We start from the raw sequence: 54,920 nt of genomic DNA, 5'->3' as shown, positions 1-54,920 counted from the left end.
CGACGCCCGCGCCCTGCTTGCCCCCTTCGATCCGCTGGTGTTCGAGCGCGACCGCACGGAGAACCTGTTCGGCTTCCGCTATCGCATCGAAATCTACACGCCGGCCGAGAAACGGCAGTACGGCTATTATGTCCTGCCCTTCCTGCTGGGCGACAGGATCGTCGCCCGCGTCGACCTCAGGGCAGACCGGCCGGCCAAGGTGCTACGCGTTCATGCCGCCTATGCCGAACCGCACGCCCCGGCCGAAACCGCTGCGGCGCTTTTCGATGAGCTGGAACAGATGCGCGGCTGGCTGGAACTCGACCGCATCGAGGTCACGCCCGCCGGCGATCTCGGCCCGGCGCTGGCAGACATGGCCGCGTCGTAGCCGCGCGTTGACAGCGCGCCCCGCCAAAGCCTAAATCCGCCAAGACGGTCTCCCCTTCCAAAGGAGGGGAGCTAAGAGGGAATGCGGTGCGGGATGTTCATCCCAACGCCGCGGCTGTCCCCGCAACTGTAGGCGGCGAGCCTTGCCGAACACCACTGGGTCGAAAAGCCCGGGAAGGCGGCGAAAAGGCGACAACCCGCGAGCCAGGAGACCTGCCGTCGACGAAACCGAGCCGAAAGCCTGGCGGGTGTCCCGGGCAAGGAGCATATTTTGGACTCAAGCCCAGCCCATCAGGCGACGCCACCCGTCAGCGACCGGGAAACCCGCGCGACGATCATCGTGTGCGTGTCCTGCCGCGACGCCAGCGGCTCGGATGCACATCCGCGCGCCGGCGAAAAGCTGGCGGAGGACACGCGCCGGGCCGCCGCCGGCGCGCCGGTCGAGATACGCACCGTAGAATGCCTCGGCAACTGCAAGCGCCGGCTCAGCGCCTCCATCCTCTCCGACGGCGCCTGGAGCTATGTGTTCGGCGACCTCGCCGAAGATTGCGGCGCCGATCTGGTCGCCGGTGCCCGCCTGCTCTCTGGAGCCGACGACGGCCTGATGCCGTGGCGCGGCCGCCCCGATTCGCTCAAGCGCGGCCTCGTCGCGCGCATTCCTCCTCCTGCCATCCTGAAGGATCGACCATGACCGCAACCCCCGCCCGCGTGCCCTGCACCGTCGTCACCGGCTTCCTCGGCGCCGGCAAGACCACGCTGATCCGCAACCTGCTGGAGAACAGCAAAGGCAAGCGCCTCGCCCTCATCGTCAACGAGTTCGGCGACGTCGGCGTCGACGGCGAGATATTGAAAGGCTGCGGCATCGACGCCTGCCCGGAGGAGAACATCGTCGAGCTCGCCAATGGCTGCATCTGCTGCACCGTGGCCGACGATTTCGTGCCGGCGCTGGACCAGATCCTGTCGCGCACGCCCAGGGTCGATCATATCCTGATCGAGACTTCGGGCCTCGCCCTGCCGAAGCCGCTGGTGCAGGCGTTCCAGTGGCCGACGGTGAAAAGCCGCGTCACCGTCGATGGCGTGGTCGCCGTGGTCGATGGTCCCGCGCTTGCCGAGGGCAAGGTCGCTTCCGACATGGATGCGCTCGCCGCCCAGCGCGCCGAAGACGAGTCGCTCGACCATGACGATCCGATCGAGGAGGTGTTCGAGGATCAGGTGGCCTGCGCCGATCTCATCATCCTTTCTAAGAACGATTTGCTGGACAAGGCCGCTGCCATCCGCGCCCGCAAGATCGTCGATGCCCATATCACGCCGGCCGTGAAGGTGGTCCCGTCCGAGCACGGCAAGGTCGATCCGTCGATCCTGCTCGGCCTCGGCCTCGCCGTCGAGGACGACATCGAAAACCGCAAGTCGCATCACGACGGCGCCGGCGACCATGAACACGACGACTTCGACACCTTCGTCATCGACGTCCCGTCCGTCACCGACCCCGAGGAACTGGCGCGCCGCATCGCCGCCGCCGCCGAGCAGGAGGACGTGCTGCGGGTGAAGGGGTTCGTGGAGGTTTCCGGCAAGCCGATGCGCCTGCTGGTTCAGGCTGTCGGTCCGCGCGTCAATCATTATTATGATCGCGCATGGACGGCCAATGACGACCGCCGCTCGCGGCTGGTGGTGATCGGCCTCAAGGGTCTCGACCGCCCGGCCATCGAGAAGATTCTGGCGGGCTGAACTAGGCAAGCGCGCCGCTCATCAGGATTGAACGATGCATATCCTGACCACCACCTCCGCCTCGCTCGATGATGTCATCGAGCCGGTCGACCTGCGCCAGACGCCGGGCGAGGTGGTGGCGCTGTCCTTCACGGACAGCGATCTCGCGGCGCTGGCCTCGGCATGGAAGGCCGAAGCCGACCGCCTGCCCTCCATGCGGCTGGCGGCGCTGCGCGACCTGCGTCACCCCATGTCGGTCGACCTGTGGGTGGACAGCGTCGCACAGCATGCAAAGGTCATTCTGGTACGTCTTCTGGGCGGCTACGACTGGTGGCGCTACGGCTGCGACCAGCTTGCCGCCACGGCGCGCGCAAAAGGCATCAGGCTGGCGCTGCTGCCCGGCGAATGCCGCGACGAGGACGAGCGGCTGGCGCAGGCTTCCACCCTGCCCCGCGAGGAACTTTCCCTGCTGCTGGGCTATTTCCGCGAGGGCGGCCCGGCCAACATGCAGGCGCTGGTGCGCCGTCTGGCAAGGCTGGCCGGCCATGAGGCCGATGCTGCGGCTCCCACGCCGGTGCCGCGGGCCGGCTATTACGAACCCGGAACAGGCGTTGTCGAAACACCGCTGCTGGCGGACGACAAATCTGCTTCCGTCGTGCCGATTCTCTTCTACCGTTCCATGCTGCTGGCGGACGACATCGCCCCCATCGATGCGCTGACGGCGGAACTGCGCCGCACCGGCATCGCGGCGGTGCCGGTCTTCGTCTCCAGCCTGAAAGACGTCGCCTCGCTCGGCTTCGTCGAAAAGGCGATTGCAGTTCTGCAACCGGCGGCCATCGTCACCGCCACGGCCTTCGCTTCGGGCGCGGAGCCGGGCGCGGAAACGCTGTTCGACCGCACCGGCATTCCGGTGTTTCAGGTGGTGGTCGCCACGACGAAACGCGAGGCATGGGCAAGCGGCCAGCGCGGCCTTGCGCCCGCCGACCTCGCCATGCACGCCGTGCTGCCCGAACTCGACGGGCGCATCATGGCCGGCGCCATCTCCTTCAAGGCCGAGGCGGAGGCCGATCCGGCCCTTGGCCTGCGCGCCAACATAAACCAGCCGGTACCCGACCGTATCGCGCAGGTGGCGAGGCGGCTTTCCGCCTTCCTGCGCCTGCGCGCCACGCCGCCGGCCGAACGGCGCGTGGTCGTCATGATCCCCGACTATCCGAGCGCGCCCGGCCGCACCGGCTATGCCGTGGGGCTCGACGTGCCGAACAGCGTGCTCGCCATGCTGCATGACCTGAAAGATGCCGGCTATGTGGTTGACCGGATTCCGCAATCGCCGCGCGCCCTGCTCGACATGCTGGATCATGGTGGCGAGGATTTCAGCGTCGATGACTACAAGACCTACTTCGCGGAATTGCCGGTTGAGGCGCGCGAGGCCGTGGCGCAGGCTTGGGGGCCTTGCGGGATACCCCTCTCTGGCCTGCCGGCCATCTCCCCCACAAGGGGGGAGAAAAGCAGCTTGGATGCCGGCTCCCCATTTGCGGCGTCGAAGATTGGCGAAAGCGTTTCTCCAAATCCGGCCTCCCACCTTGTGGGGGAGATGGCCGGCAGGCCAGAGAGGGGTGAACCCGCCACGACGCGCTTCACCTTCCGCGCCGCCACCTTCGGCAACGTCACGGTCGCGCTCACGCCCGATCGCGGTCGCTCCGAGGACCGCCGCGCCGACTACCACGATCCCACCCTGCCCCCGCGCCATGAACTGGTCGCCTTCGGCCTGTGGCTGCGCAAGGCGCTCGATGCCCACGCCATCGTCCATGTCGGCGCGCACGGCACGCTGGAATGGCTGCCGGGCAAGACGGTGGCGCTGAGCGAAACCTGCTTCCCCGAGATCGTCGCCGGCCCGCTGCCGATCGTCTATCCGTTCATCGTCTCCAATCCCGGCGAGGCGGCGCAGGCCAAGCGGCGCATTTCAGCCGTCACGCTCGGCCATCTGCCGCCGCCGCTGATCGGCGCCGAACTGGACGAGCACCAGCAAAAGCTGGAACGGCTGGTGGATGAATATGCGCAGGCAGACGGGCTCGACCGCCGCCGCCGCGACCGGCTGGCGAAGCTGATCGTGGAGACGGCCGCCGAGACCGGCCTCGCAGTCGAGGCCGGCGTGACAACCACCGACGCGCCCGACGAGGCGCTGCGCCGCATCGACGCCTGGCTGTGCGACCTCAAGGATTTCGCCGTCAAGGATGGGCTGCACATCTATGGCCGCGCGCAACCGGACGAGAGCGATCCGCTGCGCGTGCAAAGCGCGAAAGCGGAAAAATCCGGCCTTCTCGCCGCACTCGATGGCCGCCACGTCGCCGCCGGCCCGTCCGGCGCACCGGCGCGCGGCCGCACCGATGTGCTGCCCACCGGCCGCAACCTGTTCACCGCCGATCCGCGCACCATGCCGACGCCGACCGCCTTCGACCTCGGCAAGGCGGCGGCCAGCGAGGTGGTAACTGCCTATATGCAAACCCATGGCGACTGGCCGCGCGCGCTGGTCATCGACCTGTGGGGCTCGGCCTCGCTGCGCACCGGCGGCGAGGAAATCGCGCAGGGGCTGGCGCTGATGGGCTGCCGCCCGCAATGGGATGCCGCCACCGGCCGCGTCACCGGCATCGAGGTGCTGCCGCCGGCCGTGCTCGGCCGCCCGCGCGTCGATGTCACCTGGCGCATCTCCGGCCTATTCCGCGACATGTTCCCGACCCAGATCGCGCTGATCGATGCCGCCGCGCGCGCGGTCGCGGCACGCGACGAGGCCGACGACGAAAACCCGCTGGCCGCCCTCGCCCGCTCCGAAGGCCGCATCGGCCCGCGCATCTTCGGCTCCTCGCCCGGCACCTATGGCGCCGGCATCGAAAGCCTGCTTGCCAGCGGCGACTGGGAAAGCCGCGAGGAGATCGGCCGCGCCTATCTGGACAGCGCCTCCCATGCCTATGGCGGCGCGGAGGGCGAAGGCGTCGCCGCGCCCGGCGCTTTCGCGGACCGGCTGTCGGAGGCCGATCTGCTCGTCCATACCGGCGACGATCCCGGCCGCGACATTCTCGAAGGCTCCGCCGATGTCGCCTTCATCGGCGGGTTTTCGGCCGCTCTCGCAACGCTCGGCCGCAACGCCGACGTCATCGTGCTCGACACCACCGACCCGGCAAGGCCGAAACCGCGCTCGGTATCCGAAGCCGTTTCCCGCGTGGTGCGCGCCCGCGCCGTCAACCCCCGCTTCATCGCCGGCCAGATGCGCCACGGCCCGCGCGGCGCTTCCGAATTCGCCGAAACCGTGGACCGGCTGGTCGGCTTCGCCGAAACCACGCACGCCATTCCGGGCGCGCTGATCGAGGCCGTTCATGACGCCTATCTCGGCGATGAGAAAGTGCGCGCCTTCCTGCTGCGCGAGAACCGCGAGGCGGCGGCGCTCATCGCCGAGCGCTTCCTGTCTGCCCGCCGGCGCGGCCTGTGGCACCCGCTGCGCAACTCCGTGGACGACGACCTCGCAGCGCTGATCGCCGAGGCAAGGCAGGTGGCGGCATGAACGCCTTCGCCAGACGCGGCGCCTGCCCCGCCCTTTCCACACCGATGCAGACCGGTGACGGCCTGCTCGCCCGCCTCCACACCGTTGCTGGAGGTTTACCGCCCAAGGCGTTGATCGGACTCTGCGAATCGGCCCTCCGTCACGGCAACGGCATCATCGACGTGACGGCGCGCGGCTCGATCCAGATTCGCGGCCTCACGCCGTCGTCTGCGCGTGAACTGGCCCGCGAGGTCGCTGTGCTGGAGATCGACGTGCGCACCGGCGTGCCGGTCGAGACCGGCCCGCTGGCCGGCATCGACGCCCAGGAGATCGCCGACCCGCGCCCGCTGGCAAATGAAATCCGGGCCGCCATCGAAAAGGCCGGCCTTGGCGCGCGGCTCGGCCCAAAAGTTTCCGTGGTGGTGGATGGCGGCGGTCGCCTGCCCATGGACGCCGTGCTGGCCGATGTGCGGCTTGCCGCCTGCGGCAACCCGGCAACATGGCATCTCGCCATCGGCGGAACTGCGGCGAGCGCCCGGCCACTTGGCTTCGTCGAAGAGGCACAAGCCTGCGCCGCAACCATCGCCATCCTCGAAGCCATTGCCGCCCTGGGCCGCGAGGCAAGGGCGCGCGATCTGGATGCGCAGCGTATCGTTGCGGAAATACCCCTCTCTGGCCTGCCGGCCATCTCCCCCACAAGAGGGGAGAATGGATTGGGAGAAACGCTTTCGCCAATCTCCGTCGTGGCAGATGCGGAACTGACGCCAAAACTGCTGCTCTTCCCCCTTGTGGGGGAGATGGCCGGCAGGCCAGAGAGGGGTAATCTTCAAGCCGGGCCAACAAGCACTCCCGTCTCCATGTTCCCGCTGGCAGATGGCACGCTCGCCCTCGGCCTCGCGCTGCCCTTCGGCTCGATGCCGGCCGAAAGCATCATCGCGCTGGCGCAAGGCGCGATTGCCCTCGGTGCGGCCGAAATCCGCCCCGCGCTGGCGCGATCCCTGCTGTTTCCCGGCATGAGCGCCGACGCCTGCGGGACACTCCGGCAAGCCGCAGCCTCCCTCGGCTTCGTCACCGATGCTGCCGACCCACGCCTTTCGATCGTCGCCTGTCCCGGCGCCCCGGCCTGCGCCTCGGGCAAGATCGCCACGCGGAGCCTGGCCGAGCGCATGGCCGCCCACCATGCAGATTTGCTCGACGGTTCCTTCACGCTCCACGTTTCGGGCTGTGCAAAGGGCTGCGCGCATCCGGCTCCAACCACCCTCACCCTCGTCGGCCATGACCTTGATGACCATGACGGCGGCGCGGGAATCGCGCTGGACGCAACCGCCCGGGCCCCAGCCGCCGAAGCGCATGTTGTCGCTGACGCGCAAGCCGGCATCGCCCACATCGCTTCGCTGGTGCAGGACATGCGCCATGCTGACGAAACCGTTGCCGCCTGCCTCGCCCGGCTGGGTGCTACAACCGTGACAACCGCCTTCATGCAGGAATGAGAATGACCGCCTACGATTACATACGCGACGGCAACGCCATCTATGAGCGCTCCTTCGCCATCATTCGCGCCGAGGCGGACCTGTCGCGCTTCTCACCAAAGGAAGCCGAGATCGCCATCCGCATGATCCATGCCTGCGGCGATGTCGAAGCGGCAAGGCATTTCGCCTTCGGTCCCGGCTTCGTGGAGGCGGCGCGCGCGGCACTTCAGGCCGGAGCGCCCATCTTCTGCGATGCCGAAATGGTGGCGCGCGGCGTCACCCGCACCCGCCTGCTCGCCGACAACGAGGTGGTCTGCACGCTGCGCGATCCACGCACGGCCGAAATGGCCCAAGCCATCGGCAACACCCGCTCCGCCGCTGCGCTCGACCTGTGGGGCGAGCGTATGGCGGGCGCGGTCGTGGCCATCGGCAATGCGCCCACCGCCCTCTTCTACCTGCTGGAAAAACTGCGCGACGGCGCGCCGAAACCGGCCGCCGTCATCGGCATGCCGGTCGGCTTCGTCGGCGCGGCCGAATCCAAGGAGGCGCTGGCGGAAAATTCCTGGGGCGTGCCTTATGCAATCGTGCGCGGCAGGCTGGGCGGCAGCGCCATGACCGCCGCCGCTCTCAACGCACTGGCGAGGCCCGGCCTGTGAGCGCGCAAGCAACCACCGGCCGGCTGATCGGCGTCGGCACAGGCCCCGGCGACCCCGAACTGCTGACGCTGAAGGCCGTGCGCGCGCTGGGTGAAGCCGATGTCGTGGCGCATTTCGCCAAGCGCAATTCCAACGGCAACGCGCGCGCCATCGTGCAGGGCCATATCAGGCCGGGCGCCGTGGAACTGCCCCTGCACTATCCGGTCACCACCGAGATCGACAAGGATCATGCCGACTACAAGGCGCAGATCCTCGCCTTCTACGAGGAGTCGGCGGCAAAAGTGGCCGAGCACCTTGCAGCCGGCCGCACCGTCGCCGTGCTGTCGGAGGGCGATCCGCTGTTCTACGGCTCCTACATGCACCTGCATGTGCGCCTCGCCCATCGCTTCCCCACCGAGGTCATCCCCGGCGTCACCGCCATGTCGGGCTGCTGGTCGGCCACCGGCCAGCCCATCGTGCAGGGCGACGACGTGCTGACCGTCCTGCCCGGCACCATGGGCGAGGCCGAGCTTGTGCGCCGCCTTGCCGACACCGACGCCGCCGTCATTATGAAGGTGGGCCGCAACCTGCCCAAGATCAGGCGCGCGCTGACCGCCTCGAACCGGCTGGAAAAGGCCGTCTATGTCGAGCGCGGCACCATGGCCAATGGCGCGTCGATGCGCCTTGCCGAAAAGCCCGACGACAGTGCCCCCTATTTCAGCATCATCCTCGTCGCCGGCTGGGAAAGCCGGCCCGGCGAGCGCGCTTCGGGAGTGGTGGTATGAGCGGCCGCCTCGCTATCATCGGGCTCGGCCCCGGCAATGAAGCGCAGGTGACGCCGGAAGCCAGCCGCGCCGTCGAGCAAGCCGCCTTCTTCTACGGCTACAAGCCCTATGTCGACCGGCTCGACCTGCGGCCCGACCAGACCCGCATCGCCTCCGACAATCGCGAGGAGCTGGCGCGGGCGAAGGAAGCGCTGGAAAAGGCCGTCGAGGGGCACAGCGTCGCCGTCGTGTCCGGCGGCGACCCGGGTGTCTTCGCCATGGCGGCGGCCGTGTGCGAAGCGATCGAATCCGGTCCGGAAGAATGGAAGGCGCTCGACATCGAGATCGTGCCGGGCATCACCGCCATGCTGGCGGTGGCGGCGCGCATCGGCGCGCCGCTCGGTCACGATTTCTGCGCCATCTCGTTGTCGGACAACCTGAAGCCTTGGGACCTGATCGAGCTGCGCCTGCTGGCGGCAGCCGGCGCGGGCTTCGTCGTCGCGCTCTACAACCCGATCAGCAAGTCGCGCCCCTGGCAACTCGGCCGCGCTTTCGAGACACTGTCTGCCATCCTGCCCGGCACGGTGCCGGTAGTGTTCGGTCGCGCCGCCGGCCGTCCGGACGAGCGCATGCAGGTCTGTCTGCTGGCCGATGCGAAGCCGGAAATGGCCGACATGGCCACCTGCATCATCGTCGGCTCGACCGAGACGCGCATCATAAAACGTGGTGAAAAGCCCGCTCTGGTCTACACGCCGCGCGCCGCGACGAGGCCGAAATGAGCCACCGCCATCTCGACCAGTTCGGCAACGGTGGAAGCGGAAGGCACCTGCGGCAGCACCGGCCGGCGGATCATGATCACCTCGATACCGAGCGCCCGCGCCGCCGCGATCTTGCCATAGCTGGCCGCCCCGCCGCTGTCCTTCGAGACGACGGCATCGATGCGGTTTTCCCCCAGCAATGCGAGCTCGGCCTCCTCCGCGAACGGCCCGCGCGCCAGAATGTAGCGCACATCGGGAGCCGCCAGCGGCGGTTCGACCGGATCGACGCTGCGGACGAGATAGAAATGCTGCGGGGCAGCCGCGAAGGCGCCTGCCTCCTGCCGGCCGATGCTCAGGAACACGCGGCGCGGCGCGTGTCCGAGCGCTCCCACCGCATCCGTCACATCTTCCGCAAACGTCCAGCGATCACCTTCCCGCCGCTCCCAGCCCGGACGACGCAGCGCCAGTATCGCGACACCCGCCTGTTGCGCGGCCTTGGCCGCATTGGCGGAAATGCGCGCGGCATAAGGGTGCGTGGCGTCGATCAGCAGATCGACCCGCTGTTCCGCCAGATGTCGCGCCAGCCCCTCCGCGCCGCCGAAGCCGCCGACGCGCACTGGCACCGGCTGGCGAACCGGGTTTTCGGTGCGACCGGCCAGCGAAAGCGCCACATCGAGTTCGGGCAGGGCCGCGAGCTTTTCCGCTGCCTGCCGCGCTTCCGTCGTTCCGCCCAGAATGAGGATGCGCATGTCGGCTGAGGCTCCTTCCCGCCCGTGGCTCACCATCGTCGGCATTGGTGAGGACGGCATATCCGGTCTCGGCGAAGAGGCCAAGCAGGCGATCAAAGCCGCCGAATTCGTGTTCGGCGGCGCCCGGCATCTGGAACTCGCCGCTCCTCTCATCAAGGGCGAAGCGCGCCAATGGCCAAAACCGTTCGATACGGCCATGACCGAGGTGGCTGCGCTTGCCGGCCGCAAGGTCTGCGTGCTGGCTTCAGGCGACCCGTTCTTCCACGGCGTCGGCGTCACGTTGGCGCGGAAAATACCGGCGGAAGAGATGCGCGCCATCCCCGCGCCTTCCGCCACCTCGCTCGCCGCCGCCCGCATGGGCTGGGCCTTGCAGGAAGTGGAAACCGTCTCGCTGCACGGCCGCCCCATCAACCTGATCCGCCCGCTGCTGCATCCGCGCGCGCGCCTCCTCGCGCTGACCTCGGACGGCGAAGCCCCGGCGGCAATCGCAGCGCTGCTTGCCGAACTCGGCTTCGGCCCCTCGCGCATCACCGTGCTGGAGGCGCTGGGTGGCCCGAACGAACGCATCCGCAGCGCCCGCGCCGACGCCTTCAAACTCGAAAAAATCAACCCGCTCAATGTGCTGGCGCTGGAAATTGAATCGGAATCCCAAGCGCGCATCCTGCCGCTGACGCCCGGCATCGCCGACGATCTGTTCGAGCATGACGGCCAGATCACCAAGCGCGAGGTGCGGGCACTGACGCTCTCGGCGCTCGCCCCGAGGCGCGGCGAATTGTTGTGGGACATCGGCGCGGGCTCCGGCTCCGTCGCTATAGAATGGATGCTGGCGCACCCCTCGTTGCGCGCCATCGCCATCGAGGCCGAGCCGGCCCGCGCCGCACGCATCGGCCGCAACGCCGCCGCCTGCGGCGTGCCAGACCTGACCGTCATCCACGGCGCTGCCCCCGAGGCATTGGCCGGTTTCCACACGCCGGATGCCATCTTCATCGGCGGCGGGGGCAGCGATCCCGGCGTTCTCGACGCGGCTATTCAGGCGCTGCGACCCGGCGGGCGCCTCGTCGCCAATGCCGTCACGCTCGAACTGGAAGCGCTGCTGATCGCCCGCCATGCCGGCTTGGGCGGCACGCTCACCCGCATTTCCGTCGCGCGCGCGGCCCCGGTCGGCACCATGGCCGGATGGAAGCCGGCCATGCCGATCACGCAGTGGAGCTGGGAAAAGTCATGATCGTCGCCGGCATAGGATGCCGCAAGGGCGTCTCGCTTCAGGAGGTTCTGGCGGCGGTGGAATCCGCACTCGAGCCCTACGACCTGTCGCCCGATTCGCTGTCGGGCCTCGCCACGGCCAAGCTTAAAGCCGGTGAACAGGCGATCATCGAAGCCGGAAACAAGCTGCGCCTTCCCGTCTTCCTTGTCGACGGGCCCGCCCTGCAACTGGTTTCGCTGCGCGGCCTGACCCGCTCGGCCGCATCGCTGTCCGCGGCCGGCACGCCGTCCGTCTCTGAAACGGCGGCCCTTGCGGCCGCAGGCCAGAAATCGCGGCTGCTCGGCCCCCGCTCCGTGCATGGATCGGTGACCTGCGCCATCGCCGTCAACGGAGAAGAGCCGTGACCGTCCATTTCATCGGCGCCGGGCCCGGTGCGGCCGACCTCATCACCCTGCGCGGCGCGAACCTGCTCGCCTCCTGCCCGGTGTGCCTTTATGCCGGTTCCATCGTTTCGCCCGAACTGCTTCGGCATTGCGGACCGGGAACGAAGCTGATCGACACCGCTCCGATGTCGCTCGACGAGATCGAGGCCGAGTATCGCGCCGCCCACGCGGCCGGGCAGGACGTGGCGCGGCTGCATTCGGGCGACCTTTCGGTGTGGAGCGCGGTGGCAGAGCAGATTCGCCGGCTGGAACGCGCCGGCATTCCTTACACACTCACTCCCGGCGTGCCTTCCTTCGCGGCCGCCGCCGCCGCGCTCGGGCGTGAACTCACCATTCCGGAAGTCGCGCAGAGCCTCGTGCTGACCCGCATTTCCGGCCGCGCCTCGAAGATGCCGCCCAGCGAAACGCTCGCCGCCTTCGGCCGCACGGGGTCCACCCTCGCCATCCACCTCGCCATCCACGCCATCGAACAGGTGGTCGCGGAACTGACCCCGCTTTATGGCACGGATTGCCCGGTGGCCGTCGTGTTCCGCGCCTCCTGGCCGGAACAGCGCGTGGTCAGGGCCACGCTGGCGACCATCGAGCAGGAACTTGGCAAGGATCCCATCGAGCGTTCGGCCATCATCTTCGTCGGCCGCTCGCTGGCCGCCGAGGATTTCTCCGAAAGCGCGCTCTACGATGCCACTTATCAGCGCCGCTTCCGCGGCCGGGAGGGCGCATGAGCGTCGACACGCCAAAGGCGGCGCTTGCCGAAGCGCTTGCCCGTCTCGATTTCGAGCCGCGCGTACTGGAACCCGGCCATGTCTGGCTGGCGGGAGCCGGCCCCGGAGACCCGCGCCTGCTGACCCTCGACGTGCTGGGCGCGCTGGCGCAGGCCGACGCCCTCGTCCATGACGCGCTGGTGTCGCCCGAGATCGTCGCCGTCGCCGCGCAGGCGGAGAAATTCTATGTCGGCAAGCGCGGCGGCCGGCTCTCCATCCCGCAGGAGGAGATCAATGCGCTGCTGGTGAAGCTCGGCCGGGAAGGCCGCAAGGTGGTACGGCTGAAGGGCGGCCACCCCTATGTGTTCGGGCGCGGCGGCGAGGAAGCCCGCGCGCTGTCCGAAGCCGGCATTCCCTATCGGGTGCTGCCGGGCGTCACCTCCGCTTTCGGCGGTCTCACTTCGGCCGGCATTCCCGCCACCATGCGCGGCGTCAACGGCGCCGTGATCCTTGCCACCGGTTTCGCAGCCGTTTCGGATGACCGGCCGGACTGGGCGGCCCTTGCCCGCACCGGCCAGCCCATCGTCATCTATATGGGCCTTACCCACATGGTGGCGACCGTGGCCGACCTGCTGTCCGGCGGGCTTTCGCCCGACACGCCGGCCGCGCTCATCGAAAACGCCACTCTGGCGCAAGAGCGCACAGTGGTGGCCACCCTCGGCACGCTGGTTGAAGCAGCGGAACGCGCGCAGATCGTCTCGCCGGCTCTCATCGTGGTCGGCGGCATCGTGGCGCTGCGCGACAAACTGGCGGGCAAGCCATGACAGCGCGTGCGATCATCATCGGCGCGCCGCGCTCGGGCGCGGGCAAGACCAGCGTCACCATCGGCCTGCTGCGGGCGCTGGCCCGGCGCGGCCTGCGCGTACGTGGCGCAAAATCCGGCCCCGATTATATCGATCCCGGCTTCCATGAGGCCGCCACTGGCCTTGCCGGCGTCAATCTCGACAGTTGGGCCATGGCCCCCTCGCTGCTCAATGGGCTGGCACGGCGCGCCGCTGAAGATGCCGACATCGTCGTTCTGGAAAGCGCCATGGGCCTGTTCGACGGCATTCCGGGCACGCCCGGCCGTTCCGGCGCTGCTTCCGATCTCGCCGCGCTATACGGCATCCCCACGCTGCTGGTGCTCGACGTGTCCGGCCAGTCCACCACGGTCGCGGCGGTTGCCAAGGGGTTCGCCACCTACCGGCCGGAGGTGCGCATTGCCGGCGTGGTGCTGAACCGGCTGGGCAGCGAACGGCATCGCCGCCTGTGCGCCGAGGCGGTGGAAGCGCTCGGCCTGCCGGTGGTCGGCGCCATCGAGCGCGACCCGACGCTTACCATGCCGGAACGCCATCTGGGGCTGGTGCAGGCGGGCGAGCATGACGACCTGATGGCCTTCATCGACCGCATGGCCGACATGGCCGAACGCTCCATCGACCTTGACGCGGTTATCGAACTGGCCGCCCCGCTAAGCCCGCAAGATGGAGATTTCGCCTGCGCCCTGCCCCCGCCGGGACAGCGCATCGCGCTGGCGCAGGACCGCGCCTTCACCTTCCTCTACCCGCACGTCGCCCGCCATTGGCGCGATGAAGGCGCCGAGATCGTGCCCTTCTCGCCGCTGGCCGACGAGTCGCCAGGACCCGATTGCGACGTGTGCTGGCTGCCCGGCGGCTATCCCGAACTGCACGCCGGAACGCTGGCCTCGGCCGAAAATTTCCGCGCCGGAATGGCAGTGTTCGCGGCGGAAAAACCCGTGCATGGCGAGTGCGGCGGCTACATGGTGCTGGGCGAGGCTCTGGAAGATGCGGATGGCGTCACCCACAGGATGCTCGGCCTGCTCGGCCACACCACCAGCTTCGCCAAACGCAAGATGAACCTCGGCTACCGGCAGGCGCACCTTCTGGCCGACTGTCCGCTGGGCCGCGCCGACGACCCCATCCGGGGCCACGAATTCCACTATGCGCGGGTCACCGACCCCGGCAACGACAGCCCCATTGCCGACCTTGCCGATGGCCAGGGCAACCCGCTTGGCCCGTCCGGCGGTCGGCGCGGCCATGTCAGCGGCACCTTCTTCCATGCCATAGCGCGGGCGGGCGCATGAGGGACCGGCTCAACCCGCTCGATATCGCGCTTTGCCTCGCCTTCTTCACGCGGCTGCCGCTGCCGCACCTCGATTTCCGCGACCGCACGCTGGCGGATGCGATCTGGGCCGCCCCCATTGCCGGACTGGCAGTCGCTATCTTTGCTTCCGCCGCCTATGCGCTTGGCGGGTGGCTCGGCCTGCCCTCGGGCCCGGCCGCCGCCCTCGCGCTGGCCGTCGCCATGCTGATGACCGGATGCCTGCATGAGGACGGTCTGTCCGACGTGGCGGATGGTTTCGGCGGCGGCTCGACGCGCGAGCGCAAGCTGGAGATCATGCGCGATAGCCGCATCGGCTCCTACGGCACGGCCGCGCTGGTCGTCTCCCTGCTGCTGCGCTGGAGCGCACTGGCTGCTCTCGCCGGCCCAGCGCAGGTGTTCGCCGCCCTCATCGCCGCCCATTGCGCCTCGCGCGCCCTGCCCGCCGCGCTGATGCATGTCCTGCCGCCGGCCCGCGCGGATGGGCTTTCGGCCAGCGCCGGCACGGTTTCGCAGGAGAGTGCCTTGCTCGGCGCTGGTATCGGAGCCGTGTCGCTTCTGGTCCTCGGGCTCGGCGCCGCGCTCGCTGCGCTTATCCTGCTTGTCCTGCTGATTGTCGGCTTCGCCGCACTGTGCCGCCGCCAGATCGGCGGCCAGACCGGCGACACCGCCGGCGCCCTCCAGCAACTGGGCGAGATCGCCATCCTGCTGGCCGCTTCAACCGCCTTCATCTGACTCATTTCCGGAGCTTCCCTTTCCATGCCCTTCAAATCGCTTGAAGAACTGCGCAGCGCTTGCCTCGATCTGCCGGCCGGAAACGAGGCGGCGCAGGCGGCCGTCGCGCGCCGTCAGGACACACTGACCAAGCCGCAGGGCAGCCTCGGCCGGCTGGAGGAGATTGCCGGCTGGCTGGCGCGCTGGCAGGGCCAAGACATGCCGAAGCTGGAGCGGGTGAAGGTGATCGTCTTCGCTGGCAATCATGGCGTCACCGCACAAGGCGTTTCCGCCTTCCCGGCGGAAGTCACCGTGCAGATGGTGGCGAATTTCGCCCATGGCGGCGCGGCCATCAACCAGCTCGCCCGCGCGGCCGGCGCGGAGCTTGACGTCATCCCGCTCGACCTCGACCGGCCGACCGGCGACTTCACGCAGGAGCCGGCCATGGATGAGACCGATTTCCTTGCCGCCGTCTCGGTCGGCTATGATACGGTCGAGGAAAATCTCGATCTCGTCTGCTTCGGCGAGATGGGCATAGGCAACACCACGCCGGCCGCTGCCATCGCCGCCGCCCTGTTCGGGGGCGAGGTGCAGGGCTGGACCGGGCGCGGTACCGGCGTCGACGATGCCGGGCTGAAGCGCAAGGTCGCGGCCATCGAGGCCGGGCTGAAACGCCATTCGGCCGCGCTCGCCGACCCGCTGCAAGTGGCGGCCAGCCTCGGCGGACGCGAACTCGCCGCCATCTTCGGCGCCACGCTGGCCGCGCGTCATCGCGGCGTGCCGGTGCTGCTCGATGGTTTCGTATGCACCGCCGCTGTCGCGCCGCTGGCCAGGCTCCATCCGCAGGGCCTCGCGCATGCGCTTTCCGCCCATGTCTCGGCCGAGGCCGGCCATCGCTGCCTGCTCGAGGCACTGGAGCTGAAGCCCTTGCTCGACCTCGGCATGCGGCTCGGGGAAGGCTCGGGCGCCTGCCTTGCCGTGAACATCGTGCGCTCGGCGCTGGAGTGCCATGCCCGCATGGCAAGCTTTGCCGAAGCCGGTGTCTCGGGAGGCTGAGCGGCAGAAGCGAATGTGAAAGGGGCGATCTGCCTTACCGCCCGTTGGAGGCGGCACCGCGCAAGGCCACGGCGGCCGCGCTGCTCGCTTGCCACCAATTGTCGATCTCGCCCTGCTGCGGCTTGATGATCGAGGCTTCCGGGGCGAAACGCTGCCAGGCATAGTGATGCTTGGGCGCGACCGAGGTGATCACCGGCTTGCCGAGCGCACCCGCCGCCTCGAAGGCGCAGAACAGGCCGCCGCCCACCGCTTCCACCTTGCCGAACTTGCTCAGCACCACGACATCGCTGCCGGCGATCTGGTCGAGGGCGCTCTCGCCGGCATTGGTCACGCCCATCTCGTCGAGGTGGCAGGATGTGTGGGCCGGCGGCTCGTCGAGATACATGGGGAAACGGTCGCCGGTGACGAGGTTGCGCAGCGTGCCGGCGCTGCAACGGCTTTCGGCGGGACCGTCCGCCTCTTCGATGAGACCGCAAACCTTGAGGCCTGCGGCACGCCAACCCGCCACCGCGTTCAACAGAAGGGCCTGGATCGCCGCGGTTTCGGCACCGACGATTGCTGCGATTGCGTTCTGGGCCATGTTCACCTGCCTGCGAATACCGGTCATCATGGGACCCATGGGGGCCACGATCAAGCCTTTCCATAAGACAGGCTGTCGCAGGGGCCGCACAACCATGGCGGGGGTTGAAACTGTTTTAAGCCCTGCGCCAAAAGCCGCCGTGCCCCACGCCCGGCCGGCAGATGCAGCCGAGCGTCGCCACCGGCTGGTTCAGGGCCGTCTCGCCGCCACAATTCGACTTCAGGCTGTTTGCACGCGGGCTGCCCGACAGGCCGCAAGAGGGAACCTTCGCGCCTTTGTGGGCTTTCATGAGTGTTGAGAGGCCAGATACATGAAATCGCCCTGCCCGATCCTGCCTGCCTTGCTGCTTGCCATTGCCCTTGTCAGCGGGTGTGCGCGAGGTTCCGTGGACCCGGCACAATACCAGGCTGCGTCCTGCCCCGAACTGGACGACGCCATCGGCGCCAATTCCAAGGACATAACCGCAACGGCTGTCCGGCGCGGAAAGGTGGCCAACTGGAAGCCGCCATTCTGGGTGCCGGGCGTGGAAAGAGGCGTGGACGCGATCAAGGGCAGGCAGACGACAAAGATCGAGCGCCTGCAAGGGCAAGGAAACACGCTGATCGCGGAAAGAGCGCGCCGGTGCTGACGAGCGCGACGTGACGGCCGTGGCCAACCGCAGCAGGAACTTCTGGCTCTAAGTGATTGAAATGGTGGGTGATGTAGGGATCGAACCTACGACCCGCTGATTAAGAGTCAGCTGCTCTACCGACTGAGCTAATCACCCACGGGCGTTGGTAAAACCAACGTTGGCGCGCATATAACCGTCGCCATGGAGCCTGTCTACCCCTGTCCTGATATTTCGCTGAGAAAACATTCAAGGAAGATGGGGACGGACAGGCCGCCAGCCTACTTCCATGGCCGGTTCAAATCGGATTTGGCCTATGGAAATGTGCAAAAACAATAGGCTACAAGGGATTTTACTTCCTCGCACCGGCGCAGGGACCCGTCAGACGAAAATATGTCCTTCCGCAACCTTCACCGCATGGCCGCCGATGCGGGCGGCCGCGAGACTGCCGTTTTCGACATCGAGTTCGAGACGGATTCGCGACGGGCGCGCCATCTCCAGCCCCTGCTCGATCCACAGCCGCGACATGCCCTCGCCCGGCTTGTCGAAATGCATGATCGCCCCGGCGAAGGCGGCCGCGGCCGAACCGGTGGCGGGGTCCTCCCAGCAGGGCGTGCCGGGCACGAACATGCGCGCGTGGAAAGCGCTGTCCCTGTATTTCGTCTCGCGCGAATAGGCATAGAGGCTGGCGGGCTGGCCGCTTTCGTCGGTCGGCGCGATATCCAGCCAGGCGGCGTTGTCGAACTCGATCTTCGCCGCCGCCTGCAGGTCCGCCAGCGGCACCAGCACATAGCCGACGCCGGCCGACCAGAACGAAACACGATGATTTTCGAAACCCACCTCATGCGGCCCGAGCCCGAGGGCGGCGCCCACGGCCTCCGATTCGAGCGAGAATTGCAGCCGTTCCGGCAGCTTCGCCAGATCGAACTCGGCAAAGCCGCCGCCTGACGGCACCGCGCAGCGCACCGGCCCGATATTCTCCTCCAGCATCAGGATGCTGGCGCCGTTGCCTGCCTGCTCGGCCAGCGCCACCGCCGCCCCCACCGTCGGGTGGCCGGCGAACGGCATTTCGTAGTCTGGCGTGAATATCCGCAGCCGCGCCCGGTGCTGCGGCTGCTCTGCCGGCAGCACGAACACCGTTTCGGAAAGGTTGAATTCGCGCGCGATCCGTTGCATCGCCTGCGCTTCCAGCCCCTCGCCATCGAGCACGATGGCCAGCGGGTTGCCGCTCAGCGCCGTATCGGCAAACACATCGTAGATGAGGTATTTTCGACCCTGCATTGTCAGTTTCCACCCGCCGCACCGACGGAACATGAGCGAAAATTAATTTGAATTTCAGTCCCCAACACCTGATGTGTGTTTTTGTAAGGGACGTCACGGCTAATATAGGGGTCCGGCGTGGACCAGTTTGTCAATCCGCCGAAAGCGGAATCGGAGACCGCCATCGAGGCCAGCCTCGGGCTCGACGGCAAGGGCGTGACGAAACGCAACCGGCGGCCGCTTGTCTATGCGGTGCTGGCGCTGGCGGCCGCCGCGGCGGCTTTTGCCGGCTACTCTTATTTTTCCGCGGGCACGGCCCGCATCGAATATGTCACGCAACCCGCCACCCGGTCCGACCTCGTCATCGAAGTCTCGGCCACCGGCACCTTGCAGCCGCTGACCCAGGTGGACATTTCCAGCGAGCTTTCCGGCATCGTGCGCTCGGTTTCCGCGGTCGAGAACCAGGAAGTGAAGCAGGGCGACGTGCTGGCGACCCTCGACACCTCGAAGCTTGAGGTGCAGATCGAGCGGGCCAAGGCTTCCGCCAAGGCCGCCGAGGCCAAGGTGGACGACGCGGCGGTGACGCTCAAGGAAAACGAGCAGGCGCTGGTGCGCACCGACGCGCTGACCAAGCGCGGCATGGCGACCGCGCAGGCGCTGGAAGCCGCCACCGCCACGCGCGACCGCGCCCGCAGCGCGCTCGACAGCGCCGAGGCCAATCTGGCGATTGCCGAGGCCGACCTGAAGGCCCAGCAGACAGACCTTGCCAAGAGCACCATCTACGCACCCATCGACGGCGTCGTGCTCACCCGTTCGGTGGACCCCGGCCAGACCGTCGCCTCCTCGCTCCAGGCCCCGGTCCTGTTCGTGCTTGCCGCCGACCTGAAGAAGATGGAGCTGAAGGCGGCCATCGACGAGGCAGACATCGGCACCGTCAAGGACGGCCAGCAGGCGCGCTTCACCGTGGATGCCTTCCCCGACCGCCGCTTCGACGCGACCATCCGCGACATCTCCTATGCCTCGGTCACCACCGACGGCGTCGTGACCTACGACGCGCGGCTGGAGGTCGAGAACGACGAACTCCTGCTGCGCCCCGGCATGACCGCAACGGTGACCGTCGTCACCAAGCACGCGACGGATGCGCTCACCGTGCCCACCGCCGCCTTCCGCTACCGGCCCATGGCAGAGCAGCGTGAAAGAGGCTGGAGCGTGCTTTCCATGTTCACCGGCCGCATGGGGCCGCGCGAACGCCGCAGCCAGCAGAGCCGTCAGGGCGAGGCCGACGGCACCCGCATGCTCTATGTGCTGAAGGGCGGCGAGCCGCAGCCGGTTCGGGTGCGCATGGGCTCCACCAATGGCGAACTGACCGAAATCCTGTCAGGACTGTCGGAAGGCGATCTGGTCATCACCGCCCAGCAGCAGCGGGGATAGGCCATGTCCTCCTCACCGCTCATCCGCTTCGACAAGGTCTGGAAGACCTATGGCGAAGGCGAGGCGCGCGTCCATGCCCTGGCCGGCGTGGACCTCGCCATCGACCGGGGCGAATTCGTCTCGATAATGGGGCCTTCGGGGTCGGGCAAGTCCACCTCGATGAACATCATCGGCTGCCTCGACACGCCCACTGCCGGAACCTATTCCTTCATGGGCGTCGATGCCGGCCGGCTGGACCGCAACCGGCGCGCCCTTTTGCGCAACCTCTATATCGGCTTCGTCTTCCAGGGCTACAATCTGCTGGCGCGCACCACGGCGGCCGAGAATGTCGAGCTGCCGCTGATCTATCGCGGCGTTGCAGCCGGCGAGCGGCGCGCGCTCGCCATGCAGGCGCTGGCCGAAGTCGGCTTGCAGGGCCGCGAACATCACACGCCGGCCGAACTGTCCGGCGGGCAGCAGCAGCGCGTCGCCATCGCCCGCGCCATCGTCACCCGCCCCACCCTGCTGGTGGCCGACGAGCCGACAGGTAACCTGGATACCGCGCGCAGCCATGAGATCATGGAACTGGTGACGCGCCTCAACGAGGAGCACGGGCTGACCATCGTCATGGTCACGCATGAGGCCGACATCGCCGCCTATGCCCAGCGCACCATTCACTTCCTTGACGGCAAGGTGGAATCCGACTTGCGCAACGCGGCGCGGAGGATGGCGTCATGATCTGGGAGACCGTCCGCCTCGCCCTGCGTTCGGTGCGCCGCAACGCGCTGCGCTCCTTCCTCACCCTGCTCGGCATCGTCATCGGCGTGGCGGCGGTCATCGCCATGCTCACCATCGGCTCCGGCACCACCGAGAAGGTCAAGTCGGACATTGCCCAGCTCGGCTCGAACCTGCTGGTCGTTCATCCCGGCCGCCCCGCCGGCCCGGGCGGGCCCGGCGGCGCGGACTGGAGCCAGCGCCGCAGGCTCGGCGACAAGGAGTTCCAGGCGCTGTCCACGCGGCTCACCGGCGCGCGCGCCATCTCGGCCGCCTCGCAGAAGCAGGTGCGCGTCATCTACGGCACCGAAAGCCTGACCGCCTCGGTGACCGGGACCGACAGTGCCTTCCTCGAGGCGCGCAACTGGACGCTGGCCTCGGGCCGCCCCTTCACCGAGCAGGAAACGCGCGGCGGCGCCGGCGTGTGCCTGATCGGCGAGACGGTGCGCCAGCAGTTCTTCGGCGCCGGCGACCCGGACGGGGAGCTGATCCGCGTCAACCGCAGCACCTGCAAGGTGATCGGCCTTCTGGAACCCAAGGGCTACACCGGCTTCGGGCAGGATCAGGACAATGTGGTGCTGATGCCGCTCCTGACCTACCAGCGCCGCATCGCCGGCAACCGCAACGTCGACAACATCTATGTGTCGGCCGATGAAGCGGTGCCCACTACCGAACTGCAAGCGCGCATGGAGAACATCCTGCGCGACGTGCGCCGCATCCCGCCCGACGGCGAGGACGATTTCGGCATCCGCGACATGACCCAGATCGCCGACACCATGGCCAGCGCCACGGCCACCATGACCGGCATGCTGGGCGCCGTCGCCGGCGTCAGCTTGCTGGTCGGCGGCATCGGCATCATGAACATCATGCTGGTGTCGGTCACCGAGCGCACGCGCGAGATCGGCATAAGGCTCGCCATCGGCGCGCAGGAAAAGCACATCCTGATCCAGTTCCTCGTCGAGGCGACGGTGCTGTCGCTGCTCGGCGGCATCATTGGCATCCTGCTCGGCCTGTCGCTGGCGGGAGCGGCGGCATTCGCCCTTGTCATCCCCTTTGCACCGAGCCCAGCCGTGATCCTGCTCGCCGTCGGCTTCTCGGCGCTGATCGGCATGGTGTTCGGCTTTTTCCCCGCGCTTCGCGGCGCGCGGCTCGATCCGATCGACGCGCTCCGGCACGAATGAGGCGGAATCCGCCCGCTCCTACATGTTCGAAAAATGCCAGTCGATCAGGGCCGGCATATAGGGCATCAGCCCGGCAGGCCGCGCCGCCGCATCGGCAATGACGATCGGCTCGCTGATCTCGGGATCGGGATCGGCCGCGATGTGCCCCCGGATATGAGCGGCGAGCGCCTGCGCCGTTTGTGCGAACCGGTAGCGGCGAAAGATCACCACCCCGCCCGGGGTCGAGATCAGATGGTGGCGGCGCTCGGCTTGCGCCGCATCAAGGTCAAGGCCGGTTTCCTCCGCCACCTCGCGCGCCATGTTGCGGTGCATGTCGACCTGGCCGCCGACAAAATCCTCCGGCTCGAACGATCCGGCCGCGAAGTAGACCCTATGGGCGTTGAGCGTATGCGGCGCCATGCGGATCGCCACCAGCACCCCGTCGCCCGACACCGGCATGGCATGGGCGAAAGCATGGTGGGCGCCATGCGTATCGCTATGGCGCCGCCAGTGCAGGAAAGTGGAGTAGCGCACCGCATGGCAGATGCCGGAAAGCCGCCCCTTGTCGTAGGTCAGCGTCGAAAGCAGCACCATCGTGCCGTCGAAAAGGGCCGGATTGCCAGCGCTCTGCTCCGCCCAGCCGGCGGCGATGGCCTCGGCATTGTCGCGCTGGAAAGGATGCGGAGCCGGATCGAGCCGCACGTCGATCTCGTCGACCGGCAGGATCACGTTCGGCGGCAGGTTGAAGCTCACGGCCAAAGCCTCACACGATGTCCAGCGTCACCGCGACCGGGCAATGGTCGGAGGCCTTGGGCCGGTCCCAGCCGGCGCGCGGAAAGCGGTCGACCTCCTGCCCGGGTGGAAAGGGCGTGCGCCATGGCTGGCCGTTGCGGATGATGTCGGGTATCGCGCCGGCATTGTCCTCGGCCAAGGACCGCGACACCAGAATGTAGTCGAGCTGGCACAGGTGCCGCTCCAGCGGGCCGCGGGTGTGGTAGAGCGTCCAGCGGTCCATCTCCGGCCGCCGCTCGACGACATTCTCGCAGAACCCGTCCTGCAGCAGAACGTCGAGGCAGGACACGGGCTCGTCGCGCACTTCGAAGCGGTAGTCGGACGGCCCCTCGCCGTCGATCACGATCCTTTGGCGGTAGTCGTTCATGTCGCCGCAGATCGCCCAGCGCCTGTTCGGCGCGTGCTCCCGGCCGAAGCGCTGCTCGATGATGTGGCGCACCGCGCGGGCCTCGGCAAAGCGGATCGGCATGGTGGCCTGTCGGCCGTCGAGCCCGTTGCGCGGGCTGCCCATCGATTTGAAATGAACGAGATAGAGTGTGAACGGCTTGCCGCCGATCTTGAGGTCGATCTCCAGGCAATCGCGCCGGAAGATGCGCTCATGGGGCTCCTGACCAAGGGCCGCCAGTTCGGGCGTGTGGAGGCCGAGTTCGCCGAAGGTCAGATGCGCGTGGCTGGTCATGCGCACGAACTCGATCGGCTGGCCGTGCGCGGTCTCGTCACGCATCATCAGCGCCACATCGATGCCGCGCGAATCGTTGCCCGCCGTGGTGTATTTCTGCCGGTAGCCCTGCCCCACCATCTTGAACAGATAGCCGTATTCGAACGCCTTCAGCGCCTCGACATTGTCGACTTCCTGCATGCATATGATGTCGGCCCGCGCGGCCGCGATCGCCAGGGCCGTAAGCTGGCGCGTATCGTCGGAATGGGCGATGGCGCGGGCCTGCTCCAGCGCGCGATATTCCGCCTCGCTCCTGATGTCGAACAAGGCCAGCGTCCGATCCTGATTGAGCTGATTGCGGAAACCGGAGAAATCGAACCTGTTCATCAGGTTCTCGACATTGAAGGTGGCAAGGCGCAGCGACATGGCAGCGACAATTGCCCGCAAGCGGCGGGGAACACAAGGGCTGAAATAGGCCCGGTGCGGAACCGTCGCCGTTCATCCTGCGTTCATTGACCAAACGTCATCCTGCGGCCCATCACCCGATCGATCCGGCGCGGGGGCTGCTCGATCATTTGGAGTGGCACATGAAAACGCTTCTTTCCTCTCCTCTGAAGGCCGGCCTTGCCGCCCTGTGCCTGGCCGGCATGCTGTCGGTTCCGGCCGTTGCCGGCCCGGCGCCTGTCAACGCGCCTGCCGTGCCTGCCGCCAGCGTGGCCAACGACCTGATCCAGGTGCGGGACCACCGCTGGCGCAGAGCACCACCGCGTCACTGGAGCCGTCATCATTATCGTGAAAACCGACGCTGGCGCCGGCATCACTACCGACCCTACTATCACCGGCCTCATTATCGTGGCTCGGGCTTCTACCTGGGCCTCGGCCTTGGCGTACCGGCTTACCGTTACGTCGAGCCGCGCCGCTACTATCGCCCGGCCGGCAATGCCCATGTGCGCTGGTGCTACAACCGCTACCGCTCCTACCGGGCCTGGGACAACACCTTCCAGCCCTATTACGGGCCGCGCCGCCAGTGCAGGTCGCCCTACGGCTGAGCCTTCCCTGTCCGCCCATGAAAAAGGCCGGCGATGGTTATCGCCGGCCTTCGCTTTTTATGGAGCAGAACGACTTAGTTCTTGGCCTTGTCGACCAGCTTGTTCTTGGAGATCCACGGCATCATGCCGCGCAGCTTGGCGCCGACCTCCTCGATCTGGTGGGCGTCGTTCATGCGACGGATGCCCTTGAAGCGCGCAGCGCCCGAACGGTACTCCTGCATCCACTCCGAGGTGAAGCGGCCGGTCTGGATGTCGTTGAGGATGCGCTTCATCTCAGCCTTGGTCTCGGCGGTGATGACGCGCGGGCCCGACACATACTCGCCCCACTCCGCGGTGTTGGAGATCGAGTAGTTCATGTTGGCGATGCCGCCCTCGTAGATCAGGTCGACGATCAGCTTCACTTCGTGCAGGCACTCGAAATAGGCCATCTCGGGGGCGTAGCCGCCTTCCACCAGCGTCTCGAAACCGGCGCGGATCAGTTCGACCAGACCGCCGCACAGAACCGCCTGCTCGCCGAACAGGTCGGTTTCGCACTCTTCCTTGAACGTGGTCTCGATGATGCCCGAACGGCCGCCGCCGACGCCGCAGGCGTAGGACAGGCCAAGGTCGAGCGCGTTGCCGGAGGCATCCTGATGCACCGCGACCAGGCACGGCACGCCGCCGCCCTTCTGGTATTCACCGCGCACGGTGTGGCCGGGGCCCTTCGGGGCGACCATCAGCACGTCGACCGTCGACTTCGGCTCGATGAGGCCGAAATGCACGTTGAGGCCGTGGGCGAAGGCGATCGCAGCGCCATCGCGGATGTTGGCGGCGATCTCGCCGTTGTAGATGTCGGCCTGCAACTCGTCCGGCGCGGCCATCATGATCAGGTCTGCCCACTTGGCCACATCGGCAACCGTCATCACCTTGAGCCCGTCGGCCTCGACCTTCTTGGCGGTCGCCGAGCCGGCCTTCAGGCCGATGGCGATTTCCTTGACGCCGGAATCCTTGAGGTTGAGCGCATGGGCGCGGCCCTGCGAGCCGTAGCCGACGATGGCAACCTTCTTGCCCTTGATGAGGTTCAGATCGGCGTCGCGATCGTAATAGACACGCATTGTAGAAATCCTTCCCGTTTATGGATTCGCCTGTTGATGGGTTGCTTGGCCTATTGACCCTTCCCGGCCCCGTGCAGGGCAAGAAACTGTTTGGTGGCGCGCGCCGCGTCTTCCCCGATCGCGGCTTCCGTCATGCCCGGCCAGTCGCCGAGCAGGAGCCGGATCTGCACATCGCGCGCGACCAGCCCGAAAAACGTCCTGAACGCCGTCTCGGCATCCTCGAACACAAGAAGGCCGGCCCGCTTGCCGGCATCGAGAATTGGCTTCAGCCGCGCCGCCAGCGCGAAGCGGCCGTTCTGCAACACGATCTCGCCCAGGCTGTCGCGCCCCGATCCGGCATGGCTGATCGCCACCCGGTTGAGCGCGATGGAGGTGTCGCTGGAGATCACCTTGAGCCAGTCGCGGGCATAGCCCTCCAGGCTTTCCGTGAGCGAGATGAGATCCAGGCGGCCCTGGTCCACCGGCACCACCCGCACCTTCGAAGCCTGCCAGCGCACCGTGGCCGTCAGCAGCCCGTCGCGGTCGCCGAACCATTTGTAGAGGCTTTCCTTGGAGCATCTCGCCCGGCGCGCCACGGCGGCCATGGTGAGATTGTCGCCGTCCTCGACCAGCAGGCGCAGAGCCGTGTCCAGAACGTCCTTCTGGCGCTCCGTCAGCTTCTGCCCTTCTTCCTGCCCGTCGACTTGCTTCACGCCTCTTTCCACATTCGGTGCCGGTGCCCAGGGGATCCCGCCGATGCCCTTCTCCCGACCCGCACAGCCAGCATGCAGACCAGTACCGTACGTTACGGTTCCTGCTATGCCCCATCGCCGGCGGGAAGGCAAGAGGGTGATGGCGTGCGGATCGATCTTTCCGGGCTTGAAACGCCACAGCCGCTCATAAGCCTGCAACCGGTTCAGTCCGCCACGGCGGTCACAGGTCCGGCCGGTGCCTCCGCAACCCGGTTCCAGTCCGCTTCGGCAAGCCCGATCCCGCGCAACGGATCGACAATCGTGCCGGCCACCAGCGCGGCGAGGATGCGCGGCGCCGGCGGTATCCTCGCAGCCGTCGCCACCACGCTGTCGCGCATGAACGGCAGCAGCCGCGAATCCGACTGGTAGAACGGTGTGAACAGCCGCGACAGCATCTGGAAGCTGCGTATGTGCCAGCGCCGCGCCCGCGCATAGGTGGCCAGCGCATCCTCGATGGAGGCTTTCTCCCTTAGGGCATGGGCAAGTGCCGCCGCATCGAGCAGCGCCATGTTGGCCCCCTGCCCCAGTTGCGGGCTGGTCGAATGGGCGGCGTCGCCGATCACGGCCAGCCGCCGCCCCGCCGGAATGGGCAGGGTGTGGTGGCCGTAGCGCGCCAGCGAAAGCTGGTCGAAACTGGCGATCTGGTTGACATAGGCCGTGCATTCCGGCCAATGGTCGATCACCCGCGCCTTCCACGCCTCGAGGCCGGCAGCGCGCACACGCTCGGCATCGTCCGGCTTGAGGCTCCAGAAAAAGGCGGCCATCCTGTCACCGCCCGGCTCAGCCCGACCGATCGGCAGCACGCCGATCATCACCCGCGCCCTGTCGTAGCGTTGCAGCAGGGCACGCGCGTCGAAGCCCTCGTCACACCAGTCCAGCGACGCCCAGAAGGCGCCATAGGCCAGCGGCTTCGGCTCGACCGGCACATCCGCATGACGCCGCAATTTAGAGCGCGTGCCGCTGGCATCCACAACCAGGTCGAACGACCCGATCCGGCGCCCGCCGTCGTCCTCCAGCGCCGCAACCTCGCCGACATCGAGCGTTTCGATCTCGATGCCCGTCTCGATCGGGATGCCTTCGCGCAGCACGGCGCGATAAAGCACGCCGAAAAGCGCGGCGCGGTGCACCGCCACCCCGAAGCGACCGCCGGGCAAGGCCCGGTAGCGCACGTCGAGCACGGTGCGGCCCGAGCGCGCGTCCGTGCCATGCAGTCGGTCGATCCGGCTGCCCAGCGCGGCGATTTCTCCGAACAATCCGAGGTCGTGCAGGATCGTGAGCCCGGTCGGCTGCAGGATCAGCCCGGAACCGACCGGGACCGGCTTCTCGAACCGCTCGAACAGGGTGACCTTGTGTCCGGCCCGGTGCAGGTAGAGCGCGGCCGCAAGGCCCGCCGGCCCCGCCCCCGCAATGGCGATAGACAATCCTGCCCGCACGTTAAACCTGCCCTGCCCGGCGATGCCACTTCCGCACCGCCGGTTGCCGGATCATGTCCTTCGGATGCGTGTTGCAAGCGGGATACAACGAAGCCCTGCGTCGCCACAACCGCACCGGAAACGAAACCGGGCGGCGCATTGCCGCGCCGCCCGGTCGTCCCCCGCACTTCCCCCTTTTCACCTTCGCCGCGCGCCTAAGCCTATTTCACGACGATCGCGACGGTCCCGGACTGATAGCGATGGCCTTCGGACCCGGGCGCGATGGCGGTGCCGTTCACCGCCCGCGTCGGCACGCGCTTGCCGCAATCCCGGCTGACGCGGCTCGAAAGCCCCCCATCGGAATATCTGACGATCGAGGACTTCGGCAGGCGGCCCACGATTTCCGCATAGCTGGGCGCTCCGGCGCCGCAGGAATTGCCGCGATAGGCGGTCAGGTGCCTGGTTTCCCCCACCCGCATCTCGACGGTCTTGTCGGCATTGGTCGGCGTCACGCACCCCGACAGGATCAGCATGGCTCCAACAACAATCGCGTTTCGCATCTCGGTAAGCCCCTCTTTTACGCCTGGAAGTTGGTCCACCGGAGCCAGGCAAACATCGGCGGTGGCCCTTCAGGCGTGCCAAATCAATCTGCGCGAGCAAAACGAAAAGTCCGCCAATCGCCGGAAAATACGGAAAAACGAGAGCAATCTCGGTTGCTATCTCCATGAATCGCTTCTTAAATCGCCTTATGGGCAGCGCGGGGTGCACAAGGCATGCAGCGCCAGGAATGGAGCACTTACAACCAGTGGCATATGTTGCTCGACGAGTTGTGCAACAGCCGTGGTTATGTCGACAACGCCAGGCTGGCGAGCCAGCTTTGCCGCCGCGCCGGCAAGGCCGCGCAGGAGGATTTCAACGCGGCGGAGAAGAACCTGCGCAACTGGCGGCTCGGACGGCATCTGCCGCTGCGCCGCAATTTCATGATCCTTGCCGAACTGCTGCGGGTGGCTGACGATCCCGGGCTCCTGCGGCAATGGAACCTTCTCTATGCCGCCGCCCGTGGCCGCACCCTGCCGGACCAGCAGGAGAACGCGGCCGACGCAAAACCGGACAGGGCACCCGCGACCCGCCGCCGGCTGCTGTGGACCGGGGCGGTGGTAGCCACGGCCGTGGTGGCCGTCACCGGCTTCCGCTGGCTGTCGGTCGATCCCTACCGGGACTTGCCGGTCATCGGCTACGACGCGCGGGTCCGGATGCTGGTCGGCGAAAGCCGCCTCATCCATGGCGACCGTGGCGATTGCGACGGCGGCAATGTTCCGGACTGGACCTACACCATGCCGCGCGTGCCGGTCAGCAGCCTCGGCGCTTTTTCAGACGGCGGCCTTGCCCGCAAGATGAGCAATTTCTGCAATGGCGTGGTGCCGGTGCGGGCCGTTCGTTTCACTGCCAAGACGGCCGGCGTCGAGGAGGTTCGCCTGCTCGACGATTTCGTCAAGATCTTCGTCACCGATCCGGCCAGCCTGAGCAGATGAGGAGCGAGGGGAAGAATGGGGGAACTCGACGGCACCGCATTTCCGTATTGGCACCTGCTGTTCGACGAGTTGTGCAACCGCGCCGGCTATTATGACGATGCCACGCTTGCCAGCGCCTATTGCGCGCTGACCGCCAGCAAGGGGCAGCGCCAGTTCGAAACGGCGATGCGCAACCTCAACAACTGGCGTTCCGGCCGCCATCTGCCACGCCCCGGCAATCTGCGAGTGCTGGCGAAGCTGCTCAACGTGGCCGACGATCCCGCAACCCAGGACCTCTGGAACAGGCTCTACAGGGAAGCCGGCGACATCGACCACAAGGTCCGGTCAGGCCTGCCGGCGCCGGTCGCGCCTTACCCTGCCCCGCGTGGCGTATTGCTGCCGGCCATCGTTCATCCCATGCCGGCCCCGTTCCGTCAGCCTGCGCTTCTCGGCTCCGAACGGTTCGGCCGCAAGCGCTTCTCGGCGCTGCAGGCCGCATTGGGTGGCATTGTCCTCCTGGCAATCGGCGCCACGGCCGGTTCGCTCGTCACCGCGTCCGGCTGGCGGCCATGGGCCGGTCCGGCCGACGATGCGCCGATCATCCCGTTCAGGCCGGTGGTGGCGATGAAGCTCGGCGAATCGCGGCCGATCTATGCCGAGCGCAGCGATTGCGGAAAACTGCCCCGCGACTGGGAGCTGGTGGAATCGGACCTGCCCGTTCTGCGTACAGGCACCTTCTCCGATGGCGGGCTGGCCCGCCGCTTCAGCAAGTTCTGCCAGGGTCTCACCCCGGCCCGCGCCATCGTCTTCACGGCGACGGCCACCGGTGTCGAGGAATTCGAGATCCAGGGCGATTTCTTCAAGATGACGGTAACCGACTGACGGCCGCTACCCGGGCCTAGATCGCCACCTGCGTGCCGATTTCCACCACGCGGCCGGTGGGAATCTGGAAATATTCCGTCGCGTCCGCCGCCGAGCGCGCCAGCCCGATGAACAGCCTGTCCTGCCACATCGGCATGCCGGAACCGGCAGCGGCCTTGAGCGAACGCCGCGACAGGAAGAACGACGTGGTCATAATGTCGAACTTCCAGCCCTGCTTGCGGCAGGAAGCCAGCGCGCGCGGAATGTTCGGCTGCTCCATGTAGCCGAAGGTCAGTGTGATGCGCATGAACAGGTCGTTGATCGCTTCCAGCTTCACCCGTTCGCTGTCGGGCACCTTCGGCTGCGGCGCGGTCACCACCGACAGGATGATGTTCTGCTCGTGCAGCACCTTGTAGTGCTTGAGGCTGTGCATGAGGGCGGTGGGCGCGCTGAGCGGATCGCTGGTCAGGAAGATGGCGGTGCCGGGCACCAGTTGCGGCTGCTTCTTGGCCAGATTGCCGGCCAGGAATTCCAGCGGCACCTCGTTCTTGCGTGTCTTCTCGAACAAAAGGCGCGATCCCCGCACCCATGTCACCATGACGACGACGACCATGAACGCCACCACCAGCGAAGCCCAGCCGCCGTCCCTCACCTTCATAGCATTGGTGACGAGGAACCCGAATTCGATCAGGCCGAACAGCGCCGTCAGGCTGAGCGAGGCCCAAAGCGGCCATTTCCAGATGCGGATCATGACGATGGAGAACAGCGTGGTGGTGACCAGCATGACGCCGGTGACCGCGATGCCGTAGGCGGACGCAAGGCCTTCCGATTCACGGAAGCCCAGAACCAGAAGAAGAACCACGACGGCCATCAGGAAATTCACCCGCGGCATGTAGATCTGGCCCGACTGGCGCTCCGAGGTGTGGCGGATTTCCATGCGCGGCAGCATGTTGAGCTGCACCGCCTGGCGCGTCAGCGAGAATGCGCCGGTAATGACGGCCTGGCTGGCGATGACGGTCGCCGCCGTCGCCAAGGCCACCATCACGTAAAGCAGCCATCCGTCGTTCATCTGGAAGAATGGGTGGCCGACATGGCCTTCATGGGCCAGCACGAAAGCTCCCTGCCCCAGATAGTTCAGCAGCAGGCAAGGGAACACCACCCAGAACCAGGCAAGCACGATCGGCTTGCGGCCGAAATGGCCAAGGTCCGCATAGACCGACTCCGCGCCGGTGACGGCCAGGAACACGCCGCCGATGATCGCCAGCGACACCACCGGCTCATGGCCGAGGAAGCGCAGCATGTAGAGCGGATTGATCGCGAGCAGGATCTCGGGATCATGGATGATGTGGCGAAGCCCGGCAAAACCGATGGCGAGGAACCAGATCAGCGTGATCGGTCCGAAGATGATGGCCACGCCGCCGCTGCCGAAGCGCTGCACCGAAAACAGGATCAACAGGATGACGACGGTGAGCGGCACGATATAGGGACCGAAACCATCGCCGATGATGGTGAGCCCCTCCGTCGCCGAAAGCACGGAGATGGCGGGCGTGATGACCGCGTCGCCATAGAACAGCGCGGAACCCACCATGCCGATGCCGAGGATGACCGCGGGGCGCGTCGGGAAGGCGGAGCGGCCCAGCGCCATCAGCGACAGCGTGCCGCCCTCGCCCTTGTTGTCGGCGCGCAGCACGAACATCATGTACTTCACCGCCACGACGATGGTGAGCACCCAGATGATAAGCGAAAGCACGCCGAGGATGTCGTTGCGCGATGCGGTTTCCGCGGCCGAAGCCGCGCCCAGCGCCACACGGAAAGCATAGATCGGACTGGTGCCGATATCGCCATAGACCACGCCCAGCGCGGCGAGCATCATGTAGGGCGTGCTGTGGGGCTTGTGTTCGGGGTGACCGGCCTGGATGGCGGACTCGACCTCGCTACCGCTATCGGCAACGGCCATGGAAAGAACTCCGTTAAGCGCGCGGTGCTCTACTCTTGCCGCGGCGCAATATCAAGTGCTTCTCTCCCCTTTGCACCGCGACTGCACGCGGCGCGTCACGGCCAGCCGCAGGCTTTCAGGAAGCGTTTGACCGTTGTTGCCATGCCGAATTCCAGCGCATCGGCCGTCAATCCGTGACCGATGGAAACCTCCGCCAGCCGCGGAATCCGCTGCACCAGCGCCGGCAGATTGGCCACCACCAGGTCGTGGCCGGCATTCACCTCCAGCCCCAGTTCCAGCGCCGCATCCGCTGCCTGACCAAGCTTTTCCAGTTCGCGTGCCATGCGTTCGGGATGGGCGTAGCAACTCGCATAAGGGCCCGTGTAGAACTCGACCCTGTCGGCGCCGGTATCGCGCGCGGCCGACAGGCCTTCCGTTTCTGGATTCGAAAACAGGGATACCCTTGCTCCCCCTTGCTTCAATCGTTTCACGATCGGAATGAGGAACGCGGACTGCTCTATGAAGTTCCACCCATGGTCGGAGGTAGCCTGTGCCGGATCGTCGGGCACCAAGGTCACCTGCTCGGGCTGGCTCTTCTCGACAAGCTGCAGGAAATCTTCGGTCGGATAGCCCTCGATGTTGAACTCGGCCTGCGGAAATTCGTCATCGATCAGCGCGCGCAGCTCCGGCAGGTCGGAATTGCGGGTATGCCGCTGGTCGGGGCGCGGATGCACGGTCAGCCCGTGCGCGCCGGCCGCCAGCGCGAGGCGGCCCAACCCGGTCACGCTCGGCCAGGGCAGGTCGCGACGGTTGCGCAGCATGGCCACGGCATTGAGATTGACCGACAGCTTGACCGGCATTTCCTCACCTCCCGATGCGTTTGGGATGGCATCTATAGCCGCTTTGTCGGGAACAGACAGGAGATTTGTGTGTTCCAGTCTGGAAATGGATTTTCCGGAAGGAGCGCACATGAATTTCCTCGAAGAAGTCCCGGCCATCCGCCGCCTCGAGACGAACAGGGACGACCTGTTCGCCGTCGACATCGTGGGCGAGGTCACCCCGGCCGACGCCGAGAACCTCTATGGCCTGCTCGAGGCCGCCTATGCGCTGCATCCGCATATCGACGTGCTGGTCCGGCTGACCGACTTCGAGGGCGCCCAATGGGCGGAAATTTCACCCCAGACATTCGAACAGGGTCGGGAAACGGCGCTGCGGCATGTGAAACGCTGCGCCAGCGTCGGTGGGCCGGACTGGACCGGTCTGCTGGGTTCGGAATTGCCCGAGGGCGCGGAGATAAGGCACTTTCCTGCCGGCGAGGAAGCGGAGGCCTGGCATTGGCTCGGCGCGCAACCGCGCGACACCGCCTGAAACCACTCACCTGACGATGGTCAGCCTTTCGGCAGCGCGCGTGATGGCCGTATAGAGCCAGCGCTCGCGCGTATCCTTGAAGGCCCAGCTTTCGTCGAACAGCACCACATCGTTCCACTGCGAGCCCTGCGCCTTGTGGACGGTGAGCGCATAGCCATAGTCGAAATCGTCGAAACGCCGCTTCTGCTGCCACGGAATCTCGGCTTCCGTATCCTCGAAAGCCGCCTTGAGCAGCTTGATCTTGGCCACGCCGCGATCCGGGTCGTCTTCCTCGGGCGAGACGAGCAAATTGATGCCCGGCTTCACCGTCTCGCGCGAGGCGGTCATCACCTTCCACAAGGAACCGTTGAGCAGGCCCTTGGCCGGGTCGTTGCGCAGGCACACCAGCTTGTCGCCGGCCTGCGGATAGTCCGCTGTGAAGCCCTTCAGCTCGCGCAGCCGGCGGTTGTAGCGGCGGCGCGTACGGTTGGTGCCGACCAGCACCTGATCGGCGTCGAGAACCAGATCCTGCGTCACCTCCTCCTTGCCGATCACCCGCGCGGTGCCATAGTCGCCGCGCACCAGATCCCGCCCCTCGCGCACATCGAGCGCCATGCGGATGATGGGATTGTCGCGCGCCTGCCGGTGGATTTCGGTGAGCAGGAAATCCGGCTCCTGCTCGGTGAAGAACCCGCCACCGGAAATGGGCGGCAACTGGCCCGGATCGCCGAGCACAAGGATCGGCGTGCCGAAGCTCATCAGGTCGCGGCCGAGTTGCTCATCCACCATCGAGCATTCATCGATCACCACAAGCGCCGCCCTGGCGATGGGGCTCTGGCGATTGAGCGAGAAGGTCGGAGACATGGAGGTCTTGCCGGTCGTCTCGTCCTCGACCGCCTCCTCGCCGCGCGGACGGTAGATCAGCGAATGGATGGTGCGGGCGTTGGTCGCGCCCTTGGAGCGCAGCACCTGCGCGGCCTTGCCGGTGAAGGCGGCGAACTGAACCTGCCCGTCGACATGCTCGGCGAAATAGCGCGCCAGCGTCGTCTTGCCGGTGCCGGCATAGCCGAACAGGCGAAACAGTTGCGGCCGGCCGGCCTTCAGCCACTTGGCGACGGCCTGAAGGGCCTCGTCCTGCTGCGGTGAGAATTGCATGAGACGGTCAGACCCGATTCGGCCCTGCCGGGCAAGCTCGATACGCCTGAACTGTCCCTGCCCCTACCGCACCATCGGCCACAGCGTGGCGGCGAGCAGCACACCCATGGCGATGTTGAACCACTTCAGCCGCACAGGATCGGACAGGAAACCGCGCAGCGCCATGCCGAATCCGGCCCAGCTCGAAACGCAGGGGAGATTGATGACGCCGAATACCGCCGCGATCAGGACGACCGACAGGAACGGGTTCGCCGGGCTCGAAAACACCGCCATGGCGGTGACGGCCATCACCCACGCCTTGGGATTGACCCACTGGAAGGCGGCAGCTTGCAGGAATGTCATCGGCTGCGCGGTGCCGTCTCCTCCGCTCTCGACCGAGCGCGACATGGCGATCTTCCATGCCAGGTAAAGCAAGTAGGCGCCGCCGACGATCTTGAGCACCGTGTGCAGGACCGGAAACGTTGTCAGCACCGCTCCCAGTCCAAAACCGACGGCCAGCAGCAGCACGACGAAGCCGATGCCGATGCCCAGCATATGCGGGATGCTGCGCACGAAGCCGAAGTTCACGCCGGACGACAACAGCATGAAATTGTTCGGGCCGGGCGTGATCGAGGTCACGAAGGCGTAGGCTACCAGGGCAAGAAGGACGTCCGAGGTCATGGGCGGCTCATTACGTCAGTTATACTGACCCATATCAGAAAAAGCGGCTGGAGATGCGCTCCAGCCACAGGCCGGCGTTTGGGCCAGTTCGAACGTTTCCCGCCGGCGCACATCGGCCGGGCCGAACACCGCGTCCACGTGAAGTATGCCTCACGCCGGCGGCGACGGGACTACATTCCCTGCTGGCCGCGATTCATGGCCGCCACGCCGGTGCGGCAGATCTCGACCAGCCCAAGCGGGCGCATGATGGCGATGAACTGGTCGATCTTCGTGCTCTTGCCGGTGATCTGGAAGATGAAGTGCTCGGTATTGGCATCGACCACATGGGCGCGGAAGGCATCGGCCAGACGCAGCGCCTCCACCCGGTCGGTGCCCGTGCCGGCCACCTTGATCAGCGCCAGTTCCCGCTCCAGCGGCCGCTCCTGCCCCAGCTCCAGTGCGCGCACGGTCAGGTCCACCACCCGGTGCACCGGCACGATGCGCTCAAGCTGGTGCTTGATCTGCTGGAGCACATGCGGCGTGCCGCGCGTCACGATGGTGATGCGCGACAGGTGCGTTTCGTGCTCCGTCTCCGAGACGGTCAGGCTCTCGATATTGTAGCCGCGCCCGGAAAACAGGCCGATCACCCGCGCCAGCACGCCCGGCTCGTTCGCCACCAGCACCGAAAGCGTGTGCGTTTCCGGCTTCTCCGTCTCCCTGGCGATGAAATAGGCGGAGCCGGTGGGCTGAAGCTGTGCGTTCATGGTTGAATCCCGATCTTCAAAATCTGCAACAATTCACTGTTTTCGCGCAGTTTTCACCCACGCGCCCGCCTTTACACCAGTTCCCTGCCCTTGGCGTCGATGGCGTTGGCGACGGCCTCGTCCGTGGCCTCGTCGGGGAGCAGCATCTCGTTATGCGCCTTGCCGGAGGGGATCATCGGGAAGCAATTGGCGAGCGTTGCGACACGACAATCGAAGATCACCGGCTTGTTCACCGAGATCATCTCGCGGATCGCGTCGTCAAGCTCGTCCGGCTTGTCGCAGCGTATGCCATGGGCGCCATAGGCCTCGGCCAGCTTGACGAAGTCCGGCATCGCCTCGGTGTAGGAGTGCGACAACCGGTTGCCGTGCAGAAGCTGCTGCCACTGGCGCACCATGCCCATGTACTGGTTGTTCAGGATGAAGATCTTGATCGGCGCTTCATACTGTACCGCGCACGACATCTCCTGAATGCACATCTGGATCGAGGCGTCGCCGGCAATGTCGATGACCAGCGCGTCACGATGCGCGATCTGCACGCCGAGCGCGGCCGGCAGGCCGTAGCCCATGGTGCCGAGGCCGCCGCTCGTCATCCAGTGGTTGGGCTTGTCGAAGTGGAAATGCTGCGCCGCCCACATCTGGTGCTGGCCGACCTCGGTGGTGATGTAGGTGTCACGATCTTTGGTCAGCTCGTAGAGCCGCGAGATCGCATATTGCGGCATGATGACGTCAGCGTTGGGCTTGTAGGCCAGGGAGTCGCGCGCGCGCCATTTGGCGATCTGCTCCCACCACGGATGCAGCGCCTTCTTGTCGGTCTTCCCGGTCGCCCTCCACAGGCGCACCATGTCCTCCAGCACCGTGGCGACGTCGCCGAGAATGCCGATGTCGACATGCACGTTCTTGTTGATCGAGGACGGATCGACGTCGATGTGTATTCTCTTGGAGTTGGGCGAGAAGGCATCGAGCCGCCCGGTGATGCGGTCGTCGAAGCGCGCGCCGATGCACACCATGACGTCGCAATCGTGCATGGCCATATTGGCTTCGTAGGTGCCGTGCATGCCCAGCATGCCGAGCCAGTTCTTGCCGGAAGCCGGATAGCAGCCCAGCCCCATCAGCGTCGAGGTGATCGGGAATCCGGTGAGGTCGACCAGTTCGCGCAGCAGATGGCTGGCTTCCGGCCCGGAATTCACCACCCCGCCGCCGGTGTAGAGGATCGGCTTCCTGGCCTTGGCCATCAGCTCGACGGCCGCCTTGATCTGGTTGAGATCGCCCTGCAGCCGCGGCGTGTAGCTGGTGCGCGGCGCCGTCTGCGGGGAAACATAGGTTCCCCTGGCGAACTGGACGTCCTTCGGGATGTCGACGACGACCGGACCCGGCCGGCCGGTGGTGGCGACATGGAAGGCTTCATGGATGATGGCGGCCAGCTCGTTGACGTCCTTCACCAGCCAGTTGTGCTTGGTGCAGGGCCGGGTGATGCCGACGGTATCGCACTCCTGGAAGGCGTCGGAGCCGATCAGGCTGGTCGGCACCTGCCCGGTGATGCAGACGAGCGGGATGGAATCCATCAGCGCGTCCTGCAACGGCGTCACCGCATTGGTGGCGCCGGGGCCGGAGGTGACCAGCATGACACCGGCCTTGCCGGTGGAGCGGGCATAGCCTTCGGCGGCATGTCCTGCACCCTGCTCGTGGCGCACCAGAATGTGCTCGATGTCGTCCTGCTGGAAAAGCTCGTCATAGATCGGAAGCACCGCGCCGCCCGGATAGCCGAAGATGTGCTCGACGCCGTTGTCCTTCAGCGCCTGCACCACCATCTCGGCGCCGGTCATTTCGCGCCGCTCGTTCTGTCCGTTGGTCATCGATCTGGTCCCGTCCTGTTTCTGCTTCCGCAGGGGCAATCTGCCGTCGTTTAGTGCCATTTCGGATAATAAAAAAGGCCCCCGAGGGAGCCTGTGTGTAGCGCATGGGAGGATTTCGCCCGGTGGTTACACCACCTTGCCCACGCGCCGTCCTACTACGAGAATGAGTGCCTTTTCCATGGGGCGCGACAATAGAAGCGATTTTCGCGCCGTGTCAACGCCCAATCGCGACGGAAAATACCTTTGCGGCAAAGTGGATTGTTAAGACTGCCGCAACCATGCCCCCTCACCCCCCTTTAACCGGAGCCTGCTATGACAAGCCAGGCAGGGCACGGGGGTCTCTAGCATGTTTGTCGAGCGCGGAAATCCGCCCGGAGAAACCACGTCGCAGGAACGACGCGACACACAGCAGGCCGGGCATCGCATTTTGGGGCATGTGGTCCGGTGCGATGGATCGCGCGCCGTGCTCAGCGCTTTTGCCGCCGACGACGAGGCAGGCGATGCGGCGGAGCGCTGGACCGTGGGGCGGATGATCTCCATCAATCTCGGCTCGACCCGCACGGTCGGGCTGGTCTACGGCGTCGGCAAGCCCGATCACGCGTGGCGGCCGGGCGAACTCAACCCGATCGAGGTGGAGGTGGAACTGGTCGGCGAGGTGCAGGACAGCGCCGCGCCGGGCGGCAAGCCGGTGTTCGACCGCGGCATTACCCGCTATCCCCATGTCGGCGCCCACGCCCATCGCATCCGCGCGCGCGACCTGGAGGCCGTCTACGATCTCGCCGGACGGCGCGGCATCACCATCGGCCATCTGTCGCAGGACGAGCAGATTGCCGCCAACATCGCCATCGAGGACACGCTGTCGCGGCACTTCGCGGTTGTCGGCACCACCGGCGTCGGCAAGTCCACGGCCGTGTCGCTGCTGATGCGCAAGGCCATCGCCGCCTGTCCCGACCTGCGCATCCTGATCCTCGACCCGCACAACGAGTTCGCCGCCTCCCTGCCTCAGCACGCCGTGCGCATCGACAGTTCGACGCTCGACCTGCCGTTCTGGATGTTCCGGCTGGAGGAATTCGCCGAGGTCCTGTTCCGCGGCCGTGAAACCATTCCCGAGGAAATCGACCTGCTGCGCGACCTCATCCCGCTCGCCAAGCAGATGTACCGCAGCGGCAGCGCCGGCAGCTATACGCGGCGCGGCGCCGACACGCTGACCGCCGACACGCCTGTGCCCTACCGCATCGCGGACCTGCTCAAGCAGATCGACGAGCGCATCGGCCTGCTGGACGGCAAGGCCGAGCGCCCCGTGCTGAGGTCGCTGAGGGTGCGCATCGAGCAGGCGGCGGCCGATCCGCGCTATCGCTTCATGTTCAACTCACACCTCATCGAGGACACGATCCACCAGACTATCGGCAACATCTTCCGCGTGCCGCATGACGGGCGCCCGGTCACCTGTTTCGAGATGGCCGGCCTGCCCTCGGAGGTCGTCAATGCCGTGTGCTCGGTGCTGGCCCGTCTCGCCTTCGACCTCGCATTGTGGAGCGAGGGGCGGCTGAAGCTCCTGGTCATGTGCGAGGAAGCGCATCGCTACATGCCTGCGGATTCGCGGCTCGGCTTTGCCCCGACGCGCGAGGCGCTGGCCCGCATCGCCAAGGAAGGCCGCAAATATGGCTGCTTCCTCGGCATCGTCACCCAGCGCCCCGGCGAACTCGACCCCACGATCCTGTCGCAGTGCTCGACGGTCTTCGCCATGCGGCTTGCCAACGAGCAGGACAAGGCGATCATCCGCTCCGCCATTTCCGACTCGTCGGCTTCCACCCTGTCCTTCCTCTCGTCCATGGGCCAGCGCGAGGCCATCGCCTTCGGCGAAGGCGTAGCCACCACCATGCGGCTGAAGTTCGAGAAGCTGGACAAAAGCCTGCTGCCCGGCCAGAACAAGGGCAACAATCCGACCGCCGACGCTTCCGGCCGCGAGGTCGACCTGGCGGCCATCGTCAACCGGCTGCGCAACGGCTCCGCCCAGCAAACGCTCTCACCCGAAACCTCGCTGGTGTTCGCCGATCCGGCCGATGCGGCCAGCCAGCCGGGCGATCCCGACTATCGCAGGCCGTCCTCATTGTTGCGCCGCCCCGTCACGGAAGAGGCGGAGCAGCGCTACGGCCTGAAGCCGACCACCTTCGGCATGCGGCCGCATAACGGCTGAGAGACCGGCTGATATCTTACAGCCTTATGCTTCCGTCATCCCCGAAGCCGGAGCAAGGCGACGGCTGTCCGGGATCCATTCCGTGATGTTTCAAAGTTCCGGCATGGATCCCGGGTCTCGCTCCGCTCGGCCGGGATGACGCGTCGGGAAAGCAAAGGGTCCCTCACCACCCTGCCCCCAAGTCTACGCGCAGACCCGGTTGCGGCCCTGTCGCTTGGCTTCGTAGAGTTGCCGGTCGGCCCGGCGATAGAGCTCTTCCGCCGTTTCCTTGCCGTCCCATATGGCCAGCCCGACGCTGGTCGTCACCTTGAGCCTGCCACGGGCGATCGGTATCGACAGGGCGGCAATGGCCTCACGAATGCGTTCGGCGAGCTTCTCCAGCCCTTCGAGGTTCATGTTCGGCGCGACGATGGCGAATTCCTCGCCTCCGAGGCGGGCCACCACATCGTGATAACGGGTCAGGTCCAGAAGGCACCGGCCGACCGACCGCAGCACGTCGTCCCCGACATCGTGGCCGTGATTGTCGTTCACCTGCTTGAAGTGGTCGAGATCGAGGATCATCAGGCCCACCGGCTTGTCGATCCGCCGGAACTCCAGAATGTATTCCCGCAGCGCGTCGTCGAAATAGCGGCGGTTCTGCGTGCCGGTCAGCCCGTCCGTCAGCGCCGCCACCTCCAGCGTCTCGGAGCGGGCACTGAGCGAGGCCGTCATCTGGCGCAGCTTGTTTTCCTCCCGCACCTGCCGGCGGATCAGCGGATAGATGAAGAACATGCCGAAAAACAGCGCCGTGGTCAGAAGCACGCTGGTGAAGAAAAGCAAATCCTTCAGATAGGATACCTTGGCGACACGCTCGGGGCGCGTCACCTCCATGATGTTCTCCATGACGCCATGGGCGAACAGCATCAGCATACCGGCGCCGAAGATCACCGTTATGAAGACGAAGAATGCCGATTCCGCCTTGTGGAAGCGCATCATTGCCCGCTTGAAACATGCCCACCTGCTTGTCTCATGGTCCCGCTTAATAAAAAGCTGATTTCGGCAACCAGAACGCGAATATCGGCGGATTTTCATCCAAACAATTGCATACCGATGATTATGAAATTGCCGGGCCGGCTGCATCTCCGAGCCCGCCATATCCAGGCCCGACCCGCTTCCATTCCGGCCCGAGCTGGTTGCGGAACCATGTCGACTGACGCTTGGCATATTGGCGGGTGGCGGTCTTGGCCCGCTCGATCGCTTCCGCAAAGGACATCTCGCCAGCCAGCGCGGTCTGCAATTCCCGCACGCCGATCGCCTTCATCGCAGGCAAGGCCGGATCGAGATCCAGCCGGGCAAGCTCACGCACCTCGTCCAAGGCGCCACGTTCCAGCATGGCATCGAAACGCAGGCCGATGCGCGCGCCAAGCTCGTCCCGGTCCGGTTCGATCACCAGGCATTGCGCGCTCGCCCGTTCTACCAGCGGTTGTCCTCGCTGGCCCTGCCAATCGAGGATCGAGCGGCCGGAAGCGTCCCAAACCTCCAGCGCGCGCACGATGCGCTGGCCATCGGCCGGCTTCAGCCGCGCGGCCGCCGCCGCATCCTGCTGCGCCAGCCTTCGATGCAGGGCTTCGGCGCCCTCCTCCAGCAAGGCGCTGCGCCAGCGGTCGCGGATATGTGCCGGAATGTCCGGCATTTCGGACATGCCTTCGGTCAGCGCCCGGAAATAGAGGCCGGTGCCGCCCACGAAGATCGGCCGCAGCCCTCCAGGCATGCCCTCATCCACCAGCCGCGTGACATCGCGCAGCCAGGCCCCGGTCGAATAGGCGACCGAAGGCGGCACATGGCCATAGAGATGATGCGGCGCCCGGCGCAAATCGTCAGCCTCCGGCCGCGCCGTCAGCACATCGAGCACGCCATAGACCTGTATGGAATCGGTGTTGACGATGGCACCGCCCAACCTTTCGGCCAGTTCGAGGGCGAGCTTCGACTTGCCGCTGGCAGTCGGCCCGGCTATCAGGATCGCGTCCCTGACGCGCCCTTCCTTTCCTCCTTCACCGGAAGCCCCGATGCCGCTCATCGCCACGCTCATTTCCAATCCAGCCAGCCGCTCCTTGTCGGCAGACCTAGCGCATAAGGCGTCGAAGGCCGTCGGCGCAAGTGCCGTGGACTGGCTGGCCGAGGAGGTGGCGTGCGACATCGCGCTTTCCGGTGCGCTGGAGCCGCAGGCCGCGACCGCCCTGCTGCGCGAAACCATCGGCGGCGCACCGGTGGACATTGCCGTGCAGGAAGCCGGCCACCGGCGCAAGAAAATCCTGATCGCCGACATGGATTCCACCATGATCGACCAGGAATGCATCGACGAACTGGCCGACGAGGTCGGCTTGAAGGAGCATGTCGCCGAAATCACCGCGCGCTCCATGAACGGCGAGATCGCCTTCGAACCGGCCCTGCGCGAGCGCGTGGCGTTGCTGCGCGATCTCGATATCGGCGTCGTGGACCGGATCGTCGAAAACCGCCTCACCCTTGCCTCCGGCGGCCCCGCCCTGGTCGCCACCATGCGCGCCAAAGGCGCCTGGACGGCGCTGGTATCGGGCGGTTTCGACGTGTTCACCTCGCGTATCGCCACCATGCTTGGCTTCGACGAAAACCGCGCCAACCGCCTCATCGAGCACGACGGGCGCCTGACCGGCGAGGTGGCCGAGCCGATCCTCGGCCGCGCCGCCAAGGCCGAGGCGCTGCATGACATTTCCGCCCGCCTGAAGCTGACGCCCGCCGATGCCATCGCCGTCGGCGACGGCGCCAATGACCTCGACATGATCCGCCTTTCCGGCACCGGAGTCGCCCTGCACGCCAAGCCTTCGGTCGCGGCCGAGGCGAGGGTTCGCATCGACCACGGCGACCTTACCGCCCTGCTCTATCTGCAAGGCTACCGGCAGGAGGAGTTCAGCCTGTGACGCCGCTCCGCACCGAACGCCTTATCCTGCGCAACTGGGAGGAGCGCGACCGCGACCTGTTCCACCGCATCAACTGCGACGAACAGGTGATGGAGTTTTTTCCGTTTCGGCGCGACCGGGCGGCTGCCGACGCCAAGATGGATGAGTTTCGGGAGACGATCGCCCGGCAAGGCTTCGGCTGGACGGCAGCGGAAATCGCCGCGACCGGCGAATGCATCGGTTTCGTCGGCCTGAGCCGCACCGAGGACACCCCCTTCATGCCCGAAGGCACCGTCGAGATCGGCTGGCGCCTCGCGCCCGAGTTCTGGGGCAAGGGCTATGTCTCGGAAGCCGCACGGGCCTGGCTCGACTACGGCTTCGAGATGCTTGGGCTCGACGAAATCGTGTCCTTCGCGGTGACCGCCAACCGGCGCTCGACGGCGGTCATGGAGCGCATCGGCATGGTCGCCGATCCGGCTCGCGACTTCGACCACCCCGGCGTTCCGGACAGCCACCCCCACCTGAAGCGCCACAGCTTCTACCGGCTCACGCGCGAAGAGTGGGCGAAGAAAAAGGCGGCCTCCTGACCGCCTTTTTCATTTCTCAATCCATGCGGATCGTCACGAAGCGCAGTTCGCCGCTCTTGGAAGCCAGCATCAGCAGCGCATTCTTGCGGCCCTGTTCCTTCAGCGCCGCGATGCGGTCCATCACGTCCTTGGGGCTCGACACCGATTCCTGCGCGATCTCGGTGATGACTTCGCCCGCCTGAACACCCCGCTCGGCCGCCGCCGAATCCGGCTCGACCTCGGTGACGACCACGCCGTTGACGCCGGCGGCGACGCCGAACTTCTCACGGGTGGCGTCGTTGAGTTCGCCGATGGTCATGCCGAGCACGGAGGCGGTCACCACCTCCTCGCCCTGCTCGGCGCTTTCGTCATCCTGGCCCTCGGCCATCTGCTCGCCATCCTCGAGACGGCCGAGCGTGACCTTGACGGTCATCTCCTTGCCCTTGCGCACCACGACCACGTCCACTGCCTTGCCGACCGGGCTTTCGGCGACGATGCGCGGCAGGTCCCGCATCTCGTCGATCTCCTTGCCGTCGAACTTGGTGACGACGTCTCCCGCCTGGATCGAGCCGTTATCCACCGGCCCGCCCTTGATGATGCCGGCGATGAGCGCGCCCTTGGCGTCCTTCATGCCGAGGCTTTCGGCAATGTCCTCGGTCACCGGCTGGATGCGCACGCCGAGCCAGCCGCGCCGCGTCTCGCCGAACTCGCGCAACTGGTCGACGACCCCTTTCGCCAGTTGCGTGGGGATGGAGAAGCCGATGCCGATCGAACCGCCGGTCGGCGAGATGATGGCCGTGTTGATGCCGATGACCTCGCCATGCATGTTGAACAGCGGGCCGCCCGAATTGCCGCGGTTGATGGCGGCGTCCGTCTGGATGAAGTCGTCATAGGGGCCGGCATTGATGTCGCGGTTGCGGGCCGAGATGATGCCGACCGTGACCGTGCCGCCGAGCCCGAACGGATTGCCGATGGCCATCACCCAGTCGCCGATACGCATCTTGTCGGAATCGCCGAACTTCACCTCGGTCAGCTTGTGGCCGGCCGGATCGACCTTCAGGATCGCGATATCGGTCTTGGTGTCGGTGCCGACCAGTTCGGCCTTCAGCGTCAGCCCGTCGGAGAAATTGACCTCGATGTCATCGGCATCGGCGATGACGTGGTTGTTGGTGACGACAAAACCTTCCTTGGCATCGATGACGAAGCCGGAGCCCAGCGACTGCACCTTCTGCGAACCGCCACCGCGCTGCCCGCCGCGATCCTTGAAGAACTCGTCGAAGAAGTCCTGGAAGGGCGAGCCTTCGGGAAGCTGCGGCATCGGCACCGCGCCGGGGCCTTCGGTGCCCTTCACCGTCTGCGAGGTGGAAATGTTGACGACCGCGCCGAGCAGCCCTTCGGCAAGGTCCGCCACCGAGGCAGGGCCTGCCTCCGGGCCGACGGGAGCCGGATTGCCCGGAGCCGGAGTAACGGGGGCCGGAGTAACGGGGGCCGGAGTAACGGGGGCCGGGGTACCGGGGGCCGGAGTGGCGGGAGCCGGCAGGCTCTGCGTCATCGCCGGCGATAGGGTGCCCGTTGCGGCCACGGCCAGCGCGCTGGCCGCTAACAAGGTGGTCCGCGTTGCGCGCAGGAGAAACTGGGGTGTCATGGAACGGGCTCCGGGCATCTCGAAGTTGCGTGTGTCATGATGGCATGAAATACGGCACGTTTGCGACGCAAAGTGCCATCGTCAGGTAAATCCTGCGTAATGGAAAGGGGCGGAACGATACCGCTCCGCCCCTCTCGAATTCAGCCGCGCACCAGCCATACGATGCCGACGCCGAAGGCTATGGCCAGCAGGCCCGCCATGCGCAGGGCACCCTCTGGCATGGATTGAACCTCCACCGCCAACCGCCGTGCCAGCCGGGGAAAGCCCCCATAGACCAGGCCCTCGATGACGAGGACCAGGCCCAGGGCCGCCAGGAAATCCTGCACGGATTACTGGCCGTTGGCGGCCGGCGCAGGCGCCTGAGCAGACGGAGCGGCCACAGCCGCGTCGCCCCGCGCCGGATCGCGGAAGAAGCGGAAGAACTCCGATTCCGGCGAAAGGACCATTGTGGTGCCATCGCCGTTGAGGGCGATCCCATAGGCGCTCATCGACCGGTAGAAGTCGAAGAACTGGGGATCACGCAGGTAGGCGTTGGCGTAAATGGCGCTTCGTTCGGCATCGCCCTCACCGCGCAGGATCTCGGATTCCCTCTGCGCCTCGGCGACGATTTCCACCACCTCACGATCGGCACGGGCGCGAATGCGCTGGGCCGCCTCGTTACCGCGGGCCCTCAGCCTTTCGGCTTCGGCCAGGCGTTCGGCCTTCATGCGCTCAAAGGTCTGCTGCGACACTTCCTGCGTCAGATCGGTACGGCGGATGCGCACGTCCACGATTTCCAGACCCAGCGACGTCGCATCGGGACGAAGCTGGTCGCGCACCTCGCGCATCATGTCGGCACGCTCTTCCGAAAGCGCCGCCTCGAAGCCGCGCAGACCGTAGACACGACGCAGTGCCGCATCGAGACGGGTCCGAAGCCGCTGCTCGGCCAGTTCGATGCTGCCCGAAACCGCCGAACGGAAGACGCGCGGGTCCGAAATGCGGTAGGCGATGAAGGCATCGACCTCATAGAACTTGCCGCCCGAAACCTGCACGCGGATGTTGTCGAGGTCGAAACGCAGCACGCGGTTCTCGATCATCTGCACATTGTCGGCGGAGAAGAAGGAAAACGGCATCTTGAAGTAGATGCCCGGTTCGCTCTTGACCTCGACGATCTCGCCGAAGCGCAGCACGATCGCCTGCTGGCGCGCGTTGACCACGAAGATCGACGAGTAGATCAGGAACAGGATGACGATGCCGGCAACGGCAATGGCTGGAAGACGGTTCGCCATTATTGCGTTCCTCCGGTCGTCGTGGTCGCCCCGGTCGCTGGCGACCTTTTTTGCAATTCAGGCAGCGGCAGATACGGCACGACGCCCGGGCCGCCGCCCTGCTCCACGACCACCTTGTTGGAATCCTTCAGGACCTTCTCCATGGTCTCGAGATAGAGACGCTTGCGCGTCACGTCCGGCGCCTTGGCGTATTCCTCGTGGACCGATATGAAGCGCTGCGCCTCACCCTGCGCCTCCTGCACGACGCGGTTCTTGTAGGCGGCAGCTTCTTCGCGAAGCTGTGCGGCCTGACCGCGGGCCTGGCCGAGCTTCTGGTTCGAATACTGGTTGGCCTGCTCGACGAACCTGTCCTCGTCCTGCTCGGCGCGCTGCACCTCGTCGAACGCGTCGGCCACTTCGCGCGGCGGCGCGGCATCCTCGATTGAGATGGCATTGACGTTGAGGCCGGCATCATAGCCGTCGAGCGTGGTTTGCAGGATCTGTCGCACGGATTCGGCGATGCCCTGACGGTCGTCGCGGAAGATATCCTGCGCCGGACGGCGGCCGACGGCCTCGCGCATGGCGCTTTCGGCAACCTGGGTCAGCATGCCGTCGGGATCGGAGACTGCGAACAGATAGGCGCGCGGATCGGAAACCTGATAGGCGACGGAGAACTGAACGTTGACGATGTTCTGGTCGCCCGAGAGCATCAGGCCGGACGTGTCGTTGGCGCGTGCCGAGCCGCCGATGTTGACGAGCTGTTCGGAAATCTTCGCGGTCTCGACCGTTTCGATCGGCCACCAGTGGAAGTGCAGGCCAGGCTCGGAGAGTTCCTCCTTGGGCTTGCCGAAGCGCAGTTCGACGGCCACTTCATCCGGCTGCACGGTGTAGACGGCCTTGAACACCCACATGCCCAGCAAAAGCAGCGCAAAGACCGCGAACATGGCGCGGTTGCCGCCGTTTCCGCCCGGCAGGGCGCGGCGCAGCTTGTCCTGCCCCAGCCGGATGATATCCTCCAGATCGGGTGGCGTGCCTTGCGGGCCGCTCGGCCCTCTCGGTCCCTGGCCCCACGGGCCGCCGCCGTTGCCTCCGCCGCCACCCCACGGGCCGCCGCCACTCTTGTCGTTCCAGGGCATAAATGTCCTTTCGTCCGCAGTCCCTCACACGCCATCCATGGCGCACAAGCCTTGACCTTCTATAGGGAGGCCAAAGCCGGCTTTCAACGCGTAGAACGCCTAAAAAGCCCTTTGCCCCTGCGGCATTACGCAACTTTATGTCATCGGGCGAAGTTGCGCCTCTCAACCCCGCCTTTCATAAACGACATAACGGGTGGCGTGGCTGTCCTTTTCGCCGGCAGGCACCTCCTGCTGCAATACCGGCTGCCATAGTTCGGGGTCGATGGCGGGGAAGCGGGCATCGCCGTCCACCTCGCCCAGCACATGGGTAATGTGCAGCCGGTCGGCCAGCGGCAGGGCCTGTGCATAGATATCCGCGCCGCCGATGATGCAGGCTTCCCCGTCCTGCCCAACATGGCGCTCGGCGACGTGGATCGCCTCATCGAGAGAATGCGCGATTTCGGCGCCCTCGACCCTGTAGCCGGTGTCCCGCGTCACGATGATGTTGAGCCGGCCCGGAAGCAGCCGGCCGATGCTTTCATAGGTCTTGCGCCCCATGATCACCGGCTTGCCCATGGTATCCGCCTTGAAGCGCTTCAGGTCGGTCGAAAGCCGCCACGGCAGGCCGCCATCGCGCCCGATGACGCCGTTCTCGGCGATCGCCACATAGATCGCAGTTTTCATGCCTTTTCCTTACTCCGCCTCGCCGCCGGCCGGAGCGAGGATCAATATGTCGATGTCGCGCTCGGGATAGAAATTCTTCGCCCGCATCTCGAAAGTGGTCGGGCCGGTCTTCTTCACGCCCGTGCCGCAGAAGGAAACCAGCGCCGCCGCATCGCCCTTGTCGATGGTCAGCCTGAAATCGCCGATGGTGCCCAGCGCCCAGTTCGAGCCGGTGGTCAGGACATAGGACATGCGGTACTCGGAGAGGGCCGGAACGCCGTTGGCGTTTCGGCTCGCCGCCTTGCGCACTGCATTTTCAAAGGCAGGATCCATGCAATAGCGGTGCTTGTAGTCCTGATAATCGCCCTGGAACTTGCCGTCATAGAAGAAGCCGATGCCCGCCGTCGCACCGACGCTCGGCACATAGCTGTGCGAGACGCGCACATCCTTGCCGGCGGCAAACGTCGCTTTCCACCAATAGGTCGAGCGCAGGCTCCACAACGGCGTGCGCTCGGTCTTCCAGCCGGACCCGTCGTCATATTCGTTGAGCATGAGGATGCCGCGCTCCTGCCAGTCCCGCGCCACATCGTCGGGCAGCCCGGCCAGTTTCGCATAGGCATCCTCGGCATAGGGATTGAGCGGAATGCCTGCGGCCTGCAGTTCGCCGGTGACGTCGAGCCCCACGGCAAACGCCTTCTGCTCCAGTTGGGGCGTGATCTCGGTGCCGTCGCTGGTCACACGGAAGTCGAGGAAATTGTCGGAGGCATTGTCCGGCACGGCCACCATCATGTCCGGCCCGCCGGAGATATCCGGCATCGGGAAAGCGACGATGGTGGAAATATCCTCGTCCGAGCGGTTGGCGAACACATAGTCGACCCGCACCTGCTTCCGCGAAATGAACAGGTCCTCGCTCTTCATCTCGATCAGGTCGCTGCGCGACAGGATGAGCCCGCCGGTGCCCAGTTCGGCCATGGAATCGTTGGCGAAAGCCGGCAGGGCAGCCAGCATCGCAAGCGAAGACAGGCACAGGCGCAGCATGGGTGATTCCCTCCTCGTCGGGCGACGACGCGACACTAGAGCAATTCCAGCAAAAGTGCGAAGCGGTTTTGCGTCCGGAATTGCGTCAAAACAAAAGGTTAGAGCGTTTTCGCGATTCAGGGAAAAGCGGAAAGGCTCCAGAGAGTTTCAGCCAGGTTTCCCAGGTCGAAAGCCCCCGAACCGGTCGAAGGCCCCCTCGATTCCGCCCTGCGCTCCGCTGGACAGGACGAGGCGGATCGGGCAGGAAATTGCGCCATGCGCACGCTTCTCGTCATCGGCATCGGCGCCGGCAATCCCGAACATCTGACCGTTCAGGCCATCGCGGCGCTGAACCGGGCGGATGTCCTGTTCATTCCCGACAAAGGCTCCGAAAAGAGCGATCTTGCGGCGCTGCGGCATGAAATCTGCGACCGTTTCGTCACCAATGCGGCCACGCGCCGCGTCGGGTTCGGCGTGCCGAAGCGGGCCGAGCCGACGTCCTCCTATCGCAGCACGGTGGACGACTGGCACGAGGACATCGCCGGTATCTATGAGGCGCTGATCCTCGACGAACTCGGCGACAACGGTTGCGGCGCGCTTCTCATCTGGGGCGACCCGATGCTCTACGACAGCGCCCTGCGCATCCTCGAAAGAGTGCGCCAACGCGGCAATGTCGATTTCGCGGTCGAGGTCATTCCCGGCATCACGGCCATCCAGTCGCTGTGCGCCAGCCATCGCATCGCGCTCAACCGCATCGGCGACCCGGTGCTCATCACCACCGGCCGCCGGCTGGCCGCCGAAGGCATGCCGGACAATGCCGGCACCGTCGTGGTCATGCTGGACGGCAACTGCGCCTTCCGCACCGTGAAGGACAAGGACGCCATCATCCATTGGGGCGCCTATCTGGGCACGCCGGACGAGATCGTCATTGCCGGCCGCCTCGGCGACGTCGAGGATCGGATCGTCGCGACACGCGCCGAGGCCCGCGCCGCCAAGGGCTGGATCATGGACACCTACCTGCTGCGCAAGCCGGGCGAAGCGGAAGAATAACCCTATCGCCGGTTCCACGTCAGGGCGTGCCCTCACACGTGATTCTATCCGGCGTCGATCTCGGCCTGCAGCGCCATCATATGCGTCTCGGCGGCCGAGGCGGCGGCGCGCTCGATGGCCCGGTAACGGCTGACCACGGCAAGTCCGACCGGGGTGAGTTGGGCTCCGCCTCCGCGTTTGCCGCCGGTCTGGGCACTTACCAGCGGCTTGCCGAAGACGCGGTTCATGTCCTCCACCAGATCCCAGGCATGCTTGTAGGACATCTGCATGGTGCGAGCGGCAGCCGATATGGAACCAAAGGAGGCGATGTGCTCCAGAAGCTCGATCTTACCGGGCCCGATGCGCCCGTCAGGATCGAGATTTATCCGTAAGGTCAGCGACGGCATCTTCTCTTCCCGCAATCCGGTCTCCTTCACCCATAGCGCCTTTGAGGCCGTACCGCTATTCTAAAATAGAATAACGATGGTGCGGCGCTTCACATATCCGCCTCCTGTATTCCCGCACCCGTATTGGCCTCGTCGAAGGTGACAGTCTTGACCACCGCGAACACCGGCAGGCCGGGCTTCAGATCCAGAGCCTGGCGCGACTGTTCGGTGATGCGCGACACGATGGGCACGCCGTTGCAGTCGATGCGCACCTCGCTCTCCGCGCCCGTGCCATGGGCGATGGCCGCGACCTTTCCCGGCAGGATGTTGAGCGCGCTGAGGCCGGTTGGCCGCTCCGTGGCGATCATCACGTCGCGGGCGCGGATGCGCAGCCGCACCGGCTGGCCGACGGGAATGCCGATGCGCGGCACCCGGATCTCGCCGGCGGCCGAGTGCAGCACCGACATGGAAAAGGCGTCGTCATGGCGCGCCACCACCGTCTCGACCAGTGCGCCGCCCTCGCCGCGCTCGCCCGCAGGCAGCAGGTCGAGCCGCTGCAATATGTCGGCCACCGGGCCGGAGGCAGTCACCTTGCCCTGCGCCAGCACCACCACGTCGCTCGCCAGCCGTGCCACCTCGGCAACGGAATGGCTGACATAGACGATGGGGATTTTCATCTGGTCGCGCAGGCGCTCGATATAGGGCAGGATCTCGGCCTTGCGCGCCTCGTCCAGCGAGGCCAGCGGCTCGTCCATCAGCAACAGCCGGGGGCTGGACAGCAGCGCCCGCCCGATCGCCACGCGCTGTTTCTCACCGCCCGACAGCGTTGCCGGCTTGCGCTCCAGCAGCGCGCCGATACCGAGCAGGTCGACGATCGCACCCATTTCCAGATAGCGCTCGGCAGCGGGCGTGAACCAGCGGCCATAGAGCAGGTTGGAGCGCACGCTCATATGCGGGAACAGCCGCGCATCCTGAAAGACCATGCCGATACGGCGCTTGTGACGCGGCACGAATATTCGGGCTTTGGTGTCGACCAGCACCTTGCCGTCGACCTCGATGCGCCCCTCGTCCGGCCGGATCAGCCCGGCGATCAGGTTGATGAGCGAGCTTTTGCCCGAACCGGAGGGTCCGAACAGCGCCGTCAGACGGCCGGATCCGGCAAATTGCGCCTCGATCCGGAAGTCGCCCTGGAGGTGGCGGATAGCGACGGAGAGCGTCATTCCACCTCCATCCGCTTGCCCAGCCGGCGCGCCAGCACTTCGGAGGCGACCAGCGCCAGCATGGAAATGACGATGCTGATGAGAGTGAGCCGAAGCGCGCCCTCGTCGCCGCCCGGCACCTGCGTGAAGGTGTAGATGGCCGAAGGCAGCGTCTGGGTCTCGCCCGGTATGTTGGAAACGAAGGTGATGGTGGCGCCGAACTCGCCCATCGCCTTGGCGAAGGACAGGATGGCGCCGGCAATGATGCCGGGCAGGATGAGCGGCAGCGTCACCGTGGAAAACACCCATAGCGGACTGGCGCCCAGCGTTCCGGCGGCCGCCTCCAGCTTGCGGTCGACGGATTCGATGGACAGCCGGATCGCGCGCACCATCAGCGGAAAGCCCATTACCCCGCAGGCCAGCGCCGCGCCCGTCCAGCGGAACGAGAAGACGATGCCGAAATGCTCGGCCAGAAAGGCGCCCGCCGGGCCGCGCCGGCCAAAGGCGAGCAGCAGCAGATAGCCCGTCACCACCGGCGGCAGCACCAGCGGCAGGTGAACGATGCCGTTGAGCAGCGTCTTGCCCCAGAAGCGGCCGCGCGCCAGCACATAGGCGATCAGGATTCCGGGCGGGATGGAGGCGAGCATCGCCACCGTCGCCACCCGGATCGACAGCCTGACGGCCGTCCACTCGTCAGGCGTGAGATCAAGCAACCAGTTCATGGACGGCGGGCAGGCTTAGTTGGAGACCGGCGCCAGGACGGTGAAGCCCTGCTCCTCGAACAGCTTGCGGGCCTTCTCCGTGTGCAGGCACTTCAGGAAGGCCGGCGTGTCGGCATCCTTGGACTCGGCCGTCTGCGCCACCGGATAGATGATCGGCGCATGGGTCTCTTCCGGGAAGGTGCCGATGACCTTGACCTCCGGCTCGGCCACCGCATCCGTGGCATAGACGATACCGGCCGCTGCCTCGCCGGTGGCCACCAGCTTCAGCGCCGCACGCACGTTCTCCGCCTGCGCCAGCTTGCCTTCGACCGAGCCCCACATGTCGAGCGCCTCAAGCGCCGCCTTGCCGTATTTGCCGGCCGGAACCGCCTGCACGTCGCCCATGGCGAGCCTGCCCTCGCCGATCAGGCCGGCGAGGTCGAAACCCTTCTCGAGCTTGGCTTCGGCGGTCGAATCCTTGGGGGCGACGAGCACGATGCGGTTGCCGAGCAGTTGCTCTTCAGTTGCGGCGTTGATGAGGTTCTTGTCGGAAAGATACTTCATCCAGTCGAGATCGGCCGAGATGAACACGTCGGCCGGCGCGCCTTCCTCGATCTGCTTGGCCAGCGCCGAGGACGAGGCATAGGAAATCTTGGCGGCCTCGCCGACATCGGCCTCGCAGGCGGTGTTGATGGCGTCGAGCGCATTCTTCAGACTGGCGGCGGCAAAAACGACGACCTGGCTGTCGTCGGCCTGCGCCGTCGAAACGGGGGCCATCAGCAGCGCCGAAAGCGCTCCCGCCGCCATCATTGCCTTCAAACCCGTCCTCGTGGCCCTGGCCATCGCGCTTCTCCCTGTCAGATGACTTTTGATCGAACGCCGCGGCGTGCGGCTTCATAGTCGATATATACGGATGGATATAACAAGGGAAGCCTTTTGCTTGCGCCGCAAGCGTGCTTCAGTCACTCCATTGAAAACCGGATCTGGAAAGGATCAGACCATGAAAATCAGCGCCCGCAACCAGATCAAGGGCCGGATCGTGGAAGTGTCGAAGGGCGCCACTACCGCCCATGTGCGAATCGACATCGGCGGCGCCGTCGTCACCGCCTCGATCACCAACGAGGCCGTGGACGAGCTGGGACTGAAGGAAGGCGGCGACGCCTATGCCGTCATCAAGGCATCCGACGTGATGGTGGCCGTGGACTGACAGGCGTCAAACCGCGATCGGCGCCCTGATGCTGGGATCGGCAACGTAGTTTTCCAGCCTGAAATCCTCGAATCGGAAGGCGAACAGGTCGTCCACCGCCGGATTGATCCACATGGTGGGCAGCGGTTTCGGCGTGCGCGCGAGTTGCTCGCGCGCCTGCTCGAAATGGTTGGCGTAGAGATGGGCGTCACCCAGCGTGTGTATGAACTCGCCGGGCTTCAGCCCGGTCACCTGCGCGATCATCATCGTCAGCAGCGCATAGGAGGCGATGTTGAACGGCACGCCGAGGAAGATGTCGGCCGAGCGCTGGTAGAGCTGGCAGGAAAGCCGCCCTTCCGCGACATAGAACTGGAACAGGCAATGGCAGGGCGGCAGCGCCATGGTGTCCACCTGCGCCGGGTTCCAGGCGGAAACGATGAGGCGCCGCGATTGCGGGTTGCGGCGCAGCTCGATCAGCAGGTTGGCGATCTGGTCGATCTCGCCACCATCGGACCCCAGCGCCGGCCAAGACCGCCACTGGCGGCCGTAGACGGGGCCGAGATCGCCGTTCCCGTCGGCCCATTCGTCCCAGATCGTGACGCCGTTGTCGTTGAGATATTTGATGTTGGTGTCGCCGGCCAGGAACCACAGCAGTTCATGGATGATCGACTTCAGATGCAGCTTCTTGGTCGTGGTGACGGGGAAGCCGTCCGCCAGATCGAACCGCATCTGATAGCCGAACACAGAGCGCGTGCCGGTACCGGTGCGGTCGCCGCGATCGACACCGGTTTCAAGGACATGCCGCAGAAGATCGAGATATTGCCGCATCGGCTCCGTTCCGACGAGTTTTCACGGTCCGCACTATAGACACGGCGGTCATTCCCGCACAGCCGTCGGTGCAGTCGCTCCACAGCCGAGACGACATGCGCCGACCGGTCACGAGACATGGCCGGACTGCAGAGGATGACAGCCGGCGGGCGATGCGACCCGCCTGCCCTGTCTTCAGAAGTGCCGGATCTTCAGAAACCCCGCCAGCGGCAGGCGCCTGACGATCTCTTAGAGCGAGCCCAGCTCGCCGAGTTCCTTGGCGACCAGATAGTAGAACGTCACCCGTTCCTTGGTGTTGTCGCCGGCCATGGCCTTGGCGACCTTGGCGATGGCAGCCTCGGCGGCCTGCGGCTCGGCGCCGAGCTTCTTGATGCACCAGCTGTC

At 66.2% G+C, this 54,920-nt stretch carries 57 protein-coding genes, 1 tRNA gene and 1 riboswitch (2 of these 59 only partly in view); of the genes, 28 read left to right on the top strand and 30 right to left on the bottom strand.

What is annotated here, in order from left to right; translation table 11 throughout:
* The 8 genes from ABID37_RS01045 to ABID37_RS01010 form a co-directional block, all read left to right on the top strand.
* Nucleotides 1-367 carry the 3' end of a winged helix-turn-helix domain-containing protein gene (locus ABID37_RS01045; protein WP_354192101.1) on the top strand. 836 nt of this gene lie to the left of the window's left edge, so 367 of the gene's 1,203 nt are visible here — the last part of the coding sequence; the start codon falls outside the window, past its left edge; it ends in the stop codon at nt 365-367.
* Between the two features lie 28 nt (nt 368-395).
* Nucleotides 396-601: riboswitch (cobalamin riboswitch) on the top strand.
* Between the two features lie 36 nt (nt 602-637).
* Nucleotides 638-1,057 carry a DUF1636 family protein gene (locus ABID37_RS01040; protein WP_354192099.1) on the top strand — a complete coding sequence of 140 codons (420 nt, stop codon included), beginning with the start codon at nt 638-640 and terminating at the stop codon, nt 1,055-1,057.
* On the top strand, nt 1,054-2,091 hold the full coding sequence (gene cobW / locus ABID37_RS01035; protein WP_354192097.1) for a cobalamin biosynthesis protein CobW: 1,038 nt from the start codon (nt 1,054-1,056) through the stop codon (nt 2,089-2,091). Before ABID37_RS01040 ends, cobW begins: the two co-directional genes overlap by 4 nt.
* 34 nt (nt 2,092-2,125) lie before the next feature.
* Entirely contained in the window at nt 2,126-5,623 is a 3,498-nt protein-coding gene (locus ABID37_RS01030) for a cobaltochelatase subunit CobN (RefSeq protein ID WP_354192096.1), read from the top strand.
* Nucleotides 5,620-7,092: a precorrin-3B synthase gene (gene cobG, locus ABID37_RS01025; protein WP_354192094.1), complete on the top strand. Its 1,473-nt coding sequence runs from the start codon at nt 5,620-5,622 to the stop codon at nt 7,090-7,092. The genes ABID37_RS01030 and cobG overlap by 4 nt, the downstream gene beginning before the upstream one ends.
* 2 nt (nt 7,093-7,094) lie before the next feature.
* Nucleotides 7,095-7,727: a precorrin-8X methylmutase gene (locus ABID37_RS01020; RefSeq protein WP_354192092.1), complete on the top strand. Its 633-nt coding sequence runs from the start codon at nt 7,095-7,097 to the stop codon at nt 7,725-7,727.
* Nucleotides 7,724-8,491, top strand: coding sequence for a precorrin-2 C(20)-methyltransferase (locus ABID37_RS01015; protein WP_354192091.1), 768 nt, complete (start codon nt 7,724-7,726; stop codon nt 8,489-8,491). The genes ABID37_RS01020 and ABID37_RS01015 overlap by 4 nt, the downstream gene beginning before the upstream one ends.
* Entirely contained in the window at nt 8,488-9,249 is a 762-nt protein-coding gene (locus ABID37_RS01010) for a precorrin-3B C(17)-methyltransferase (RefSeq protein WP_354192090.1), read from the top strand. Before ABID37_RS01015 ends, ABID37_RS01010 begins: the two co-directional genes overlap by 4 nt.
* Here the strand turns inward: ABID37_RS01010 and ABID37_RS01005 are convergent.
* Nucleotides 9,216-9,977, bottom strand: coding sequence for a cobalt-precorrin-6A reductase (locus ABID37_RS01005; protein ID WP_354192089.1), 762 nt, complete (start codon nt 9,975-9,977; stop codon nt 9,216-9,218). The two genes, ABID37_RS01010 and ABID37_RS01005, sit on opposite strands and share 34 nt — an antisense overlap.
* On the opposite strand from ABID37_RS01005, the gene cbiE reads away from it, so the two are divergent.
* Genes cbiE through cobT form a run of 7 tightly spaced genes read left to right on the top strand, consistent with a single transcriptional unit; the run spans nt 9,976 to nt 16,252 of the window.
* On the top strand, nt 9,976-11,202 hold the full coding sequence (cbiE, locus tag ABID37_RS01000) for a precorrin-6y C5,15-methyltransferase (decarboxylating) subunit CbiE (protein WP_354192088.1): 1,227 nt from the start codon (nt 9,976-9,978) through the stop codon (nt 11,200-11,202). The two genes, ABID37_RS01005 and cbiE, sit on opposite strands and share 2 nt — an antisense overlap.
* Nucleotides 11,199-11,585: a cobalamin biosynthesis protein gene (locus ABID37_RS00995; RefSeq protein ID WP_354192087.1), complete on the top strand. Its 387-nt coding sequence runs from the start codon at nt 11,199-11,201 to the stop codon at nt 11,583-11,585. The genes cbiE and ABID37_RS00995 overlap by 4 nt, the downstream gene beginning before the upstream one ends.
* Nucleotides 11,582-12,346: a precorrin-4 C(11)-methyltransferase gene (gene cobM / locus ABID37_RS00990; protein ID WP_354192086.1), complete on the top strand. Its 765-nt coding sequence runs from the start codon at nt 11,582-11,584 to the stop codon at nt 12,344-12,346. The genes ABID37_RS00995 and cobM overlap by 4 nt, the downstream gene beginning before the upstream one ends.
* Nucleotides 12,343-13,149 (top strand): uroporphyrinogen-III C-methyltransferase, encoded by an 807-nt coding sequence (gene cobA / locus ABID37_RS00985; RefSeq protein ID WP_354192085.1) that lies wholly within the window; start codon nt 12,343-12,345, stop codon nt 13,147-13,149. Before cobM ends, cobA begins: the two co-directional genes overlap by 4 nt.
* Nucleotides 13,146-14,465, top strand: a complete 1,320-nt coding sequence (locus ABID37_RS00980) for a cobyrinic acid a,c-diamide synthase CobB (protein WP_354192084.1) — start codon at nt 13,146-13,148, stop codon at nt 14,463-14,465. Before cobA ends, ABID37_RS00980 begins: the two co-directional genes overlap by 4 nt.
* Nucleotides 14,462-15,217, top strand: coding sequence for an adenosylcobinamide-GDP ribazoletransferase (cobS, locus tag ABID37_RS00975; RefSeq protein WP_354192083.1), 756 nt, complete (start codon nt 14,462-14,464; stop codon nt 15,215-15,217). The genes ABID37_RS00980 and cobS overlap by 4 nt, the downstream gene beginning before the upstream one ends.
* Before the next feature lie 24 nt (nt 15,218-15,241).
* On the top strand, nt 15,242-16,252 hold the full coding sequence (gene cobT, locus ABID37_RS00970) for a nicotinate-nucleotide--dimethylbenzimidazole phosphoribosyltransferase (RefSeq protein ID WP_354192082.1): 1,011 nt from the start codon (nt 15,242-15,244) through the stop codon (nt 16,250-16,252).
* Between the two features lie 34 nt (nt 16,253-16,286).
* On the opposite strand, the gene ABID37_RS00965 is transcribed toward cobT, so the two are convergent.
* Nucleotides 16,287-16,832, bottom strand: a complete 546-nt coding sequence (locus ABID37_RS00965) for a DUF2478 domain-containing protein (RefSeq protein WP_354192081.1) — start codon at nt 16,830-16,832, stop codon at nt 16,287-16,289.
* 310 nt (nt 16,833-17,142) lie between these two features.
* Between ABID37_RS00965 and ABID37_RS00960 the strand changes: the two genes are divergently transcribed.
* Nucleotides 17,143-17,460: a hypothetical protein gene (locus ABID37_RS00960; RefSeq protein ID WP_354192080.1), complete on the top strand. Its 318-nt coding sequence runs from the start codon at nt 17,143-17,145 to the stop codon at nt 17,458-17,460.
* Between the two features lie 62 nt (nt 17,461-17,522).
* On the opposite strand, the gene ABID37_RS00955 is transcribed toward ABID37_RS00960, so the two are convergent.
* Nucleotides 17,523-17,598 (bottom strand) — tRNA-Lys (locus ABID37_RS00955).
* Between the two features lie 222 nt (nt 17,599-17,820).
* Nucleotides 17,821-18,720, bottom strand: a complete 900-nt coding sequence (locus ABID37_RS00950; protein ID WP_354192079.1) for a PhzF family phenazine biosynthesis protein — start codon at nt 18,718-18,720, stop codon at nt 17,821-17,823.
* A 117-nt stretch (nt 18,721-18,837) separates the two neighbouring features.
* Between ABID37_RS00950 and ABID37_RS00945 the strand changes: the two genes are divergently transcribed.
* From ABID37_RS00945 to ABID37_RS00935, 3 genes are read left to right on the top strand one after another with little or no spacing between them, the layout of a single operon-like run.
* Nucleotides 18,838-20,130, top strand: coding sequence for an efflux RND transporter periplasmic adaptor subunit (locus ABID37_RS00945; protein ID WP_354192078.1), 1,293 nt, complete (start codon nt 18,838-18,840; stop codon nt 20,128-20,130).
* A 3-nt stretch (nt 20,131-20,133) separates the two neighbouring features.
* Nucleotides 20,134-20,847: an ABC transporter ATP-binding protein gene (locus ABID37_RS00940; RefSeq protein WP_354192077.1), complete on the top strand. Its 714-nt coding sequence runs from the start codon at nt 20,134-20,136 to the stop codon at nt 20,845-20,847.
* Nucleotides 20,844-22,064: an ABC transporter permease gene (locus ABID37_RS00935; RefSeq protein WP_354192076.1), complete on the top strand. Its 1,221-nt coding sequence runs from the start codon at nt 20,844-20,846 to the stop codon at nt 22,062-22,064. Before ABID37_RS00940 ends, ABID37_RS00935 begins: the two co-directional genes overlap by 4 nt.
* Nucleotides 22,065-22,082: 18 nt before the next feature.
* Here the strand turns inward: ABID37_RS00935 and ABID37_RS00930 are convergent, their stop codons facing one another.
* Together ABID37_RS00930 and ABID37_RS00925 are read right to left on the bottom strand one after the other, a co-directional pair.
* Nucleotides 22,083-22,796, bottom strand: coding sequence for an NUDIX hydrolase (locus tag ABID37_RS00930; protein WP_354192075.1), 714 nt, complete (start codon nt 22,794-22,796; stop codon nt 22,083-22,085).
* Nucleotides 22,797-22,806: 10 nt separating this feature from the next.
* Complete coding sequence (locus ABID37_RS00925; protein WP_354192074.1) at nt 22,807-23,919, bottom strand: endonuclease/exonuclease/phosphatase family protein; 1,113 nt, start codon at nt 23,917-23,919, stop codon at nt 22,807-22,809.
* 161 nt (nt 23,920-24,080) lie between these two features.
* Between ABID37_RS00925 and ABID37_RS00920 the strand changes: the two genes are divergently transcribed.
* Nucleotides 24,081-24,542: a BA14K family protein gene (locus tag ABID37_RS00920; protein ID WP_354192073.1), complete on the top strand. Its 462-nt coding sequence runs from the start codon at nt 24,081-24,083 to the stop codon at nt 24,540-24,542.
* A gap of 74 nt (nt 24,543-24,616) precedes the next feature.
* Here the strand turns inward: ABID37_RS00920 and ilvC are convergent, their stop codons facing one another.
* The 4 genes from ilvC to ABID37_RS00900 form a co-directional block, all read right to left on the bottom strand.
* Nucleotides 24,617-25,636: a ketol-acid reductoisomerase gene (gene ilvC / locus ABID37_RS00915; RefSeq protein ID WP_354192071.1), complete on the bottom strand. Its 1,020-nt coding sequence runs from the start codon at nt 25,634-25,636 to the stop codon at nt 24,617-24,619.
* Between the two features lie 50 nt (nt 25,637-25,686).
* Complete coding sequence (locus ABID37_RS00910) at nt 25,687-26,328, bottom strand: TetR/AcrR family transcriptional regulator (protein ID WP_354192070.1); 642 nt, start codon at nt 26,326-26,328, stop codon at nt 25,687-25,689.
* 203 nt (nt 26,329-26,531) lie between these two features.
* Complete coding sequence (locus ABID37_RS00905; RefSeq protein ID WP_354192069.1) at nt 26,532-27,788, bottom strand: FAD-dependent oxidoreductase; 1,257 nt, start codon at nt 27,786-27,788, stop codon at nt 26,532-26,534.
* Nucleotides 27,789-28,000: 212 nt separating this feature from the next.
* Nucleotides 28,001-28,339 carry a hypothetical protein gene (locus tag ABID37_RS00900; protein WP_354192068.1) on the bottom strand — a complete coding sequence of 113 codons (339 nt, stop codon included), beginning with the start codon at nt 28,337-28,339 and terminating at the stop codon, nt 28,001-28,003.
* Between the two features lie 213 nt (nt 28,340-28,552).
* On the opposite strand from ABID37_RS00900, the gene ABID37_RS00895 reads away from it, so the two are divergent.
* Complete coding sequence (locus ABID37_RS00895; RefSeq protein WP_354192067.1) at nt 28,553-29,311, top strand: hypothetical protein; 759 nt, start codon at nt 28,553-28,555, stop codon at nt 29,309-29,311.
* Between the two features lie 15 nt (nt 29,312-29,326).
* The gene (locus tag ABID37_RS00890) at nt 29,327-30,172 is read left to right on the top strand and encodes a hypothetical protein (RefSeq protein WP_354192066.1); all 846 of its coding nucleotides are present in this window, start codon (nt 29,327-29,329) and stop codon (nt 30,170-30,172) included.
* A 16-nt stretch (nt 30,173-30,188) separates the two neighbouring features.
* Here ABID37_RS00890 and ABID37_RS00885 read toward each other — a convergent pair whose 3' ends face one another.
* Together ABID37_RS00885 and ABID37_RS00880 are read right to left on the bottom strand one after the other, a co-directional pair.
* Nucleotides 30,189-32,108, bottom strand: coding sequence for a potassium transporter Kup (locus ABID37_RS00885; protein ID WP_354192065.1), 1,920 nt, complete (start codon nt 32,106-32,108; stop codon nt 30,189-30,191).
* A 95-nt stretch (nt 32,109-32,203) separates the two neighbouring features.
* Nucleotides 32,204-32,947, bottom strand: a complete 744-nt coding sequence (locus ABID37_RS00880; protein WP_354192064.1) for a pyridoxine 5'-phosphate synthase — start codon at nt 32,945-32,947, stop codon at nt 32,204-32,206.
* A gap of 109 nt (nt 32,948-33,056) precedes the next feature.
* On the opposite strand from ABID37_RS00880, the gene ABID37_RS00875 reads away from it, so the two are divergent.
* Complete coding sequence (locus tag ABID37_RS00875) at nt 33,057-33,455, top strand: SpoIIAA family protein (RefSeq protein ID WP_354192063.1); 399 nt, start codon at nt 33,057-33,059, stop codon at nt 33,453-33,455.
* A 6-nt stretch (nt 33,456-33,461) separates the two neighbouring features.
* On the opposite strand, the gene ABID37_RS00870 is transcribed toward ABID37_RS00875, so the two are convergent.
* The 4 genes from ABID37_RS00870 to ABID37_RS00855 form a co-directional block, all read right to left on the bottom strand.
* On the bottom strand, nt 33,462-34,589 hold the full coding sequence (locus ABID37_RS00870; protein ID WP_354192062.1) for an ATP-dependent DNA helicase: 1,128 nt from the start codon (nt 34,587-34,589) through the stop codon (nt 33,462-33,464).
* A 63-nt stretch (nt 34,590-34,652) separates the two neighbouring features.
* Nucleotides 34,653-35,249 carry a LysE family translocator gene (locus tag ABID37_RS00865; protein ID WP_354192061.1) on the bottom strand — a complete coding sequence of 199 codons (597 nt, stop codon included), beginning with the start codon at nt 35,247-35,249 and terminating at the stop codon, nt 34,653-34,655.
* A gap of 170 nt (nt 35,250-35,419) precedes the next feature.
* Entirely contained in the window at nt 35,420-35,992 is a 573-nt protein-coding gene (gene ilvN / locus ABID37_RS00860) for an acetolactate synthase small subunit (protein ID WP_354192060.1), read from the bottom strand.
* 71 nt (nt 35,993-36,063) lie between these two features.
* A complete protein-coding gene (locus ABID37_RS00855; protein ID WP_354192059.1) occupies nt 36,064-37,845 on the bottom strand; it encodes an acetolactate synthase 3 large subunit in 1,782 nt (593 codons plus the stop codon).
* A 346-nt stretch (nt 37,846-38,191) separates the two neighbouring features.
* Between ABID37_RS00855 and ABID37_RS00850 the strand changes: the two genes are divergently transcribed.
* Entirely contained in the window at nt 38,192-40,042 is a 1,851-nt protein-coding gene (locus ABID37_RS00850) for an ATP-binding protein (RefSeq protein WP_354192058.1), read from the top strand.
* Between the two features lie 183 nt (nt 40,043-40,225).
* Here ABID37_RS00850 and ABID37_RS00845 read toward each other — a convergent pair whose 3' ends face one another.
* Together ABID37_RS00845 and miaA are read right to left on the bottom strand one after the other, a co-directional pair.
* Entirely contained in the window at nt 40,226-41,014 is a 789-nt protein-coding gene (locus ABID37_RS00845) for a GGDEF domain-containing protein (protein WP_354192445.1), read from the bottom strand.
* Nucleotides 41,015-41,135: 121 nt separating this feature from the next.
* The gene (gene miaA / locus ABID37_RS00840; protein WP_354192443.1) at nt 41,136-42,098 is read right to left on the bottom strand and encodes a tRNA (adenosine(37)-N6)-dimethylallyltransferase MiaA; all 963 of its coding nucleotides are present in this window, start codon (nt 42,096-42,098) and stop codon (nt 41,136-41,138) included.
* Here miaA and serB point away from each other — a divergent pair.
* On the top strand, nt 42,088-42,975 hold the full coding sequence (serB, locus tag ABID37_RS00835; RefSeq protein ID WP_354192057.1) for a phosphoserine phosphatase SerB: 888 nt from the start codon (nt 42,088-42,090) through the stop codon (nt 42,973-42,975). The genes miaA and serB overlap by 11 nt on opposite strands.
* A complete protein-coding gene (locus ABID37_RS00830; protein ID WP_354192056.1) occupies nt 42,972-43,541 on the top strand; it encodes a GNAT family N-acetyltransferase in 570 nt (189 codons plus the stop codon). Before serB ends, ABID37_RS00830 begins: the two co-directional genes overlap by 4 nt.
* A gap of 16 nt (nt 43,542-43,557) precedes the next feature.
* On the opposite strand, the gene ABID37_RS00825 is transcribed toward ABID37_RS00830, so the two are convergent.
* The 6 genes from ABID37_RS00825 to ABID37_RS00800 all read right to left on the bottom strand — a co-directional run bounded on the left by ABID37_RS00825 (nt 43,558) and on the right by ABID37_RS00800 (nt 49,228).
* Nucleotides 43,558-45,165, bottom strand: coding sequence for a DegQ family serine endoprotease (locus ABID37_RS00825; RefSeq protein ID WP_435521515.1), 1,608 nt, complete (start codon nt 45,163-45,165; stop codon nt 43,558-43,560).
* 140 nt (nt 45,166-45,305) lie between these two features.
* Nucleotides 45,306-45,491: a DUF2065 domain-containing protein gene (locus ABID37_RS00820; protein WP_354192055.1), complete on the bottom strand. Its 186-nt coding sequence runs from the start codon at nt 45,489-45,491 to the stop codon at nt 45,306-45,308.
* A gap of 3 nt (nt 45,492-45,494) precedes the next feature.
* A complete protein-coding gene (gene hflC / locus ABID37_RS00815; RefSeq protein ID WP_354192054.1) occupies nt 45,495-46,433 on the bottom strand; it encodes a protease modulator HflC in 939 nt (312 codons plus the stop codon).
* Nucleotides 46,433-47,548: an FtsH protease activity modulator HflK gene (gene hflK / locus ABID37_RS00810; RefSeq protein ID WP_354192053.1), complete on the bottom strand. Its 1,116-nt coding sequence runs from the start codon at nt 47,546-47,548 to the stop codon at nt 46,433-46,435. Before hflK ends, hflC begins: the two co-directional genes overlap by 1 nt.
* A gap of 162 nt (nt 47,549-47,710) precedes the next feature.
* On the bottom strand, nt 47,711-48,211 hold the full coding sequence (locus ABID37_RS00805; protein WP_354192052.1) for a dihydrofolate reductase: 501 nt from the start codon (nt 48,209-48,211) through the stop codon (nt 47,711-47,713).
* A gap of 9 nt (nt 48,212-48,220) precedes the next feature.
* Complete coding sequence (locus tag ABID37_RS00800; RefSeq protein ID WP_354192051.1) at nt 48,221-49,228, bottom strand: DUF4424 domain-containing protein; 1,008 nt, start codon at nt 49,226-49,228, stop codon at nt 48,221-48,223.
* 255 nt (nt 49,229-49,483) lie between these two features.
* On the opposite strand from ABID37_RS00800, the gene cobF reads away from it, so the two are divergent.
* Entirely contained in the window at nt 49,484-50,257 is a 774-nt protein-coding gene (cobF, locus tag ABID37_RS00795) for a precorrin-6A synthase (deacetylating) (protein ID WP_354192050.1), read from the top strand.
* Nucleotides 50,258-50,301: 44 nt separating this feature from the next.
* Here cobF and ABID37_RS00790 read toward each other — a convergent pair whose 3' ends face one another.
* From ABID37_RS00790 to modA, 4 genes are all read right to left on the bottom strand, one after another.
* Entirely contained in the window at nt 50,302-50,643 is a 342-nt protein-coding gene (locus tag ABID37_RS00790; protein ID WP_354192440.1) for a winged helix-turn-helix domain-containing protein, read from the bottom strand.
* An 89-nt stretch (nt 50,644-50,732) separates the two neighbouring features.
* Nucleotides 50,733-51,842: a molybdenum ABC transporter ATP-binding protein gene (modC, locus tag ABID37_RS00785; RefSeq protein ID WP_354192049.1), complete on the bottom strand. Its 1,110-nt coding sequence runs from the start codon at nt 51,840-51,842 to the stop codon at nt 50,733-50,735.
* Nucleotides 51,839-52,543: a molybdate ABC transporter permease subunit gene (gene modB, locus ABID37_RS00780; protein ID WP_354192047.1), complete on the bottom strand. Its 705-nt coding sequence runs from the start codon at nt 52,541-52,543 to the stop codon at nt 51,839-51,841. The genes modC and modB overlap by 4 nt, the downstream gene beginning before the upstream one ends.
* A 15-nt stretch (nt 52,544-52,558) precedes the next feature.
* Nucleotides 52,559-53,365 carry a molybdate ABC transporter substrate-binding protein gene (modA, locus tag ABID37_RS00775; RefSeq protein WP_354192046.1) on the bottom strand — a complete coding sequence of 269 codons (807 nt, stop codon included), beginning with the start codon at nt 53,363-53,365 and terminating at the stop codon, nt 52,559-52,561.
* A 157-nt stretch (nt 53,366-53,522) separates the two neighbouring features.
* Here modA and ABID37_RS00770 point away from each other — a divergent pair, with 157 nt between their 5' ends.
* Entirely contained in the window at nt 53,523-53,729 is a 207-nt protein-coding gene (locus tag ABID37_RS00770; protein ID WP_354192045.1) for a TOBE domain-containing protein, read from the top strand.
* A 6-nt stretch (nt 53,730-53,735) separates the two neighbouring features.
* Here ABID37_RS00770 and ABID37_RS00765 read toward each other — a convergent pair whose 3' ends face one another.
* Nucleotides 53,736-54,536, bottom strand: a complete 801-nt coding sequence (locus tag ABID37_RS00765; RefSeq protein WP_354192044.1) for a thymidylate synthase — start codon at nt 54,534-54,536, stop codon at nt 53,736-53,738.
* Nucleotides 54,537-54,764: 228 nt separating this feature from the next.
* Nucleotides 54,765-54,920, bottom strand: partial view of a DUF2853 family protein gene (locus tag ABID37_RS00760; RefSeq protein ID WP_354192043.1) — the 3' portion only. The gene runs 153 nt beyond the window's last position; the window shows 156 of its 309 coding nt (coding positions 154-309); the start codon falls outside the window, past its right edge — the gene reads right to left on this strand; it ends in the stop codon at nt 54,765-54,767.

It is taken from the genome of Aquamicrobium terrae (genome assembly GCF_040545735.1).
Classification (GTDB): domain Bacteria; phylum Pseudomonadota; class Alphaproteobacteria; order Rhizobiales; family Rhizobiaceae; genus Mesorhizobium; species Mesorhizobium terrae_A.
This window is presented reverse-complemented; position numbering and strand designations above follow the sequence as displayed.

Excerpts from the sequence above, each read along its gene's own strand:
- cobW (WP_354192097.1), top strand. The coding sequence starts at position 1,054 with ATGACCGCAACCCCCGCCCGCGTGCCCTGCACCGTCGTCACCGGCTTC.
- ABID37_RS01030 (WP_354192096.1), top strand. The coding sequence starts at position 2,126 with ATGCATATCCTGACCACCACCTCCGCCTCGCTCGATGATGTCATCGAG.
- cobG (WP_354192094.1), top strand. The coding sequence starts at position 5,620 with ATGAACGCCTTCGCCAGACGCGGCGCCTGCCCCGCCCTTTCCACACCG.
- ABID37_RS01020 (WP_354192092.1), top strand. The coding sequence starts at position 7,095 with ATGACCGCCTACGATTACATACGCGACGGCAACGCCATCTATGAGCGC.
- ABID37_RS01010 (WP_354192090.1), top strand. The coding sequence starts at position 8,488 with ATGAGCGGCCGCCTCGCTATCATCGGGCTCGGCCCCGGCAATGAAGCG.
- cbiE (WP_354192088.1), top strand. The coding sequence starts at position 9,976 with ATGTCGGCTGAGGCTCCTTCCCGCCCGTGGCTCACCATCGTCGGCATT.
- ABID37_RS01005 (WP_354192089.1), bottom strand. The coding sequence starts at position 9,977 with ATGCGCATCCTCATTCTGGGCGGAACGACGGAAGCGCGGCAGGCAGCG.
- ABID37_RS00995 (WP_354192087.1), top strand. The coding sequence starts at position 11,199 with ATGATCGTCGCCGGCATAGGATGCCGCAAGGGCGTCTCGCTTCAGGAG.
- cobA (WP_354192085.1), top strand. The coding sequence starts at position 12,343 with ATGAGCGTCGACACGCCAAAGGCGGCGCTTGCCGAAGCGCTTGCCCGT.
- ABID37_RS00980 (WP_354192084.1), top strand. The coding sequence starts at position 13,146 with ATGACAGCGCGTGCGATCATCATCGGCGCGCCGCGCTCGGGCGCGGGC.
- cobS (WP_354192083.1), top strand. The coding sequence starts at position 14,462 with ATGAGGGACCGGCTCAACCCGCTCGATATCGCGCTTTGCCTCGCCTTC.
- cobT (WP_354192082.1), top strand. The coding sequence starts at position 15,242 with ATGCCCTTCAAATCGCTTGAAGAACTGCGCAGCGCTTGCCTCGATCTG.
- ABID37_RS00965 (WP_354192081.1), bottom strand. The coding sequence starts at position 16,832 with ATGGCCCAGAACGCAATCGCAGCAATCGTCGGTGCCGAAACCGCGGCG.
- ABID37_RS00960 (WP_354192080.1), top strand. The coding sequence starts at position 17,143 with ATGAAATCGCCCTGCCCGATCCTGCCTGCCTTGCTGCTTGCCATTGCC.
- ABID37_RS00950 (WP_354192079.1), bottom strand. The coding sequence starts at position 18,720 with ATGCAGGGTCGAAAATACCTCATCTACGATGTGTTTGCCGATACGGCG.
- ABID37_RS00940 (WP_354192077.1), top strand. The coding sequence starts at position 20,134 with ATGTCCTCCTCACCGCTCATCCGCTTCGACAAGGTCTGGAAGACCTAT.
- ABID37_RS00935 (WP_354192076.1), top strand. The coding sequence starts at position 20,844 with ATGATCTGGGAGACCGTCCGCCTCGCCCTGCGTTCGGTGCGCCGCAAC.
- ABID37_RS00925 (WP_354192074.1), bottom strand. The coding sequence starts at position 23,919 with ATGTCGCTGCGCCTTGCCACCTTCAATGTCGAGAACCTGATGAACAGG.
- ABID37_RS00920 (WP_354192073.1), top strand. The coding sequence starts at position 24,081 with ATGAAAACGCTTCTTTCCTCTCCTCTGAAGGCCGGCCTTGCCGCCCTG.
- ilvC (WP_354192071.1), bottom strand. The coding sequence starts at position 25,636 with ATGCGTGTCTATTACGATCGCGACGCCGATCTGAACCTCATCAAGGGC.
- ABID37_RS00900 (WP_354192068.1), bottom strand. The coding sequence starts at position 28,339 with ATGCGAAACGCGATTGTTGTTGGAGCCATGCTGATCCTGTCGGGGTGC.
- ABID37_RS00895 (WP_354192067.1), top strand. The coding sequence starts at position 28,553 with ATGCAGCGCCAGGAATGGAGCACTTACAACCAGTGGCATATGTTGCTC.
- ABID37_RS00890 (WP_354192066.1), top strand. The coding sequence starts at position 29,327 with ATGGGGGAACTCGACGGCACCGCATTTCCGTATTGGCACCTGCTGTTC.
- ABID37_RS00885 (WP_354192065.1), bottom strand. The coding sequence starts at position 32,108 with ATGGCCGTTGCCGATAGCGGTAGCGAGGTCGAGTCCGCCATCCAGGCC.
- ABID37_RS00880 (WP_354192064.1), bottom strand. The coding sequence starts at position 32,947 with ATGCCGGTCAAGCTGTCGGTCAATCTCAATGCCGTGGCCATGCTGCGC.
- ABID37_RS00875 (WP_354192063.1), top strand. The coding sequence starts at position 33,057 with ATGAATTTCCTCGAAGAAGTCCCGGCCATCCGCCGCCTCGAGACGAAC.
- ABID37_RS00870 (WP_354192062.1), bottom strand. The coding sequence starts at position 34,589 with ATGCAATTCTCACCGCAGCAGGACGAGGCCCTTCAGGCCGTCGCCAAG.
- ABID37_RS00865 (WP_354192061.1), bottom strand. The coding sequence starts at position 35,249 with ATGACCTCGGACGTCCTTCTTGCCCTGGTAGCCTACGCCTTCGTGACC.
- ilvN (WP_354192060.1), bottom strand. The coding sequence starts at position 35,992 with ATGAACGCACAGCTTCAGCCCACCGGCTCCGCCTATTTCATCGCCAGG.
- ABID37_RS00855 (WP_354192059.1), bottom strand. The coding sequence starts at position 37,845 with ATGACCAACGGACAGAACGAGCGGCGCGAAATGACCGGCGCCGAGATG.
- ABID37_RS00850 (WP_354192058.1), top strand. The coding sequence starts at position 38,192 with ATGTTTGTCGAGCGCGGAAATCCGCCCGGAGAAACCACGTCGCAGGAA.
- ABID37_RS00845 (WP_354192445.1), bottom strand. The coding sequence starts at position 41,014 with ATGCGCTTCCACAAGGCGGAATCGGCATTCTTCGTCTTCATAACGGTG.
- serB (WP_354192057.1), top strand. The coding sequence starts at position 42,088 with ATGCCGCTCATCGCCACGCTCATTTCCAATCCAGCCAGCCGCTCCTTG.
- miaA (WP_354192443.1), bottom strand. The coding sequence starts at position 42,098 with ATGAGCGGCATCGGGGCTTCCGGTGAAGGAGGAAAGGAAGGGCGCGTC.
- ABID37_RS00825 (WP_435521515.1), bottom strand. The coding sequence starts at position 45,165 with ATGACACCCCAGTTTCTCCTGCGCGCAACGCGGACCACCTTGTTAGCG.
- hflC (WP_354192054.1), bottom strand. The coding sequence starts at position 46,433 with ATGGCGAACCGTCTTCCAGCCATTGCCGTTGCCGGCATCGTCATCCTG.
- hflK (WP_354192053.1), bottom strand. The coding sequence starts at position 47,548 with ATGCCCTGGAACGACAAGAGTGGCGGCGGCCCGTGGGGTGGCGGCGGA.
- ABID37_RS00805 (WP_354192052.1), bottom strand. The coding sequence starts at position 48,211 with ATGAAAACTGCGATCTATGTGGCGATCGCCGAGAACGGCGTCATCGGG.
- ABID37_RS00800 (WP_354192051.1), bottom strand. The coding sequence starts at position 49,228 with ATGCTGCGCCTGTGCCTGTCTTCGCTTGCGATGCTGGCTGCCCTGCCG.
- cobF (WP_354192050.1), top strand. The coding sequence starts at position 49,484 with ATGCGCACGCTTCTCGTCATCGGCATCGGCGCCGGCAATCCCGAACAT.
- ABID37_RS00790 (WP_354192440.1), bottom strand. The coding sequence starts at position 50,643 with ATGCCGTCGCTGACCTTACGGATAAATCTCGATCCTGACGGGCGCATC.
- modC (WP_354192049.1), bottom strand. The coding sequence starts at position 51,842 with ATGACGCTCTCCGTCGCTATCCGCCACCTCCAGGGCGACTTCCGGATC.
- modB (WP_354192047.1), bottom strand. The coding sequence starts at position 52,543 with ATGAACTGGTTGCTTGATCTCACGCCTGACGAGTGGACGGCCGTCAGG.
- modA (WP_354192046.1), bottom strand. The coding sequence starts at position 53,365 with ATGGCCAGGGCCACGAGGACGGGTTTGAAGGCAATGATGGCGGCGGGA.
- ABID37_RS00770 (WP_354192045.1), top strand. The coding sequence starts at position 53,523 with ATGAAAATCAGCGCCCGCAACCAGATCAAGGGCCGGATCGTGGAAGTG.
- ABID37_RS00765 (WP_354192044.1), bottom strand. The coding sequence starts at position 54,536 with ATGCGGCAATATCTCGATCTTCTGCGGCATGTCCTTGAAACCGGTGTC.